Here is a 57,671-nt window from a genome sequence, read left to right on the forward strand (position 1 = left end):
TGGTCGATAAATGTATAGCAGATGAAACGTGACCTCCGGGGTTGTATCTTAAGTCAACAACCAATTCATCAATACTTTCTGATTTAAAGTTCCCAATAGCATTATTTAATTGTTCGTCAAAATTGTTAATGAATTGAGTATACATTAGGTAACCAATTTTTTTGCCAGAATAGTCGAAAGTTTTAGCTATTAAAATTGGGTTTTCCGTATAAGCCTGTTTATTGAGAGTGATATCTATGCCGTTGGATTCTAGTGTATTGCCATTATATTCTGCCATGTTCAAAGTGTAACTGTCAACATCACTAAATAGTAAATCTAGATAATTGTCGATAGTTATAGTTGTATCATTAACTCCAGTGAACAAATCTCCTCTTTTCAAACTTTTTGCTTCTGCGTCTGTTCCTGGTAAAATATATTCGACAAAGCCTACAAGATTATTGCTTCCTGAGATTTGAGCTAACCCGAATTCCATACCATTGGCTTTAGATATGCCATTTAATGAATTTATAAGTTCAAAATAATCATCAACAATCCAACTAAAGCGATCTTCACTAAACTTTAGATGATTAAACAAGTCTCTTGGGTTAGAAAAAGAATTCAAAAAAGACGCATACTCTTCATTCGAATCAAACCTATCATCAGCTAAGTCATTAACATCTTGTTGCCAAAAATACCATAAGTTCATGCCTTTCCAGACAAAATCATTAATTTGATTAACTGATATTGTGTTGTCATCGTTATCTTCAAAGCAGCTTATTGTCAGTAGGGCTACTACAAATAAAATTATAGGGGCTTTTAAAAGTTTCATTTGTTTATGCTTTGTTTTTTCTTGCCAAGAATTGCAATGGCTTATTTTATATAAAATTATTTTTCAAAATATTTTTATAAACATAGTCTATAAAACCCTAAAAGTACTTACATTATTTCATTTTTAAAATAATTTGTAACAAAAAGGAGGGTGGTTCGTCGTAATACCAAATAGCAAAGAGAAGTTATTTTCAACTAAACCAAACCAAGCATGACTCAGCAAGAGTTTTTAAATACAGTAATGCCTTTTAAAGATAAGGTGTACCGCTTAGCAAAGCGATTACTGGTGTCGACCGAGGAGGCAGAAGATGCAACACAGGAGGTTTTATTGAAATTATGGAACAATAAGAAGAAGATTCAAGAATATAAAAACGTGGAAGCTTTTTCTATGACAATGACCAAGAATTTTTGTTTTGACAAACTTAAATCGAAGCAAGCCCAAAATTTAAAAATTGTACATAGCAATTATGAAGAAAAGAATTTGCCCTTACAGAAGCAGGTTGAATTACACGACAGTGTATCTTGGGTGTCTAAAATTATTGAAGAGTTACCAGAACAACAACGTATGGTAATTCAATTACGGGATATAGAAGGTTATGATTTTAACGAGATAGCAGACATGCTGGATATGAACAATACGGCAGTACGCGTAAGTCTATCAAGAGCAAGAAAAACAATACGGGAGAAATTAACTAATACACATAATTATGGTATTAAATAATATAGAAAAATTACTTGAAAAATACGAGAACGGAGAAACGACCTTACAGGAGGAGCAAGTGTTGAAAAACTACTTTTTACAGGGTACAGTAGCACCCCACCTGGAAGTGTACAAGCCCATGTTTACGTATTTTATGGTAAATCAGCAAGAACAATTTACCAAAGACGTTCCATTAAAAACTACACGTAAATTTAATTACAAATGGATTTCTGTTGCAGCTGTAGCTGTTCTTATGCTGGGAGTTTATTTTAAAATGGCCTCGACCAATAATCTTGGAACCATAAAAGATCCAGAAATGGCTTTTAAAGAAGTATCAAAATCTTTAGAGATGATTTCTAAAAGTTTAAATAAAGGAACAGCAACTGTAGGTTATCTCAATGAAATAGATAAAGGTACAGCTACGTTGGGTTATCTCAATGAAATTGAAAATACTACACAAATAATTTTTAAGAGCAACAATTAAATAAATGAACACATGAAAACAATAACAATTATAAACAGAGAAGCAATGAATAAACGATTGATAGTATTTGTAATGGCAATTATGCTACTGCCATTAACTGCTTTGGCACAAAAAGATATTTTTGATAAATATAGTGAAAGTTCAGAAGTAACTTATGTAAACATTCAACCTAAGATGTTCCAAATGATTGCAAAAGCAGGGATAGATGTTAGTGATCCTGAAGCTAAGGCTTATATGGATATGGTTAATAGTATTACTAGCTTTAAAACCATTGTAAGTGATAAAAGTAGTATTTCTGCAGATATTTCGAAATGGGTCAAGTCGTATTCTCGTTCTTTGGAAGAACTAATGGAGGTTAAAGATGGTGGTACCGAAGTAAAGTTTTATGTTAAAGAAGGCAAGGATGCCGATCATATTAAGGAACTTTTGATTTTTGTAAGCGGTATCGACAAGGCCATGAAAGGTAATGGGGTTGAGATTAATGGGGAGCAACGAAATGTTGAAACTGTTGTTGTATCACTTACTGGTAACATCAATTTAAACGAGATTTCAAAACTCACCGATAAAATGAATATCCCTGGCGGGAAACAATTAGAAAAAAAGAAATAAATATTCTATCAATCATGCAACGAACAATCAAAAATATAACCTTTGTTCTTGTTACAGCACTAATTATGGTTAGTTGTAATGAAGGACCTAGTCTACAGCGTTATTTTGTAGACCATCAGGAGACAAGTAATTTTATATCGGTAGACCTTCCTTTATCGATGGTAGACATAGACAAGTCGCAATTCACCGAAGATCAAAAAATCGCGTACAATTCAGTAAAGCGTTTAAATTTTTTGGGATATAAGGTTAAGGAAACAGATATGGAAACATATAATGCAGAATTGAATAAGGTTAAAACCATATTAAAGCATAAAAAGTATAACGATCTTATAGAATTTAGTGATAAAGGAACAAAAGTAGTTGTAAAGTATATAGGAACTGATGAACGGGCAGATGAGGTAGTGTTGTTTGGAAGCTCTAAAACAATTGGTTTTGGGATTGTTCGTATACTGGGTAACGATATTGATCCTCAAAAAATGGCTACTTTAGTGGGGACTATGAAAGATGCCGATTTTGACGAAGCCCAATTACAAGGTGTCATGGATTTCTTTAAATGATGAACATAAAATAGAATTCATAAAAAAGGGCTGTCTTGATTTTTTAGACAGCCCTTTTTTATTTTATGTCCTGGTCCTCGTCTTGTTCGCTTTCATCTTCAGTTTCGGACTTAGAGTGCACAAATAGCAAATTAGCGATAACAGACAAGAAGACTATGCTAAGGAACGTTAGAACAATAAAATTGTCCAGAATTCCCAATATCCCAAACAAAAAAATGCTTAAGGCTGTAATGCCACATAGTATGAGAGATTGTTTGTCGCTTAACATGCTGTAATTAAATCCCGGTATAATTACCAGGTGTAATTTGTTTTAATTCGGCTTTAATACTATCGGAAACCTCTAAGGTGTCGATAAAGTTAGCGATAGAGTTCTGGTTTATTTTTTCGTTGGTTCTTGTAAGGCCTTTTAAAGCTTCATAAGGGTTGGGATATGCTTCGCGACGCAATATAGTTTGGATGGCTTCGGCAACAACGGCCCAATTGTTTTCTAAATCCTCTGCAAATTTAGCTTTATTTAAAAGTAGTTTATCCAAACCTTTTAAAGTTGATTTAAAACCAATTAGTGTATGACCAAAAGGAACACCTATGTTTCTTAATACGGTACTGTCGGTTAAATCGCGTTGTAATCTGGATATAGGAAGTTTAGCCGATAAGTGTTCGAAAACCGCATTTGCAATTCCTAAATTACCTTCACTGTTCTCAAAATCTATTGGATTTACTTTATGGGGCATAGCCGAACTGCCAACCTCACCAGCTTTAATTTTTTGTTTAAAATAATCCATGGATACATAAGTCCATATGTCCCTGTTTAAATCAACGATAATAGTATTGATTCTTTTTAAGGCATCAAATAAGCCTGCCATATGGTCGTAATGCTCAATTTGTGTTGTAGGGAACGAATGATGTAAGCCTAAAGTATCTTGAACAAATTGTGTCCCAAATGCTTTCCAGTCAATATTAGGGTAAGCGACATGGTGCGCATTATAGTTACCAGTAGCACCTCCAAATTTGGCTGCATTAGGTGTGGTTTTTAATATGTTAAACTGAGCTTCCAAGCGTGTTACAAAAACGTCAATTTCTTTGCCTAATCGCGTAGGAGAAGCAGGCTGGCCATGTGTTCTTGCAAGCATGGGAATAGCTGTCCAATCTTGTGCTAGTACTTTTAATTTGTTTAAAACATGGTTGTACTCAGGAATGTAAACCTGCTCGACAGCATCTTTTATACTTAGTGGAATAGCAGTGTTATTAATATCTTGAGACGTTAATCCAAAGTGGATAAATTCTTTATATTGGGATAAGCCTAGCGTATCAAACTTTTCTTTGATAAAGTACTCAACCGCTTTTACATCGTGATTCGTTACACGCTCAATATCTTTTATGGCTTGAGCATCCTCAACTGAAAATGTCTTGTAAATAGCTCTTAAATCTTCAAAACATCCATTGTCAACCGATTTTAGTTGTGGTAAAGGGATGTTGCATAGCGCAATAAAGTATTCTATTTCTACTAAAACACGGTATTTTATTAAGGCTTCTTCTGAAAAATAAGGTGCTAATTCGTTAACTTTATTTCTGTATCTCCCATCAATTGGAGAGATGGCATTAAGTGATGATAAAGACATATATGATGTGATTTTTAAAGGTGCAAAGATAGGAAAGAAAGTTAGAATTGCGAAGTTAAAAGTCCGAAGTTAAAACAAGGAAGTTAGAAGTAAAAACTAATTTGAAAGTTTAATCTAAAGAACAAGCCTTCAAGACAGGTAAGCAGGACTGTCATTTAGTAGCTTGTGCTGAATTTATTTCAGAAGGGAATCAAAATAACAGAATTTCAGGGAATTCGTTATTTTCTGCAAAGTGGTCAAGGCACTTCTTAAAACCTGACAGAACTAGGTGTAAAATATCTTAAAAAATAAAGGCTTTATGTATGCTGTTTTAGTTTTTGTCAGGTACTAAATTTTGTTTCATTCTTTTTAAAGTCTTTTTAGCACGGGCTTTAAAACCTGCACTTTGTGTTTGGAAATCGCGTTCAATAATTTGAGTTAATTCGGGATAAATCCATGCGTTGTCTTTTCCAAATAGAAACAATGTTTCCATAGCGTATACTTTAGGAGCAACTTTACCGTCATTTATTAGCCAGTCAAAACATGCAGCAATAATATGTTCTTTGTGTTTGGAGTTAAGCAGGTGCTTTATTGTGTTTTGCGTTTTAGAATAGTTCTCCTTAGCAATGTATTCGCAAACTTTTGAGACAGGTCGTATGGCAGATTCTTGATGGATTTTATGAAGGTTTTCCGTAAAAGTGTCTAGATATGGCACAATGGCATAAATGTACTTGGCGCAAACAAACTCAAAAACCCATGCTGCTCGGCAGGATGTCTTGTCATCTGTCATAAATAGAATGGCTAATAGTTTGGGAAAGAGGCTGATGTCGTTTAAAACCATGTTAGCATACTTTAACCGATGCTCACGTGATGCGTTGATAAAACTTAAAGCTTTATAAAGTTCTTCTAAAGTCATAGCTTAATTTTATTATTTTTAGAACTCTAAAATATCTAAAAAGAACCGAACTTAACAAATTTTAAACTTGTGAATAGAAAAAAAAGATTACTATTAATTGTATTGGCAGTAATAATCATTGCTCAGTTTTTCGAGCCTCAAATAAACGAAGGCGATTTAGCTTCGGTTACCCCTTTTCTGTTGGAAACCAATCCGCCAGATACTGTGAAGAGTATATTGGAGGAAACCTGTTACGATTGTCATAGTGATGTAACGCGTTACCCATGGTATAATAACATTACACCTGTTAATTATTGGATGGCAGGACATGTTAAAGACGGAAAGAAACATTTTAATGTATCCAAATGGCAGGGAAATTCCATTAAGCGAAAGGACCATAAGTTTGAAGAACTTATAGAAATGGTAGAAGAAAAGCACATGCCTTTAAAGTCGTATACATGGACACATAAAGAGGCAAGGTTAACAAAAGAACAAATTGATTTGATTGTTGATTGGGCAAGAAAAGTACGTCTTAAGTATAGTTTAGAAAAGAAGCCAGAGTAGCAAAGACTACATCTTACAAATTAGGTTATAATAATTAAATGGGAAAATGTCTATTAATAATTGGTTTTGTATGGCCAGAGCCTAAAAGTTCTGCTGCCGGAAGCCGGATGATGCAACTTATATATGCATTTAAAAAGCGAGGATATGTAATTACTTTTGCGAGTCCCTGTGCCAAGAGTGATAATGCATTCGATCTTGAAGATATAGGAGTTTCTCAAGAAACGATAGTGCTAAATGATTCTAGTTTTGATGTTTTCGTAAAGGACTTTAATCCAGATATTGTGTTGTTCGATAGGTTTATGATGGAAGAGCAATTTGGATGGCGCGTGGCAGAACAGTGTCCGGAAGCATTACGGATTTTAGATACAGAAGATTTACATTGTTTGCGAAAAGGAAGGCAGCAAGCTTTTAAAGAGGGAAAACCGTTTGATTTATCTTATTTGTTTAATGATATAGCGAAGCGGGAAATAGCTAGTATTTACAGAAGTGATTTGAGTTTGATTATTTCGGAAGCTGAAATGAATATTCTTAGAACACAATTCAAAGTTAACGATTCATTACTATGTTATTTACCTTTCTTATTGGATGCAATAGAAAAGGAAGTAATAAAGAAACTCCCGAAGTTTGAACAGCGGCAGCATTTTATTACGATCGGTAATTTTATGCATATACCTAATTACAATGCAGTATTGTATTTAAAAGAGACCATTTGGCCACTTATTAGGCGGTTGTTGCCTAATACGGAATTACATGTTTATGGTGCTTATGTGTCGCAAAAAGTAACACAGCTTAATAGTCCTAAAAACGGGTTTTTTATAAAAGGTTTTGTTGATGATGTGAATTTGGCTATGCAGCAAACCCGAGTGTGTTTGGCTCCCATTCGTTTTGGAGCGGGGTTAAAAGGAAAATTGGTTGATGCCATGCTAAACGGAACACCGTGTGTTACGACCAGCATTGGAGCTGAAGGACTTTACGGCACTGATGAATCTAATGGTTTTATTGAAGATATTCCAGAAGATTTTGTACAAAAGGCAGTGTCTTTATATTGTGACGAAACCCTTTGGGACAATATGCAACAAAATGGATTTAAAATTATAAACAAGCGGTTCAATAAGGAGCATTTTGAAGATCTATTTTTTAAGCGAATAGAAGCAGCAATAGTAAATATGAAAGAAAACAGGCTACATAATTTCACAGGACAAATGTTGCAGCATCATGCTTTGCAAAGTACCAAATTTATGAGTAAGTGGATTGCGCTAAAAAATGAAAGAAAAATTAATATATAGTTTTATTCGTATGATTTATGTCAGTTCTTTTTGTCTATATTCCAATTAAATTTGATTAATAGAAAAAATAAGTTTTAAGTATTAACCATTAAAAATTCAATATTATGACAGTTAACATTCAATATGTGCATGTGGATATAAGTGAAACACTTTCTGCTTATACCGAAGACAAATTACAAAAACTATTTAACAAGTATGAATTTTTAATAAGTGCAGACGTTCATTTTAAACAAGATCGTAAGCAACATGACTCAGGCAAAATATGTAGTATAGAATTAAGTTTACCAGGTCCGCGTATTTTTGCGACATCCAATGAACGCAATTTCGAATTGGCCGTAAAGAAGACTATTAGAGAATTGGACCACCAACTTCAAAAGCGAAAGGAAGTTTTTAAGGTATATTAAATTAACGGTGGTGGTAGGGCTCGTTTCTTAAAATAGTAAAGCCTCTATAAAGCTGCTCAATAATAAATAATCTTACCATTTGATGGGAAAATGTCATTTTAGATAATGATATTTTCCCTTTTGCTTTATTGTAAATATCCTGTGAAAAGCCATAAGGGCCGCCAATAACGAAAACCAATTGTTTAATACCAGAGTTCATATGTTTTTGTAAATACTCCGAAAAGCCAACAGAATCAAACTGTTTACCGTTTTCGTCAAGTAGAATTAAAACATCTGTACTAGACAGTTTATTTAGAATAAGTCCACCTTCTTTTTGCTTTTGCTGTGCTTCGCTTAAGTTTTTACTGTTTTTTAGATCTGGTATAATTTCTAGGGAAAACTTAATATAAAAGCCTAAACGTTTTTTATAATCATCAATAAGTAACTGGAGGGACTTACTGTCCGTTTTACCTATAGCAAGTAGTTTTATTGTCATGTTACGAAATTAGTATTTCCTAATCAATGAATTAAAAATTTGTCTAACAAAAGTGTAAAATTCATGAATCTAAAAATTTAATATAGCAAATCAATTTCTTATTTTAGCAGCAAACTATAATCAAGCGTATGATAACACAAGAACAATTTGATAATGAGGTACGACATATAATATCTAATGCTATTCGGGAAGATGTTGGTGACGGTGATCACAGTTCGTTGGCTTGTATTCCGGAAAACGCGAGAGGTAGAGCAAAGCTTTTAGTTAAGGATAAAGGAATAATAGGAGGCGTTAATTTTGCAAAAAAGGTATTTGCTTATGTTGATAAAGGTTTAAAAATAGAAACCTTAATAGAGGACGGTTCCGAAGTTACCTATGGCGATGTTGTGATGTACGTTGAAGGGCCTTCACAATCAATTTTAAAGGCAGAGCGTACAGTATTAAATGCCATGCAGCGCATGAGTGCTATTGCTACCAAAACCAGGGTCTTTGTAGATCTGCTTAAAGGAACAAAAACACGTGTACTCGATACGCGTAAAACAACACCTGGCATTCGTGTGCTCGAAAAATGGGCAGTAAAGTTAGGAGGCGGAGAGAACCACAGGTTTGCGCTTTATGATATGATTATGCTTAAAGATAACCATATCGATTTTGCTGGGGGTATCACCAAAGCTATTGAACTAACAAAGCAATACCTTAGAGAAACGGGTAAGGAATTGGAGATCATGGTAGAAGCGCGTGATTTACATGAGGTTGAGGAAATCTTAAGAAGTGACGGGGTGTATCGTATTTTGTTAGATAATTTCGATTATGAAGACACTCGTAAAGCCGTTAAAATGATAGGTAATAAATGTTTAACGGAGTCTTCGGGAAATATAAATGAAACTACCATTAGACATTATGCAGAGTGCGGTGTAAATTATATTTCGTGCGGCGCTTTGACCCATTCAGTTCACAATATGGATTTAAGTTTGAAGGCTATAAAATAGATTTAAGCTCAAAACAAATCTTTTAGTTCAATTAATTTTTAATTTTTGTCAATGACTAAGCCCGTTGAAGACAAGCTTAATAAGATACCGATACTCAATATCTTAGTGCGCTTGCTTAAGCGATTAAAATTACCGGGCTTGGAAGGTTTATCGTTTTACGATTTATTGGAGTTGTACATTATAGGAATTGTAAAAGGGGCTTTAACAACCAGGGCAAGTGCAATAGCCTTTAGTTTCTTTATGGCTTTGTTTCCATTTCTATTGTTTCTTTTAATTGTTATTCCATTGATTCCTATCGAAAATTTTCAAGTGGAGTTTATGGATTTCTTAGAATCTTTTTTACCTCCAAGCACATCCGATTTTTTCTTTCAGAATATTTTTAAAAATATTGAAGACTCACAACGAGGCGGTTTATTGTCTTCTGTTTTTATATTGTCCATAGCCTTAATGGCTAATGGTGTTAATGCGGTGTTTTCTGGTTTCGAGAATTCCTACCACGAGCAATTAACGCGTAATGTTTTTAGACAGTATTTATATGCTATGGGAGTTGCTTTAATATTGGCGTTCTTGCTAATAGTGACAATAGCTGTATTGGGGTATTTCCAAATTTATGTGGTTAAGGAATTTCTGGAAGCATTACAAGATAGAGGATACCAAGTAGAGACTAGCAGTGTTTTTTGGTTCGATATAGCCAAATATGTGTTTTTTGTAGTTATGACCTATTTGGCTACGGCTACTCTGTATTATTTTGGAACCAAAGAAGGGAAACATTCTAATTTTTTCTCAATTGGTGCACTCTTTACTACTATATTAATTATTGTTACATCCTATTTATTTGGAATTTATATTGAGAATTTTGGACAGTACAATAAGTTGTATGGTTCTATAGGAGCACTACTGATTTTGTTGTTCTATTTATGGCTGAACGCAAATATTTTATTATTGGGATATGAATTAAATGCAGCGTTAAATAAACTGCGTAAAAGGTGTTAGCGTATGCAATATTTTATTGATGTCATTATTCCTGTTCCACTTAAAAAGCTGTTTACCTACAGTATAACCATTTCTGAGGCCGACTTTTTAAAAATTGGTATGCGCGTAGCAGTACCCTTTGGTAAATCAAAAATTTATACAGGTATTGTTGCAAAAATCCATACCGTTCCACCATTGGCTTATGAGGCCAAAGAAATTCACCAGATTTTGGATGATGTTCCTATCGTAACTGAAAGTCAATTAAAACTTTGGCAGTGGATTTCGAGTTATTATATGTGTACCCTCGGTGACATAATGCGGGCAGCTTTGCCAAGTGCTTTTATTTTGGAAAGCGAAACGATACTATCTAAAAATAAAACAAAAACCATTGATGAGTCCATTTTGAAAGATGATGAATTTTTGGTATTCGAAGCGTTACAGTACCAGACATCATTGAAAATTCATGACATAATGAACATTCTCGACAAAAAGAATGTATTACCGGTAATTAAGCGGCTGATAGAGAAAGAGGCTATTTTTTTAGAGGAAGAGGTATACGAGAAGTATAAACCCAAATTGGTACGCTATGTAAAGTTACATTCCAATTTTACTTCAGAAAAAGCACTTCAAAATCTGCTGGAAAGTTTGAGTAGGGCGCCAAAGCAACATTTGGTGGTTATGACCTTGTTTATGCTTTCGTCTAAAACAAAGAAACCAATTAAAGTCTCAGAGCTTACAGAAGCAAGTAAAGCCTCATCAGCAATTGTAAAATCGCTAATAGATAAAGGTATTCTTGAAGAATATTATATTCAAACAGATCGTGTTCAATATGATGGTGCTGAAAATGAATCAAGTAAGCAATTAAATGAATACCAATTAAAGGCTTTAGAGGAGATTAAGGAATCGTTTGCTTCCCATAATGTTACGTTATTACATGGTGTTACATCTTCTGGTAAAACAGAAGTATATGTTAAGTTAATTGAAGAGACTATTAATAAAGGAAAGCAAGTGCTTTATTTGTTACCGGAAATAGCCTTGACGACCCAATTGATTACGAGGTTACAAAATTATTTTGGAGAGCAGGTTTCAGTGTTCCATTCTAAGTATTCTTCTAATGAACGTGTTGAGGTTTGGAATAATGTGTTAGAAGGTAAAGCCAAAGCGAAGATTGTATTGGGGGCGCGTTCCTCAATTTTTTTACCCTTTACCAACTTAGGACTGATTATAGTGGATGAGGAGCACGAGCAGTCCTTTAAACAGTTTGATCCAGCACCAAGATACCATGCGCGCGACACAGCAATAGTCTTGGCGAATATTTGGCAGACAAATGTATTGTTAGGATCCGCAACACCAAGTTTAGAGAGTTATTTTAATGCGAAACAAAACAAATACGGATTCGTTGAAATAAACAAACGCTATAATAATGTTTTAATGCCCGATATTGAGTTGGTCGATATTAAGGAAGCCCGAAAGAAGAAACGAATGAAAGGGCATTTTAGTGAGCGGCTTGTTTTGGAGATGACCGAAACCTTAGAGGAAGGACACCAAATTATTTTGTTTCAAAATAGACGAGGGTTTTCTCCTGTTGTAGAATGTGCAACATGTGGTAATTCGCCCCAATGCCCAAACTGTGATGTAAGTTTAACCTACCATCAATACCGCAATCAATTACGGTGTCATTACTGTGGTTATGTAATGGCAATGTTGCGTGAATGTATGGCATGTGGAAGCCATGAGTTGGATCGTAAAGGTTTGGGGACCGAACAGATAGAAGCAGAGGTTAAAATACTATTTCCAGGTAGGAAAGTTTCAAGAATGGATTTGGATACTACTAGGGGGAAGTATGGTTATGAAAAAATAATCACGGCTTTTGAACAGCAAGAAGTAGATATTTTAGTAGGTACCCAAATGCTAACTAAAGGATTGGATTTTAGAAATGTAAAACTGGTTGGTGTCATGAATGCGGATAGCATGCTTAATTTTCCAGATTTTAGAGCACATGAGCGTAGTTTTCAATTGCTGTTACAAGTTGCGGGAAGGGCAGGGCGTACAGACATTAGGGGAAAAGTGCTTATTCAAACTTACAACCCTTACCACAATATTTTACAGCAGGTATCCACCAATAATTATAACGAGATGTTTAATGAGCAAATAAACGATCGTTATAATTTTAAATATCCACCGGTTTATAAACAGATTAAAATAACATTAAAGCATAAAGATTATAATAAGGTTGATTCGGCTTCCAATTGGTTGGCAAAATCGTTACGAAATGTATTCGATTCTTATGTTTTGGGGCCTGAGTCACCACCTGTTTCCAGAATTAGGAATCAGTTTCATAAAAATATTCTTATTAAGATACCAAAAAAGCAATCTTTGTCTAAAACGAAAGAAGCTATCATTAAAATTAATAATAGCTTCTCTAGTATAAAAGATTTTCGTTCAGTTAGGGTAATTTTAAATGTCGATAACTTTTAACTGGTTTAAATGTTATTTAAAGCATCTACAAGTTGGGTTTTCTTGTTCCGGCTTAAAGGAATCTCGTAAGCGCCAACTTCAACATTTTTACTGTTAAACCTATCTATCTTGTCTAGGTTAACTATATACGATTTGTGAATTCTCAAAAATTTGTTTTCTGGTAATTCTTTTTCAAACGCTTTCATTGTAGATAATACTACAAGGCTTGTTTCTTCGGTTACGAGTTTTACATAATCACCCAAAGCCTCAATCCATTTTATATCTTTAATATAAACCTTTCGCTTTTTAAGATTACTTTTTACAAAAATGTGCTCGCCTTCTTCTTCGTTGAAATCCAAAGTTAGTCGATGCTGTTCTAAGGCTTTTTCAACAGAAGTGTTAAAACGTTCTTTTGTAATTGGTTTGTGTAAATAATCGGTAGCATCGTAATTAAATGCTTTAAAAGCGTACTCGGTTTTACCGGTTACAAAGATAATTTGAGGCTTGTTGTTTAATACGTCTAAAAGTTCAAACCCATTTAACACTGGCATTTCAATGTCTAAAAAGATTAAATCAACTTTGTGCGTATTCAACCCGTTTTTGGTTTCTAATGCACTACTGTACTCTGCGATTAAATTAAGTGAAGGGTGGTTCTCTACCAGCTTAACTATCGAGAGACGTTGTATTGCGGAGTCGTCTACTACTACACAGTTTAAAGTCATAACATTTTAATATTTCGGTTAAGATATCGACAATAGTACAAAAAATTCGGCTAAAAACCAAAAATCATCGATAAAGTGTTTGTTTTAACATATTTTTAACATATAAAACATTACAGCATAATTGTTTGGAATATGCTTGCAATATAGGAAATATATGGTTATTTTTGCACCCAATTTTTAATAATAAATTAGGTTTAATTATGAATCATTATGAAACTGTTTTCATCTTAAATCCCGTTTTATCTGAAGACCAGATAAAGGAAACAGTAAAGAAATATGAAGATTTTCTTGTTTCTAAAGGGGCTAAGATGGTAGCTAAAGAAGATTGGGGCTTAAAAAAATTAGCTTACCCAATTCAAAACAAGAAAAGTGGTTTCTATCACTTATTTGAGTACACTGTGTCTGGTGAAGCAATTGATGCACTGGAAGTTGAGTTTAGACGTGACGAGCGTTTTATGCGATATTTAACGGTTAAGTTAGATAAGCATGCTGTGGCTTGGGCAGAGAGAAGAAGAGATAAACTTAAACAAAAAGCTTAATTATGTCGTCGATAGAACAACAATCTAAAGGAAAAAAAGACGGAGAAATTAGATATTTAACTCCGTTAAACATCGAAACAAACAAGACTAAAAAGTATTGTCGTTTCAAAAAGTCTGGTATTAAATATATAGACTATAAAGATCCTGATTTCTTATTGAAATTTGTAAACGAGCAAGGTAAAATTTTACCTAGACGTTTAACAGGAACTTCATTAAAGTATCAAAGAAAAGTGTCTGTTGCCGTTAAGAGAGCACGTCATTTGGCATTAATGCCTTATGTGGCAGATTTGTTGAAATAAAATAAGCATAACTATGGAACTTATATTAAAACAAGACGTTGAAAATTTAGGATTTAAAGACGATGTTGTAACGGTTAAGAACGGTTATGGTAGAAACTTTTTAATTCCTCAAGGAAAAGCTATTTTAGCAACAATTTCGGCTAAAAAAGTATTGGCTGAGAACTTAAAGCAAAGAGCTTTCAAAGAAAAGAAGATTATTGATGATGCTAATAAAATTGCTGAAGCATTAAAAGCATTAGAGATTAAAATAGCTTCTAAAGTAGGATCTGGAGATAAATTATTCGGATCTGTAAATAACATTGATGTTGCTGCCGCTTTGGAAAAAGAAGGTCAAAATATCGATAAAAAGTTTATCAATGTGATTGGTGGAAACATTAAACGTACAGGGAAATACAATGCCATTGTACGTTTACATAGAGAAGTATCTGTCGATCTAGAATTTGAAGTTGTTGCACAAGCAAACTAATTTTAAATGCCTATAAAGACTAAACCGTTTAGATAAATTCTAAACGGTTTTTTTATTTATTTGCGAATTTTATGCTTCAATTAGAAATGATTAAAGTTAAAATGTAATGAAGTACAGTAGACTTACAAAAGAACAGTTTGAAGAATTGCACCAGGAGTTTATTAATTTTTTGGCAACCCAGTCTATTACAGCAGACGAATGGGTAAACCTTAAAGCCAATAAACCGGAAATGGCAGAAATGGAATTAGACGTATTTAGTGATTTAATATGGGAGGGTGCATTAAATGCAGCAAAATACCTAGAGCATATATCTCCTAACCAAATGCATTTATTTAGCTTGAATGATGATAATATGCATGTTATTGCCGTTAAGATTAATGTAGATAAAGATTTAACGACAACCGAAGGGTATAATTGGCTGCGTGAAAATTTGATGGATGACAGTGTGGAGTTTTTACAGGCCAAAAAAGATTATACTGACGATAGAAATCTGGATAAATTTAAACTTATCCAACAAGGCGCAGTTATAACAAAAGGCGATCTATTTAATTTTTTTGATAAGTTAATAAATTAATTAGCAAGCTGAATATTTTATATGAAGTTGAAAATAGTATAACCTCGCTTTTTTTGTGAAAAAGTGCGCAATGATGCTTTCATTCTTTATTTTTGTGTAAAACAAAAGTATATGGTTTCCGCAGCAAGTGTGGAATCCGCTTTTTAAACTATTTTATTAATTGTAAAAAGGTTCCTGCCATCGCAGGAAGTTATTATGGCTCAAAAACCAAGTATTCCTAAAGGTACTAGAGATTTTAATCCAGAACAGGTAGCAAAACGACATTATATTTTTAACACAATAAAGCAGGCGTTTGAAACATTTGGTTTTCAGCCTATTGAAACGCCAAGCTTTGAGAATTCAGATACCCTAATGGGGAAATATGGAGAGGAAGGAGATCGCCTGATTTTTAAGATTTTGAATTCTGGAGATTTTTTGGGTAAAATTGATGAAACGATTTATTCAGAAAAAAATTCGACAAAGCTTACACCAAAAATTTCAGAAAAAGCCCTACGTTACGACTTAACGGTTCCCTTTGCGCGTTATGTTGTTCAACACCAAAATGAGATCGAGTTTCCGTTTAAACGTTACCAGATACAGCCTGTTTGGAGGGCCGATAGGCCTCAAAAGGGGCGTTTTAGAGAGTTTTACCAGTGCGATGCCGATGTGGTAGGATCTGATTCTTTATGGCAAGAAGTCGAGTTTATACAATTATATGATACCGTGTTTTCGGCATTAAAACTTGAAGGCGTTACCATAAAAATAAATAACAGAAAAATACTGTCTGGAATTGCAGAGGTAATTGGTGCTGGTGATAAACTGATTGATTTTACCGTAGCACTAGATAAATTGGATAAGATTGGTGAAGAAAACGTAAAGGAGGAAATGTTGAGCAAGGGTATCCCGCAAGGTGGGATTGATAAATTACAACCTTTATTTTCGCTTTCAGGTACATTTAATGAACAGGTAAAGACGTTAAAAAATATCTTGGCATCTTCTGGAGAAGGGATCAAGGGAATTGAAGAATTAGTATTTATCGATACGGCAATCAATGCGCTTGGTCTGGAAACAGCAGTTTTAGAATTGGACGTTACGTTAGCCAGGGGGCTAAATTATTATACCGGGGCTATTTTTGAAGTAGCTGCTCCTATAACAGTAGCAATGGGATCTATTGGTGGCGGTGGTCGTTATGACGACCTGACAGGTATTTTTGGATTAAAAAATGTAAGTGGTGTTGGTATTAGTTTTGGATTGGATAGAATTTACCTGGTTTTAGAATCTTTAGGGCTGTTTCCCGAAACAGTTGCGAAATCTGTTGATGCTTTATTTATAAATTTTGGTGATGCCGAGGCTTTGTTTAGTCTAAAAGCAATTAAGCAGTTGAGGGCGAGCGGTATTCATGCTGAGTTATACCCTGATAGTGCTAAAATGAAAAAGCAAATGAACCATGCCAATAAACGTCAAATTCCATTTGTTATTTTGGTAGGCGCAGAGGAAATGCAAGCGAATAAGTTTACCTTAAAAAATATGGTGTCTGGAGAACAGTCTACACTCGACCTAGATGCTTTAATAAATCAAATAAAAAAGTCCTAAATCAAGCTTTAGGACTTTGGTAAATGTAGGTTAAGTATGGTGCTAGGTTTTGGGGTAACTAACTAAAATATTACTAAAAATATGAAAGGCTTTTTGGTTGTCTTTTATTGATAGGGGGTATTTATTGAATTAGAATTTGTTTCGCTACCGAACCATGATTAGTTGTAATATTAACTATGCCGTGTCCTGTTCTGATAGAATTTAAAGGGATTTTAACAGTTGACTTGTTTATTCTAGGACTAACCGAAAGCTTTTGTCCGTGAATATTGAATATAGTAATTGTTTCAATATTGAACGTATTGTTGGTATTTACGTATAGCTCTTTAGTGTTATTTAAATAACGGATTTGTGTATTTTTTAAAGAGACTTCTTCTGTGGTTAGTGTCTTAGCAAAGATTCCAGGATCATTATCTTCTTTGAAGGCAAGGTAAAATCTATTTAGGTATTCGCCACTAGCCATAGTATTAGCATAACTGTTTTCATTGATCTTTGTATAAGTGCTCAGCAAAGCATCGTAAATGAAAACGTCGATGGGTGTTTCAAAATTTTCTAGCCTGTCCAAATCAATTTTTACATCTCCCGAATTTGTTAAAAAAAGTCCCAAAGGGTATTTTTTGGTGTCGTCAAAATTCCCAACGCCTTGAATGACATAGCGCTCATTTGCTATCATCCAATTTAGATCGTCGGGATAGGTATCCATATTTAAAGCATCATAACCATAGTCAACACCATCTGTTGCGGCATTGTCTGGCGTAAATCCTATCATGAGATGTCTTACATAGCCATTGGGCATTGTAAAATCAATGCGTACCCGCTGGATATTATCGAAGGCATAGGCTAAAGATCCTTTTTGTGACGAATTGTTGGTACTATAATTATTTACAGTTGCAAATAATATTAGTAATACACATAAATTGGTAATTGCTTTCATCGGATTCAGGGTTATTGGTGGCTCTGGTTTCTGGATCAAACATACAAAAAAAAATACAAAATATCTATGAAATACAATAATAATCGATGAAATGTAATTAAATGTAAGTTTAAACTTATTTTTTTTGATTTGAATTCGATTATTAAAAGTTAAAACATCAAATAGCCGTGGTTTGCTATTTTCGACAGGACGGGCGACGAGCGACGTGAAATCTTGCAGCTCCACACAAATAATGGGATTTCTTCCCGTTTCTGGTTCGGAATGAACATAGTTTCATAACAAAATTAGTCAATAGATTGAAAATCAATCGTTTTAAAATAGAATTCAGGTTTTTTTAATCAAGATTTATAAGACAGCTTAACAACTTTTGCTTCGTACGTTATAATATCAAAGTATACTAGTTTCCGTTAGAATATAAATTAAGTGAATAATGTTTAAGAGCCATAATGTCTCTTTCGAGTGAAATTCTGGAAGAATTTAGTACTTCGACAAAGCCCGTATCGAGTTTATCGAGATGCTCAGTAGAGCTATTGAGAAGTACTTTTAGTAAGGAATTTATTTGTTTTCGATACACCAAATCACAGATTTGGCACTCAAACTTACATAAACTCTTTATCCATTATTCACGATAAATCACAAAAAAGAAAATCGCCTAAAAATTACTTTTTAGACGACCTCCTTAAGTTTATCTATTCAATAAAATATTATTGATTGATAATTACTTTTTTGTTCATTGTTCCAGAAGAAGTAGTAACTTTAATTATATAGCTACCATCAGATATACTGCTGTTAACCGGTATTTTCATTTCGTTAGAGTACGAAGACGCGTTTGATGGATGCCATGTTTTAACAGTTTGTCCAAGCATGTTAATTAATAAAACTTGTTTTATGTCCACACCATTAGGTGTATTAATGTAAATCTCTTTACTGTTTCTTAAGTAGTTTACCATTATTTGGTTTAACTGTTCATCTGCAACAGATAGTGCGTTATTATCTTTAGCGAAGGTTAAGAAGAACCTGTCTAGATAATTTCCTGGATCTAAAGTTGTTTCAAAAGGCATGTTGTTTATTTTTGAATAAGTACCCAATAACGAATCGTAAATATATGCTTTGGTACTAGGGGCAAAGCCTTCCAAAGCTTCTAAACTGATTGCTACCTCACCTCCAGTCGTTAAAGTAAGTCTTAAAGGGTATTGTTTTGTATCGTCAAAAGAACCAACACCTTGGATTTCGTAAGGTTTGTTGTCTATATCCCAAGACAAATCATTTGGGAATTCATTAAACTTGGGCGCATCGTATCCATAGTCAATATCATCGGTTGCTCTATCGTCAGGTGTAAAACCTAAGAGCAATTGTCTTTTAGCGCCTTCAGGCGTTTTAAAGTTAATCTTTAAACGGCTTATATCATCATAGATATTATTTGTTTTTGGAGGTTTATTGTTTTTTCCTTTGGTATTGCCTGGTTTTATAAAAATAGAACCATCGTTAATGCCAGTTACTGTTTCTCTTTGGAAAACACGTTGACTATTTTTAAATACAACTTGTCCACCATTTCCAGTACCATAAGCTGTGGTGATTGCTTTAACAAAGAAGCCTTGGCCTACAGGCACATAACGTTCGGGTATTTTAGTTCCGGCTCCTCCAGCAATAATATAGCCTTCGGCAGTAGGGGGTGGGGTTGTAGCTGCAATACCACCAGTGAAATTTAAAACAGCATAACCACCTAAATAATCTCTTAAAACATGGGTATTGTTGCCTACGTAGTGCTCCCAAAAGTACAAGGCGCCAGAGATGCTGTTTGTACCACTAGGGCCATTGTCAATAAGAAATTCTTTAGAGTCGATGGCAGAAGCATAAGGGTTACCTACTAAGGATTCATTTCCTGCAGTAATAGGTGTGCTTATCGTACCATTATTAGGTTTGCCTATAAAAACATAATTTTGTGTTGCCTCAGTTCCAGGAACATAGCTTTTACCACTTCCTTTCATGATGTGGCCGAGTCCAGCGTTAAACGTACTACCGCTACCTACCTGTCGCCAAGCGGCATATGTGTTAGTGGTATAATTTTCGAAAGCATAGAGCCATCGCGTACTTATAGATATTGGATCTGTGGCAGGAGCGGTATAGGTTGCTGTCCAGGTTATTGTTTTAGGTAAATCCGTATTAGTGCCATCACGCATAATGCCACCTATACTTCTTGGGTTGTTATTAGATCCAATCGTTTGTGGCCCTACAGGCGATCCCCAGTAATTATAGTTAAACGGATTATTGGTGCCCTGTTGGTCGCGTTCTAAGTAACCACCACTATCTACATCTAAAATACTTTCGTTGTATTGGCTTGTCGCTCCGCTAACGTAATACCGCTTTTGTACTAATTGTGATTCGCCAACTAAATCTAAGATACCATTTAGTTTTAAGTAATGTGTTACCCATAGACCATGCCCATTATTGGTTTCATCTTGTGTACCTGAATTCGTTACGGTTAATTCGCCAGAGTTAACTAGTAGACCTAATACAACAAAATCCTTAGAATTAGCTGTTACATTATGTGAAATGCTTACAATATTCCAATCGATAGGGTCTCCATTAATTCCATTACTGTTTGGAGTATCCCAAACACTAAAATAGGTCCAAGTATTATCAGTGCTCCAAGTTTGGTTTCCAACCCTCGTGGTATAGGGTAGTGGGGCGGTTTGTTGCTGACTAGTGGTTATATTCCTTAATCTACCACTTACGCCTACGTAAGGTGCTAAATCACCACAAGCAACATTCATACGGTAATACCCCATAAGATTGCTCCAGAGTAGCAGGTCGTCTTCGGTACCATTATTGTCGTAATCGGGGCCATAAATCTTGGTAGGAATAACAACACCAGATACATCGGCTCCAGATGCTTCTATTTCTTGGTTCATCATCTGCCTGATGTGCTCAACAGTTATGGCTTTGTTCCATATCTTTAGTTCATCAACCCAACCGTGGTAATAATTTGTAGGATCATTGGGGGGAGCTTGATCCATTGCGCCTAAAAGGGCTTCTATATTAGCGGCTGTAGCAGCAGGTGCACTACCAGCACTTGTGCCTAATGCAATACCATCTACATACAATGTATATGTTGTTCCGTCAAAAGTAAGGGCTAATTGATACCATCTGTCGGTGCCGATCGTATCGCCTCCAGTGGTGACTGATCCAGAACCAGAACCGTTATACCAATTAAATTGTACTTGTCCGTTAACAATGCTTAAATCATATCCGTTGGTGTTGTCTCCGGCATCTTTTCTTGAGAAAACCGTTCTTGTGCCGTTTACGGCATTAGGCTTCACCCATGCTTCAATGCTAAAGCCGTTAGGGGAGTTAGCGTTATCTAGGTTATAGTTATTTTTAAAGGTTACATAGTCGTCAGTACCATCGAAATCAATGGTTGGACAATCTACTATTGTTACCGTGATATCATCATAACAACCGCTACCATCTTGAAGCATCCAGCGTAAGGTATAAGTACCTGGGTCGGCAGTAAAAATAGCGTCAGGACTGCTAGGGTCAGAAAATGTAGCAGAGCTACCACAAGAGGTATTCGTGCTTCCCGGTAAAACAGACCATAGTCCTGTTACACCTGTACCTATATAGCGTTGTGGGGTGTTATTGGCATCTACTGGATCAAGTCCGGCGGGAACCACATACAAGTTGGTTTCCCAAGCACCTTTATTATAGTTATAAGCTGCATTTCTGGTATTGTCGTAAGCATTTAGCTGTAAGGCGTTTTCTCCACACTCACTGTTTAGTGGTGTGTAGTTCTGACCTGCATAGGCTAAGCTTGTATTTACGTTTACGTAATTGGTTCCAGCGTCATTATCGGTTCTACAACCATTTACTAAAGTGGTTACACCATATTCCCTTTGTCCAGGAGTTTGTGGTGTAACTGTTAAAGTTGTGCCACTTTGAATCACGGTACCATCTTCATCAGTCCATTCCAGTTCATCATCTACTTGTGCGTAAGCAAAGCCAACATTGTCTATTAACCAACCGCTTGCTAGAATATTTGGGTTGCTATTACTTTTACAATTACCGTCATTAGGAATATTATCAGGAAAAGTGGTATCATCAACTATTCCGCAGTCTGTTGTACTACCATTAAACACAAACATTATACGCAATCCGGATAATCCTGCATAAGCCCCTAAATCTACAGTAGCAGTTTTCAGTCTTGGAGCGTTAGGGTCTGTTTTAGTCGTGCCTAAACATTTGTTTCCTGGGCCTGTTGATAATTCTACGCCTGTTGTGGTGGTACCTCCAACTGTTGAATCTAAATCATATCCTTCAACTGTATCTAGTTTAACAGTATAAGTGCCAGGGTTCCCCGAGTTAAAGGATAGCCAAATTTCACCATAACCCCCATTACAAAAATAAAAACTTGTATCAAAAGTTAAGATAGCTTCACTAGATGTCATGCCCACAGTACTAAATACAGGAGTTTCTAATGTGGTATAGTTTCCTACACCATTTGCCATGGCAAACTTTGAATTATCATCAGTATCATAATTTATACCGCTAAAGTCTCTATTGGTGCTATTTGAGTTAGATTCTTTCCATGTAGGTTCTTCGGTGTTATTTCCACTAGCTGGAAATTCTCCATCTTGACCATCAACGCGCCAACCATCGGGTTGTGCATAGTTAAACTCACCGCCTTCTCCAAATTGGCCATTGGGCTGATCAAAGAAACTTTCGGCAACAATTGTCACGCTTTCTCCCAAACAAATACTTTGGGCAGACTGACTCACTACAATTGGAGGTTCATCTGGAGGAAGGAAACGTACATAGGCCTCTGCTGAGGTCTTCACCGTAGGCGGAGTAGTTGAATTGTCGGTAATGTTTAAACGCACAAATCTATCGGAAGTAATGTTATACATGGTATATGTTAATTGGCCAGCACCATTAGGACTAGCTGTAGTCCATGTTTCTCCATAATCATCTGAATATTCCCAATAATTAACATCGGAAGCATTTAAAACATAAGGAGCAATAGCCTGTAAATTAAATTGTACGTCTTTGGGTTCATTTAATCCGCCAGGACAAGCTGTAGCTTCAATTAACGCACTAGGTGGTTGCGGATTATCTGGAATTGGGTCTATAATTTCCCCAACCAAATAGGTTTCTTGGTGTTTAGGTGGCTCAACAGTAACAGTTGCTGTACAGGTATTCGTATTGTTGTTAACATCGGTAGCCGTTAGTGTTACTGTGGTTGTGTATACATTACCATTGGGGTCTTCGTTAAACACATTTGGAGAAACAGTTAATGAAGCTATACCACAGGCATCGCTAGAACCATTATCGATATCTGAAGCGTCAATAGTCGCTTCTCTTGTAATGGCATCAATAACGACTACATGATTTGTACACTGCATGATAGGTGCTTTATCATCTACTATTGTAACCGTAGCGGTACAGGTATCTGATAGTCCAGCGTTATCGAAAACTGTAAATGTTACGGTATTATCACCTACATCGTCACAGTTAAAAGAACTAGGGGAAACGGTCATATTAGCAATACCGCAATTGTCTGTAGATCCGTTATCTAAATCTAAGGCCGCAATATTTACGGTGCCGTTTGCACTTAGTGTTGCTGTAATGCTTTTACAATTGGCTACGGGTGCACTATTATCTGATGGAACGACATTGAATGTACAGGAGTTTGTTCTGCCAGAATCATCCGTTGCCGTTAAAGTTACAGTCAAAGCTCCAGACTGTGTTGTTCCTGGCGCTGGGCTTTGTGTCACGTCCACATTGTTGTCACAATTATCGGAAGTTGTAGCCATACTTGTATAATCGGCTAGGGTGAACTGGCAATTGGCATCGAAATTAACATTTTGATCCCCTGGACAGCTTATAGACGGGTCTTCATTATCAACAACAGTTATTTCTTGAGAGCAAGTGGCTGTTAAAGTAGCACCATCGGTTACGGTATAGTTTATAGTCGTTTTACCAATTGGAAAGGTGTAGCTTCCAACAGGGCCTGTTCCACTGTCTGTTACTACTCCTGTCATCGTCCAAGATAAAGTAACACCGCTACAATTATCACCATAGGTAGGTGTAACAACTGCGTAGTTAACCGTACAATTACCGGTACCGTCATCGGAAGTGTTAATTGAGATGCTGCCAGGGCAAGATATGGTCGGGTCTTCAGTATCGTTAACAGTAACGGTAAAGCTGCAGTCTGCTGTTAACCCTGCGGCATCGGTAACTTCATAAGTTACTGTGGTTGCGCCAATAGGGAAGGTTGCGCCAGAGGCTAAACCTGCAGTACGGGCAGTTGTTGCTCCTGGGCAGTTGTCTGTGCCAACGGGAGTGGTATAGTTAACAACGGCCCCACAAGCACCTGCATCATTACTTACGGTAATATCGCTAGGGCAAGATATGGTCGGGTCTGTAACATCTACGGTTATTGTAATCGTCCTTGTCTCTACATTGGTATAATCGTCATCGCTAACTTCTAATGAAACAAGATAATCACCTAGCTTTATTGGGGTAAAACTAGATGTGGATGTGTTACCTGAAAGTGAAGATGTTAATATAATTGTAATTCCGTCTGGGTCAAGCAAGCTCCATTTATGATTGACAGTTCCTGTAGTAGAACCTGTATGATTGCCTTCTAAAGAAACTAAGGAACAAACTTCAGTTGTATCATTTGATGGGGGAATTGTAATTTCTGCATTAATAGAACCACCTGCGGCAAGCAGCTCTCCAAAAGAATAAGTTGTTGAGCCGCTACCAACACATGTTGCGTATTTTTGATTGTCTATGTATATTTCGTCATTGTTTGTGCAATTTCCATCAATTAAAGATGAAGGTTCTATTATTAAAGATGCATTACTTGGTAAGTTTAATCTAACTTTTGGCCCGTTAAATGTAATTCTTCCAATATCAGGAGATGCTGTGACTATAGTAAGTTGCTGGGTGCTTAAAGTAGTTGTATGCTGACTTGACGTACCATCACCTAATATTAGTGTGCCACTTATAGTAATATCACCCATAGTTTGAGTAGATAGATCTGATAAAATACTTATTGTATCCCCAGCTTCAATAGTAACATCATTAGTCCCTGCGTTCTCGCCGGGATAACCTATTAATGCTGTTGGTGTAGCCCAAGAGGAACCATCATAGTAGAGCCATGAATTACGGTTAGTCCAGTCTCCTCCTCCGGTTCCATTAGATTTGTAATCACCAGCAGTATCAGCCAGAGGGGCAGTTGCTATAAGGGACAGGTTGCTTATTGTTTTTAAATCCGCTTCACTACTAATAAGATTCGCGTAGTCGGAAATAACGCCATAATAAGGCGTGTAGGGGTTTGTTGTGAGCTGTGCTTTATTTGGGAAAATACCGTTAGCAAATACATAGCTACCAAACAGCAATATACATAGAGTACAAATAATTTTGGTGTACGTAATTTTCTTATTCATAATCAGTTAATATTTAGGGCGTTGCACAACATATTAAGTCGTCTATATTTTTTTCAAAAAGACAACAAAATCTTTAGTTTAATGTGCTATTAACCAGTTCTATGAGGGAATGTGTAAAATTAAGGCTACCGTCTACGTGTAGCAAAAATACTCGTTGAAATACCTTTTTATTCTTTTGTAGGGGCATAAAATTTTACTTTAGAATTAATTAACATCTGTTTATGGATAAAGGCTTATTTGTTAATGGTGTTTGTTTTTGGTTAAATGGCTAATAAGTTTATCTATATACGGGACGAATATAATACAAAAAAATTAAAAATCATCCATGAAATGTATAAAAAATACGATGAAATACATTTTTACTAAGTGTTTGTATGGGTAATCCGTTGAATAATAGTGCATTTTTCGCTAGAATGAGTTTGTTGCTTTTTAAGGGCGAGATTGGCTTGCTCTGAGGTAACTGGATTGTTTTGTTTTGGTAAGTGCTGTGGTGCCCTTACTATGCCTTTAATATGAAGTAAAGGTGAAGGAAATATGGAGGAAAGGTGAAGGAGTAGCTTTTTTGATTCGTCCTAAAATAACTATACAGGTTAATTTACTAAATCTTAGGTTAAGTTTAGGTTAATTATTTGTGGTTTTGGTTGTTTTTGTATGTTTTTGGGGAGGTTCCCATGTATTTTTTAAATAATCTTGAAAAGTACAAGGGATCCTGGATGCCAATTTTAAAGCTTATCTCTTTAATGCTTAAATCGGTGAAATTAAGATATTCACAGGCTTTTTGGATTTTTTTGAGATTAAAGAAATGAATTGGTGAATAACCAGTTCGTTTTTTAAATATGGTATGTAAGTATGATGGCGAAAGTTTAAACTCTTTTGCAATGTCTTTAGATTTATACGTTTTGTTAATGTTGTTGTTTAGAAAATCGATAATGGCTCCTACGAGGTTGTCCTTATTTTGATGCGTGAAAGGGATGTCTATTTTGCTAAAGATGTAGGTGCTTATAAAGTTTAAGCTTAATATGTTTGCATATTCTAATTGGTAGTCGGTGTAATTGCTTTTTAGCAGATCGAAAATTTGATGAAATAATTTTAAGCGATGGTCAACAAAAGGAATCGTTTCACTTTTTTCATGAGTTGTTTTATATCTTAGGTATAAGTCTTCTGCAATGGAGCCATTGAAGTGCATCCAATAAATGCTCCAGGGATCTTCGACAGATGCACTGTAGCTATGTGCCAATTGTTTTGGTATGATAATGTATTGGTTTGGGAAGATTTCTATTTTTTCCTTTTCAACTGTAATCCACCCGCGACCTTCTGTACAATAGATAAAAATATAGTCCCCATGGTTTTTTTTGCGTTTTCTAAAGTGGTGGTGTGCTTTGGGGAAATAACCAAGATCTGTAACGTAGAAATTGCCCGATATAGGGTTGTTTTTAACCCTGTTTTTTATAGCATCTGGGAGGACAATCATTTTTTGTCCTAAAAAACCCTCTTTTAAAGTGTATTCGTCCATGTTTGTTGGTAGTATGTGATTTGGCTGTTTTATAGTGATAATAGCTTCGTTTTAAATTGACTTTTATTTTATTTGAACAAAGTGTTGATTTTTTGAGTTATTGTTGAGAATGTGTTAAAAGTAAGGAGTTTAGGTGTTTGATTGTCAATTTGTGTTTGTCAAAAATAAGATATCTATTTTAAGTTTAAAAAAACTGTACAAATATAAATGGGTTTAATGTATATGTTGTTTGTTAATCTTATATATTAAAAATAGCCTTGTTTTAGTAGTGTATCAAAGGTTTTGTTTGGTGTTTTTAATGTTGTTTAATGCATATGTGTTGCATTCAAGCACTTTGGTTTTGAATAAAATAATATTGTCCATGTATATGCTTGTATTTGTCTATGTTTTTAATGGAAAAATAGGATTAATTTGGCTGAAACTTTTGAGTGATAAAAAAATCGAGTTGACTTCAATAACTATATAACTGAATATATGAATACGGTAAAATTTAATTTCAAATATATATTGTCTATAGCTTTTGTATCGGCTATGGGAGGTTTGCTATTTGGGTACGATTGGGTTGTTATCGGTGGCGCTAAGCCATTTTATGAGCTCTACTTTGATATAGCTAATGCACCCGCAATGCAAGGTTGGGCGATGAGCAGTGCGCTTATAGGTTGTATTTTTGGCGCTGTGTTATCAGGATTTATTGCCGATAGATTAGGTCGAAAAAAATCTTTAATACTAGCCGCATTGTTATTTATTATATCTGCTTTTGGAACGGGCTATGCAAATGCATTTACACCATTTATTTGGTATCGTTTAATAGGTGGTTTAGGTATTGGTTTGGCGTCTACATTGTCTCCTATGTATATAGCAGAAATTGCACCGGCAAAGTTTAGGGGGCGTTTTGTGGCTATTAATCAGTTAACTATTGTTATAGGGATTCTGGCTGCTCAAATTATTAATTGGTTGATAGCCGAACCTATAGCCGATTCGTTGGATGCTGAACAAATATTAGTATCATGGAATGGCCAAATGGGGTGGCGAATTATGTTTTGGGCAGAGTTGGTGCCAGCGGGAATGTTCTTTTTGTTTATGTTTTTAGTGCCAGAAAGTCCACGTTTTTTGGTTAAAATAAATAAGGTGGATAGGGCAGGTTTTATTTTAAATAAAATTGGAGGTGTGGCCTATGCTAAAAATGAAATGTTGAATATTCAACAGTCGTTTCAAAATGTAGCTGAAAAGCATATTTCTTTAGCAGAGCTTAAAAATCCTAAGGTATTACCTATTTTAATTATAGGAGTTGTCCTAGCTATATTTCAGCAATGGTGCGGAATCAATGTTATTTTTAACTACGCTCAGGAAATTTTTACCGCAGCAGGTTATAGTGTTGGGGATATGTTGTTCAATATCGTTATTACCGGAAGTGTTAATTTAATATTCACTTTTGTGGCCATGCGAACTGTTGATAGTTGGGGGCGTCGTAAGTTAATGTTATTTGGAGCTCTTGGATTGGCTGTAGTATATGCTGTTTTGGGCGCTGCTTATTATTTTGAATTTAAAGGCTGGCCCGTATTGGTTTTGGTGATTACGTCCATAGCTATATATTCCATGTCCCTTGCGCCCATTACCTGGGTGGTGCTTTCAGAAATATTTCCTAATAGATTACGTGGGGTTGCTATGGCAATTGCAACATTTTCTCTTTGGGTAGCTTCCTTTATCCTCACGTTTACATTTCCTATTTTGAATGAGTTATTAGGTTCCTATGGTACTTTTTGGGTCTATAGTTTAATATGTGTACTCGGGTTTTTATTCATAAAACAACGTTTGCCGGAAACCAAAGGAAAGAGTTTGGAAGAAATTGAAGTAGAATTAACCGAAAAATAGTATTCATTATGTTGCTTAGAATAGTCTTCTTTACGATTGGGATCCATATGCTACTATCTTGTCAAGAAGTAGAATATATGGAAGAGAAACCTAACATACTTCTTATTATCACAGATGATCAGGGCTATGCAGATTATAGTGCTTATGGAGGTGCACCAGATGCTATTACGCCTAATATGGATAAAATTACAGAAAATGGTGTGCGTTTTACTAATGGTTATGCAACGGCTCCAGTTTGTAATGCTTCGCGTCAAGGGATTATAACAGGAAGTTATCAAGAACGTTGGGAAACTTTTTACTATGGGGGAAAGATATTTCCTGATTCTGTTAAAACAATACCTGAGTTTTTAAAGAATGAAGGATATCGAACAGTAAAAATAGGAAAAACTCATTATGCGGATATATTGGATAACAATGTAAAAATTGAAGATCCGTTGACATATCGTGAGTTTCCATTGAATCATGGCTACGAGGAGTTTTTGGGGTTCTGCGCACATCGCCACGATTATTTTAAATTAAAAGCAACTGATGATTGGGTGGAAAACCCTGACGATGACAGGATGTCCCAGTTTGGGCCTTTGTGGCGAAACAGGACTAAAGAGGATTTTGAAGGTTATACTACCGATATTTTTGGAGATGAAGCGGTAAAGCAAATAGGAAAAAAAGACGACAGGCCATTTTTTATGGAATTGTCATTTAACGCCGTTCATCACCCTATATATCAAGCGCCAGATAAATATTTGGAGCGTTTTGGTATTGAAAAGTTTCCTGAGTGGAATCCTGAAGAAGAACCGTTTTTAGATTACCATGCCCGTACCTGTTGGCTACAGGAAGTGGACCCTAATGGCCGCAAGCGGTACTTGGCTAACTTGGCCTGTTTGGATGATAACATAGGTAAGGTGTTGGAGGCTTTAAAAAGAACAGGAAAATGGAATAATACCCTTATCTTTTTTATATCTGATAATGGGGGCTCTCAAAATACTTATGCGAATAACGGCATATTGAATGGTCATAAATATATTTTACGCGAAGGCGGGATTCGCACCCCGTTTACCATGAGTTGGCCGCAAAAGATAAAGAAAGCTAAGGTTATTGATGCACCTGTTTCCCACATGGATATACTGCCAACGTGTTTAACGGCAATAGCTTCTAAAACACGAGGTAAATTGAAATTAGATGGAAAGAACCTTTTAGGTTTAATAAACAATCCAAAAAGTAAGCATCATCAAAATTTGGTTTGGGATACAGGCAAAGAATGGGCTGTTCGAAAAGGTCAGTGGAAGTTGCATGTTGTAAAACAGGACAATCATTTTAGAACCATTCATTTAGATGCCGGTACTTACCTGTATAATTTGGAAACTGATCCGGGAGAGCAGAATAACTTAAGTGATAAATACCCAGAAATAGTTGAGGAGATGACCGCTGTTTATGAGGTGTGGAAAAAGAGTTTGTAAAAGTAATTCACAACAATAGCTTAAAAATAATATTATGAGAATTTTGACGCAAACCGTTATGGTTATGTTGGGCGTATGCTTGTTTTCGTGTGTAAATGGTGATGTTGAGTCATTGGATATGTCTGGAGAATGGCATTTTAAAATGGATTCGTTAGATGTAGGTGTTTCTGAAAAATGGTATGTACAGGTATTTGAAGATGTAGTTATGTTACCTGGATCTATGGCTGAAAACGGTAAGGGGGACAAGGTTTCTGTAAATACAAAGTGGACAGGGCAAATAGTTGATAGTGCTTGGTTTAAGTCCAGTAAATATGCTGCATACCGAAAACCAGGAAATGTTAAGATACCTTTTTGGCTGCAACCAGAAATACATTATGTAGGGGCTGCATGGTATCAAAAACAAATTGTAGTTCCATCTGAATGGCAGGACAAGGTTGTAGAGTTGAGATTGGAGCGTCCTCATTGGGAAACCCAGGTATGGGTTGATGGTAATTATGTTGGTAAGCAGAATAGCTTGGGTACGCCGCATGTATACCGATTAACAGATTTAAAGCCTGGGAAGTATATTGTATCTATTCGTATTGATAATAGTATTCACGATATTGACCCTGGGTTAAATTCGCATAGTATTACAGATCATACGCAGAGTAATTGGAATGGAATTGCAGGAACAATACAATTAACAAAGCGGGGTAAGTTGTTCTTGGATAACGTTAGGGTATATCCAGACGTTGTAAACAAGATGATAAAAGTTGCTGCAAGAATCAATAACTATACAGGCGATTCTAAAAAATGTAAACTTAAGTTGGAGGTAAAAGAATCGGCCGACCAAATGAAGTCACTTGGTGTAATAAGTAAGGAAGTAACCATAGATACAGTTGGTCAATTTGAAATAGATTATCTCATGGGGGATAAGCCATTACTATGGGATGAGTTTACCCCGAATTTATATACAATGGATCTTAGTTTGCAATCTCCATTAGGAACGGATACAGAGCAAGTGACTTTTGGAATGCGTGAATTTAAAGTAGATGGTACTCGTTTTGCAATCAATGGAAGACCTGTTTTCTTAAGGGGGACATTGGAATGTGCCATTTTTCCTAAAACTGGGTATCCGGCTACAGATGTAGAAACTTGGAAACGGATTTTGAACGTTTGCAAAGCGCATGGGTTGAATCATATGCGTTTTCATTCTTGGTGTCCGCCAGAAGCAGCTTTTGAAGCTGCAGATCAATTGGGGGTTTATTTGCAGGTGGAGGTGTCCAGTTGGGCTAATGTGAGTTCATCGATAGGTAATGGTTTGCCAATAGACAAGTGGTTGTATAGGGAAGCTGAATGTATCTTGGACGCATATGGTAATCACCCTTCTTTTGTTATGATGGCTTATGGTAATGAGCCTGGAGGTAAAAATCAAAAAGCATATTTAAGTGAATTTGTTTCTCATTTTAAGGATTTGGATAATCGTAGAGTTTATACTGGTGGTGCAGGTTGGCCCTATATAGAAAATCAAGATTATTATAATAATGCAGCACCTCGTATTCAAGGATGGGGAGCGGGATTAAGGAGTGTGATTAATAGCAGACCTCCTGAAACTGTATTTGACTACAACGACATTATTAATAAAACGCCCATGCCATATGTAAGTCATGAAATAGGGCAGTGGTGTGCTTATCCTAACTTTAAAGAAATTCAAAAATATACAGGTGTATTAAAAGCCAAAAACTTTGAAATATTTAAAGAGACTTTGGAGGAAAACCATATGGGACATCTGGCTGATAGTTTTTTGTTGGCTTCGGGGAAACTACAAGCCTTGTGTTATAAAGCAGATATAGAAGCTGCTTTGCGAACCAGGAATTTTGCGGGATTTCAGTTGTTGGACTTACACGATTTTCCAGGACAAGGTACGGCTTTGGTTGGTGTTTTGGATGCTTTTTGGGAGGAAAAAGGGTATATAACACCAGAGGAATACAGTCGCTTTTGTAATGAAACGGTGCCTCTTGCTCGTTTAGAAAAGCGTGTTTTTAATAATCATGAAATTTTTACAGCCCTCATCGAAATAGCTCATTTTGGTAGTGATGCATTAAACAATCCAAAAGTTACTTGGGAGCTTTCCAATATGGAACGTGTTGTTTCTGAAGGGGATTTTCAAATAACCAACATCCCGATAGGAAATGGTTTTAAGTTAGGGACGGTAGAAGTTGACTTAAAAGGAATAAAAAGTCCTCAGAAACTGACGTTAACGGTTCGTGTGGAAGGCTTTTTTAATAGTTGGGATGTTTGGGTCTATCCGTTAGAATTAGAGGAAATAGAGAGTACAGAGACTATGAGAATGGTTAAAGGTTTGGATGCAGGGACGCTTGAATATTTAATAAATGGCGGTAAGGTTTTATTGAGTCCAAAACAAGGAACTATAAAACCCGAAATGGGAGGTGCCATAGGCGTTGGATTTTCCAGTATTTTTTGGAATACAGCCTGGACCAGAGGTCAAAAGCCCCATACTTTAGGTGTTTTGTGTAATCCAGAGCATCCTTTATTGGCGGAATTTCCAACTGAATACCATTCCAATTGGCAATGGTGGGATGCTATGAGTCATTCTAACGCCATTATTTTGGATGCGTTTTCTTTAAATTTAAAACCTATAGTAAGGGTCATAGACGATTGGTTTACAAACAGGCGCTTGGCCTTAATTTTTGAAGCTAAAGTAGGTAAGGGTAAATTGTTGTTTAGTGGTATTGATCTGCATTCCGATTTGAAAGATAGGCCAGAGGCTAGGCAGTTGCTGTATAGTGTGAAAAAATATATGTTAAGCGAGCAATTTAATCCCAAAGAAGCATTGACAGCAGAAAGTGTTAGAGGTCTATTTAATAATTAAAGGTACTGCATAAATATAAAATCAAGAATAAATTAACGTAATTAGAAAATGAGCGAAGTAAAGGCTTGGAAAGACAAGGTTGTGATACCAACCTATGAAGTTGGTAAACCTGAAAAGTATCCCGTATTTCTCGATAAGCGTGTGTATCAGGCCAGTAGTGGTGTGGTATACCCGCACCCTGTAATCGAATCGATAAGTGATGAAAAGACAGATAAGGAATGGGACGTTGTTTTTATTGAAAATGAGTATGTGAAAATTATGGTGATCCCTGGTTTGGGAGGGCGCATCCAGATGGCTTATGATAAAATAAGAGAACGCCATTTTGTGTACTACAATCAGGTTATTAAGCCTGCGTTGGTAGGGTTGACTGGCCCTTGGATTTCTGGAGGTATCGAATTTAATTGGCCACAGCACCACCGTCCGAGTACTTACGATCCAACTGATTTTTATATTGAAGAAAATGAAGATGGCAGTAAAACTATTTGGGTTAGTGAGGTAGAGCGCATGTTTAGAACAAAAGGTATGGCTGGTTTCACCTTGTATCCTGATAAGGCTTATTTAGAGATAAAGGCTCAGTTATACAATCGTACACCGCATCCGCAAACCTTTTTGTGGTGGGCCAATCCGGCGGTTGCTGTAAACGATCATTACCAATCGGTGTTCCCGCCCGATGTGAATGCTGTTTTCGATCACGGTAAGCGTGACGTTTCAGAATTTCCTATAGCCAAGGGCGAATATTATAAAGTTGATTATAGTCCCGGAACTGATATTTCACGCTATAAAAATATCCCAGTGCCAACTTCTTATATGGCGATTACATCCGACTATGATTTTGTTGGTGGCTACGAAAAAGATACCAAAGGCGGTTTGTTACATGTGGCCGATCACCACATATCACCAGGCAAAAAGCAGTGGACATGGGGTAACGGGGATTTTGGAAGAGCATGGGATAGAAATTTAACCGACGAAGACGGTCCTTATATAGAGTTAATGTGTGGTGTGTATACCGATAATCAACCAGATTTTTCCTGGATGCACCCTTACGAAGAAAAAAGCTTTAAACAGTATTTCATGCCCTACTACAATGTTGGTGTTGTAAAGAATGCGACCAAAGAAGCCTTGTTGAATCTAGAAGTTGAAAGCGGACAAGCTATACTAAAGATTCATGTAACGGCGGTTTATAACAATTGTAAAGTAGTGCTTAAAACGCCTAAAGTATTATTTTTTGAGGAAATAAAGAACTTAAGTCCAGAACAAGGGTTTGAAAAAGTCATTCCTATTGAAGATACCAAATACGAAGATTTAATAGCAACACTAACAGATGCAAAAGGAAACGTTTTGGTGTCTTGGTCACCTGAGATGGCAAAGGGTAATGAGATTCCCGAGCCGGCTAAAGCAGCTAAACAACCAGATGAGATAGAAAGTATCGAACAGTTGTATTTAAGAGGGCTGCATTTGGAACAATACCGACATGCTACTTACGATCCTACGGCATATTATTTGGAAGCCCTTTCTCGTGAACCCGGCGACGTACGTTGTAATAATGCTATGGGACTTTGGTATTTAAAGCGTGCTAAGTTTAAAGAGGCTTTGGTTTATTTTGATAAAGCTATTGAAACATTAACAGAACGAAACCCTAATCCGTACGATGGCGAACCGTATTTTAATCGTGGTTTAGCACTTAATTTCCTTGATAGAAAGGACGAAGCGTATGCAGCCTTTTTTAAAGCCTGTTGGAATGCCGCTTGGCAAGATGCAGGGTACTTTAATTTGGCTCAAATAGATTGTTGTAAGGGAAATGACGGTAAAGCTTTGGAATTGGTTAATAGGGCACTCATCAAAAATTGGCATAATCACAAAGCCCGCCACCTAAAGGTTATCTTGTTAAGAAAATTGGGCAATGTTCAAGAAGCCAATAGGTTAGTTGAAGACTCTTTAGCAATTGATAATTTTAATTTTGGGGTACTTTATGAGAAGCATTTGTTGAGTCGTAGTCAAGATGATTTATTGCATTTAAAAAACTTATTACGTGATAATCCACATAATTATATCGAGTTTTCTTTGGATTATGCACAGGCCGGTCAGTTTGAAGAAGCCATTAGCTTATTGCAACTTCATTTAGAAGATAAAGTAGAGGTGTACCCTATGGTAAGATATTTTTTAGGCTGGTATTACGAACAAAAAGGTGAGATAGAAACAGCTAAAGCGCACTATGTAAAGGCTTCAAAAATGCCTAATGATTATTGTTTTCCAAACCGATTGGAAGAAGTAATCGTGTTACAGGCAGCGATGAGCCAAAATCATGAGGATGCTATGGCGCCTTATTACTTGGGTAATTTTTGGTACGCTTTTAAGCAGTACGGTGAAGCTCAGAAATGCTGGGAACAATCAATTGCTTTAGATGAGGCTAATGCCATATGTCATCGTAATCTAGCCTTATTATATTTCAATAAAACAAACGAAAAGACACGGGCACGGATGCATTTAGAGAAGGCTTTTCGGTTAGATGGTCAAGATGCCCGTTTGTTAATGGAGTTAGATCAATTGTATAAAAAATTAAACGTTTCTGTAGAAGGGCGTCTGGAACTATTGGAAGCCAATTTACAGTTAGTAAAATCTCGTGATGACCTGTATTTGGAATGGGTAACATTAAATAACTTTAAAGGTGATCATGAGGTTGCTTTAAGTCATATTCAGCAACGGCAATTCCATCCTTGGGAAGGCGGGGAAGGTAAAGTGCCTTTTCAGTATATTACAGTACATATAGAATTGGCTAAACAATGCATTGGCGAAGGGAAGTATTCAGATGCTATTGCACATTTAGAAGCCGCTCAGGTTTATCCGCATAACTTAGGGGAAGGGAAGTTGTTTGGTGCTCAGGAGAATAATATTTATTATTGGTTGGGATGTGTGTATGATAAATTAGGTGAACCTGAAAAGGCTAAGGCGTGTTGGAGAACAGCTTCTGAAGGTTTAAGCGATCCAAGTCCTGCCATGTTCTATAACGATCAGCAACCAGATACCATATTTTACCAAGGGATGGCTTTACTTAAGTTGGATGACAAGGTAGCAGCAAACCACCGATTTAATAACTTAATAAACTATGGAGAATCCCATATGGATGATGATGTAAAGTTAGATTACTTTGCTATTTCTTTACCGGATCTATTAATATGGGAAGAGGACTTAAAGGTGCGTAATAAAATTCATTGTAATTACTTAATAGGTTTAGGAAAGCTGGGGCTGGGTGATGGAGAAGCGGCCGAAATCGCATTTAAAAAGGCATTAGCTCTTGATTGTTATCACATGGCTGCACATATTCATTTGGCCTTGGTTAGAAGAGAGGACATTATATAATTTTCACGTAATAAAAAAATAGCTATTATGTATAAGTACATCGTATTACTAATTACTTTAATTTCAAGCCATATTTGTTTGTTGGCTCAGGAAGCTGTTCTAGATCTTTCAGGAACTTGGAAGGTAACCTTAAGTGAGGAACGACCTCATATCGAGAATACAACGGATTATAAGCGAGAAGGAACCATTAATCTGCCATCTTCATTGGCGCAACAAGGTTATGGGTTAAAAACAATTGGTTCTGATTTTGGTGTGTTAACACCAGAGTATAAGTATTTGGGTATCGCTACGTTTGAAAGGGATATAGAAATTCCTAAGGCCTGGAAAAATAAACAGTTTCAAATTTTTTTAGAACGTGTGCTGTGGCAATCAAAAGTATTTATTGATGGAAAAGAGATAAGTACACAAGATGCTTTGGGAACGCCGCATATTCATGAGTTGGGTGTGTTGGAGCCAGGGAAACATCGCTTGACAATTAAAGTGAATAATGATATGATCCATAATATTGGTGATAAAGGTCATGCATACGGAGCGTATACACAAAGCATCTGGAATGGTGTTGTTGGTCGCATGGAGCTTATAGCTAAAGATCCTACTTTTATAGCAAATGTACGTACCTTTTCATTATTAGATAGTGATCAGTTGCGAGTTGAAGTTGCTATTGAAGCTGCTAAAAAAGAAAGTGCAAGCCTTCATTTGGAAATACGGGAGGTAGCTAGCCAATCGGTTGTGAAAAGCTTTAAAGTGTCCTATAACTTAGTTGCTGGTAAACAACAGAAAGAGGTGGTTTTAGATCTGAATGGAGCACTTAAGAAATGGAATGAATTCGATCCGACGGTTTATGTTTTAACCACAACTCTCAAAACCAGAAAGTACAGAGATGTAAAAGATACGGAGTTTGGTTATGTGAAAATTAGCCACGACGGTACACATGTTCTTGTTAACAATACTCCTGTGTTTTTACGGGGCAATTTGGATTGTGTGCATTTTCCGTTAACTGGTTACCCGTCTGCCAATGTGGAGGATTGGGTTAAGATTTTTAGAGTTTATAAGGACTACGGACTAAACCATGCGCGTTTCCATTCTTGGTGTCCGCCAGAAGCTGCCTTTAAAGCGGCTAATAGGGTAGGTATCTATTTGCAGGCCGAGGCCTCTATATGGATCGATTGGTGGATGAGCGAGGATATGAAGCTAAGAGGAAGGCCAGAGATGGATACTAAAGGTTATCCCCAAGGGCTTGGTAAAGATCCTGTTCGGGATGCTTTTGTAGTTGAAGAAATGAACCGTGTGGTCAATTATTATGGTAACCATCCGTCATTTACTATGTTTTGTATTGGTAACGAGTTGGGAAATTCCGATTTTGATGTGATGCAACAGTGGGTAAAAGCTTTAAAGGAAAAAGATAACCGTAGATTGTATGCAGTTTCAACGGCTCGAAAAGTGACCGAAGTTGACGATTATATGGCAACGCACTACATACAAGGAGTAGGGCGTACCCGTGGATTGAACGGCCCCCATACCGATTGGGATTTTGAAAAGGTGTATAGTCAGATGGATATTCCAATTATTGCACACGAAATAGGTCAATGGCCAGTGTATCCTTCGTGGCGTGAAATAGATAAGTATACCGGGGTGTTGAAAGCTCGTAATTTTGAGGAATTCAAGGCCGCTGCAGAAAAGAATGGTATCGCAGACCAAGCGGATGCATTTAAAATGGCTTCAGGCGCTTTGAATCAAATTATGTATAAATATGAAACCGAGTCTTTTCTAAGGACAAAAAGCTGTGCTGGGGTGCAACTGTTGAGCATGCAAGACTATCAGGGTCAGGGTGAGGCACTTATTGGGTGGCTTGATGCCCATTGGGATAGTAAGGGGATAACAACTCCTGAAAAATTCAAACAGCACTACAATGAAACAGTGCCCTTGCTCCGTATAAAAAAGTTTGTTTGGACAGCTAATGAAACTTTTGAGGGCCGTATTCAATTATCACATTACGGTCAGTATCCAATTAAGGAAGGAAAGTTGGTTGCTAAGGTTTCAACAACATCGGGTCAAGTGTTAAAGATTGAAAATTGGAATTTAAACGATATAAAAGTGGGGAGCCTAACCGATGTAGGGAAGCTTATATTGCCTTTAGATATTGTGGATAAGGCACAGCAGTTAACCGTTTCGGTGGCTCTGGAAAATACAGCGTTTAAGAACACATGGCAAATTTGGGTATATCCCAATCAATTGCCAGAAAACAATACCCAGGAGGTGGTTGTTTCGAAAATGTTGGATGATAAGACACTATCTGCTTTGGAGTCAGGAAAGAAGGTCATGCTGTTGGCAAGTAACTTGGGGGCAGAGCAAAGTAGTGTAGATCTTAATTTTTACCCTTTGTATTGGTCGCTTACCTTTTTTCCGGGACAGGGCAAAACTAATATAGGTCTGTTGCTAAAAGATAAACACCCTGCTTTTAATGCGTTTGTAACTTCTTATCATAGCGATTGGCAATGGGAGACCATAATGAAGGGGTCTAAAGCTTTTATTCTTAATGAAATGCCCAAGGAATACAAGCCAATTGCTCAGGTAGTGGACGATTTTCATAGAAATAATAAAGAAGGGGCTATTTTTGAATTAAAAGTTGGTAAGGGAAAATTGTTGGTCTGCGGTTTTGATATAGCAGGTACCGATTCGCCTGTAGCAAAACAATTGCTTTACAGTCTTAAAGCGTATATGGAATCGGATGCTTTTGCGCCAGAAACTCCTATAAATCTAACTTCTCTTAAAAAAATGTTTCCTTTAATCCCGAAAGTTGAAAATGTGAATGTTGATGGAGATTTTGAGAATGCTATTTTACAAGTGAAGGCAGCGGAAAGGTTGCAAATCGAGAATGAAAATATACCTTGGAAAAAAGAAAATGATAAAATACTAGTAGAAGAGGCCGTACAATACACGGTAAAAGGTGATGGCACATGGAAAGATGCTAAAGGCGCTGCTTGGCAAGGAAAAGAAATGACTCTAACTTTAAAGTGTCCAGAGGGTATGTTGGGGAGTTTTTATGTGCTGTTCGATGACTGGAACAATCAGGGGCGTGAAGGTTTTGTGGAATTTGAAAGACGGAAAGTGCAGTTGGGAAGTCACAATGCTAAAGGAGGTAAATGGGTGAAATTCCATGTGATGCGTGAGGATAGTAATGACGGGAAGTTGATTTTAAAAGCGAAAGCTTCAAAAGGGAATAATCTAATGATTCGTGAAATTGTGTTAGAAAAGGAATAAACTCTGAGAAAGTATAAACTATAAGAGACCGTTTGAATTTCAAAGAAGGAATTTTAGCGGTCTCTTTAAGATTGGAGATTTAATGCGTTTAGGAGAAAATTGAGTGTGCTTGCCTTTTTGACGCTTCATTTTTCTATTTTTAAAATCTTTAGGCATTTGTGTTTTTTGGCAAAAATGATTTAGTTTAACTTTGTTGCAGTAATTTTCAATTAGCAATTAAGCATTTTAAGAAACTATGGGGTTAAAAACATATGATGTAAAGCATTGTGCTAACACAGTGGTAAAGCTTACGGGAAAAGGATTAGATACAGCTTGGGAAAAGGCTGTTGTGTTAAGTGATTTTATTTCGGCATGGGATCCAGAACCAGTAAAGAAAATCGAGTTTAAAGCGCTTTATGATGATGATAATTTCTATTTCTTATTTAAAGTTTATGACAGAGAGGTTCATATTGATAAAACGGATGATACGAATGCTAGTATTAATGAATCGGATCGGGTAGAGTTGTTTTTTAGGTCGGATACTAATTTGAGCCCCTATTACTGTTTAGAAATCGATCCATCGCCACGATTAATGGATTTTAAGGCGTATCCAAATCGGAATTTCGATTTTAACTGGAACTGGCCTCAAGAAGATATTACCATTAAATCGGATATTCAGGATAGGTTTTTTACCGTTGAAGGCGCTATCAGTTTGAAATCGCTAAGCGATTTAAAGTTGCTAAAAAACAATAAAATAGAAACAGGTGTCTTTAGGGCTAAATACAATAAGCAGCCCGATTCAAGCTATGAGCCTACCTGGATATCCTGGGTAGACCCCCAAACACCAACTCCAGATTTTCATATCGCTTCTGCTTTTGGAGTTTTTAACCTTTGCCAAGATTAGAAAGAAAAGTATTTTAGATAAAAAATAAAGTCGTCAACTAGGGTATTGGTTAACGACTTTTTTTGATTCTATAATATTGATTCAAATATTCTAGGTAATTTATGTTAATTAGCGTCATTTGTGATTAGTTCAATAGCATTAAGAGAGGTGGGTTGAGTAGATTATAAGAAGCAATATTGGTTTAAATCGATATAAATTATTGTTTTGTCAAACGTAAGTAAATTACTTTTTCTTATCTTAATAAACAGATTAGCAATAATTATAACTGTTTCAAATGTTCGACCATGAGAAATAAATTAAAAAAAGAGTTAGGATTATTTGATGTTTTTGCGATAAGCACTGGGGCTATGTTTAGTTCTGGTTTTTTTTTACTGCCCGGTATTGCGTCTCACTACACAGGTGCATCGGTATTTTTGGCATATATGCTTGCAGGGGTTTTAATATTGCCGTCTATGTTTAGCATTGCGGAAATTTCGACAGCCTTGCCGCGGTCGGGAGGTGCTTATTTTTTTCTAGACAGAAGCCTTGGTCCTTTAATGGGTACCATTGGTGGGCTTGGAACCTATTTTGCCTTAATGTTAAAAACGGCATTTGCGATTATAGGTATTGGTGCCTATGCAGCTATATTTTGGGAGATCCCAACAAAAACAGTAGCCATCGTTGCGACGCTTTTCTTTATGGCTTTAAACCTTATAGGCGCAAAAAAAACATCGGCATTCCAAAAAGTATTTGTGACGTTCTTACTGGTTATTTTAATTACTTTTATTGTTGATGGTGTTTATTCAATATACGTTGGGGATTTAATAAGTAAGCAAGCGCTTGATACGCAGTTTTCACCATTCCTCTCAGATGGGGTCGGAGGGCTGTTTACATCTGCTGGATTTGTTTTTGTTTCATATTTAGGGCTAACCCAGATTGTAAGTGTTGCAGAAGAGATTAAAAACCCCGAAAGAAACATTCCCTTGGGAATGGTGTTGTCCCTAATTGTAACAGGACTTATTTATGGTTTAGGGGTTTTTATTATGGTTGCTATTATTGAGCCGGAAACATTTGCTAACGAGATGGCTCCTGCTGCTGTTGCAGCATCACAAATGTTTAGTTGGTTGCCCGATAATGCGGGCGTTTTATTGATGTCTATAGCTGCGCTTGCGGCATTTGCTTCAACAGGCAATGCAGGGCTGTTGTCTGCTTCACGGTATCCTTTTGCAATGGGAAGAGATAAATTGTTGCCTGCTATTTTATCAAAAATCGGTGGCAAAGGCACGCCAGTGGTAGCTATATTTTTCACGACAGCATTTATTATTTTGTTTATTTTGTTATTGTCTGAAGAGGGTATTGTTAAGCTAGCTAGTACGTTCCAATTGCTAATTTTTATATTTATTAATTTTTCTGTTATTGTTTTTAGAAAAAGCAAAATAGAATCGTACGATCCTGGTTACTTGTCTCCTCTTTATCCATTTATGCAAATCGTTGGAATTGTTATATCGTTTATATTAATTATTTATTTGGGTTGGATGCCGATTCTTTTTACAACAGGAATTGTAATTATGGCACTACTTTGGTATCGTTTTCATGCTCAGGGAAAAGTAAAGCGAGAAGGTGCTATATTTCATTGGTTTGCTCTTTTGGGGAAATACCAGTATGATGAATTGGAAAATGAGTTAATGACCATATTAAAAGAAAAAGGACTGAGGCAAGGAGACCCCTTTGATGAAACGGTGATAAAGTCCAAAATAGGTATGCTAAGAACTCCAGCAGATATCGATAAGGTTTTAGATAAGGTGTCTGACTATTTTGCTGCTGAATTGCAGAAGGATAAAAAAAGCATAAAAGACAGGTTTGTAAAGTCTTTACTCGATGATTCTGTAATTACATTGCCCGGAGTTTTGATTTTTCATGTAAAATATAAAAATGTTTTAAACCCTTCTATGCAAATCATTGTTTCAAAAACTGCCATTTCGGGAGAAATTCCTTTTAAAAATAACGAAGTAAAATCGCCAATACATATTTGTTGTTTCCTGATTAACACCGACGAAAAGCCAAAGCAACAGTTGCGCATGCTGTCTAGGTTGATTGATATTTTGGAAAGAGAGGATGTTGTAAAAGCAATATTAGCTATGGATAGCCATAGGGAGATTAAGGAATATCTGTTGCAAAATGAGAATTTTGTAAGCGTAAAATTATTAGAGGGCACATCACAGAGTGCTATGATTGGTCGTCAATTAATGGAGGTACAGTTACCTAAAGATGTTTTGGTAGCCTTGATAGAACGAAACAATAAAACCTTTACGCCCAATGGCTCTACTGTTTTGCAGGAAGACGATATTCTTACCATACTTGGAGAGGCTAAATCTATTTCAAAATTATTTAAGGGATACGTTGGTTCCGAAAAGGAAAAATGGTAAAAAAACAGCGGGTGTAAAATAAAGCTAACTGAACCCGTTGTGTATTTTGAGCTAGAAAGCAAACTTTTTATCAAAACCATTTATTAACGTCATAGAAATTGAATTGACAGAATTGCATCAAAAAGCACAACAGGATAACTGGATTACAGCTTTAAGTTGGGAATGGAATTAAGCTTGTTGGACTTCTGGTTCTTCTTCGGTTTTAATATAAGATTTTACGTTTTCTGAATTTACAATGTCAATGGGCAGTAGATTTTGCTTTGGGGTTTCCTTGGCGTAAAGCAAGTAATCTGCCAAACCAGAAAAACTAAGTTGTGCCTGTTCTTTTGGATTTTGATTAATTAAAAAATCAATACTTCCTGAGCTTAAATATTGTATGTTTTCTGCTAGTAAATCGTAACCAATAACATGTTTTTTTTGTGATTGTGTATTTAAAAGTGCTGCAAGCAAATGAACCTTGGAGTTGGTAACAAAAATACCCGATACTTCAGGGTGCATATCAATAAAGTATTTTACGGATTTTTTTAAATTATTAGTGTTTCTGTGTTTTAATTTGAATGTTTCAATTTCAAAGTTATTATCGTTTAAATCTTCGAAATACGACCTAAACCCTTTTTCTTTATCTTGCATGTGCCGCGCATTTTTAAAGACTTCGTCAATATGTACAATAGCAATTTTGCTCGTGTTTTCTAGTACAGTATGCATGAGTTTAGCAGCAACCCTACCGCTTAAATAAAGATCTTGACCAATAAAGCGCTGGGGTTTAGTATCCCTAATATTGTTGTTGAATAAAAAGTATTCGATGTTCAGTTGTTCGCAAGTCTTTAAGAAATTTAGCGATTCTTTTTGAAATAGGGGAGCGAGTACAATGCCATCACATTGCTTTTTCAAAGCGATGTCAGACTGTGTTATAAAACTGGTTTTGTCAAAAGGATTGAAGTATAATAGGTCCATTGTAATGCCAAATGGTGCATATTCTTCAAAAGCTTCTTCAATACCTTCAAGGCAAGGGTGCCAATAGGGGTCTATGTCTGGATTGGGCATGAGAACAGATATGTTGTATATTTTGTTGTTCTTTAAATTTCTTGCTAGCAGGTTGGGTTTGTAGTCTATTTGTTTAAGAATTGCGTTAATTTTAGCCAGAGCGGCTGGAGAAACCTTTCCCCTGTTATGAATTACACGGTCTACAGTACCTTTTGATACGCCTGCCATGATAGCAATGTCCTTTATTGTATATTTTTTCATATGGGCTCAAATATACAAAAGTTAATTTGTATGTGTGTTGTTGTGTGTTCGAGCACATTATTTTAATTTTTTCCCTTGTCAATTAAAAAAAAAGTGTAGTTTTGTGTAATTCTTAGAATGATAACATGGGTTTTGCTTTGTAAAAGTGGCTGGGTTCATGGATTTTAGAGGGTGTTTAATAAGAAAAAAAAACTTAAACTAATGGGAAAAACAAAGCCAACACTAGTTATATTGGCAGCAGGAATGGGAAGTCGTTATGGAGGCTTGAAACAGATAGATGCGTTTACACCAGAAGGTGATACGATAATTGATTTTTCACTGTACGATGCACTTCGTGCGGGATTTGGAAAATTTGTCTTTATTATTAGAAAGAGTTTTGAAAAAGAGTTTAAAGAAATCTTTAATAAAAAACTGGAAGGGAAAGCAGAGGTTGATTACGTATATCAAGAATTAGATTGTGTTCCTGAAGCTTATATTAATCCGGAGCGAACAAAGCCATGGGGAACAGGACATGCGCTTTTAATGGCTAAAGATGCAGTGCAAGAGAATTTTGCTATTATAAATGCAGATGATTTTTATGGTAGAGAAGCTTTTGAGGTGATGGCAAAGTCGTTATCTGAAAAAGATAAGAATTCCTATCAGTTTAATACAATGGCATATTTATTAAAGAATACCGTTTCTGATTACGGCTTTGTTTCTCGAGGTGAGTGCCAGGTAGATGAAAATGGTTTTTTAACAGATGTTACCGAGCGTACGCATATTGAAAAAATTGATGGTGAGTTAAAGCGAAAAGATGATAATGGGGAGTTTATTCCAATTGATGAGGATACCGTAGTTTCAATGAACTTTTGGGGTTTCACACCTAAATGTTTTGAATTTGGAACAGAGTTGTTTGGAAAGTTTTTAGAAGAAAATAAAGAGAATTTAAAAGCAGAATTCTATATCCCGTCGGTTGTAAACGAAATCTTAAAATCGGGTATTGCTACGGTTGAAGTGTTAAAGTCTGATGCCAAGTGGTTTGGGGTAACCTATAAAGAAGATAAGGAAAGAGTGAAGGCAGCTATTGGCGAGTTAAAGAAAAATAATATTTACCCAACAAATCTTTGGTAGCATGACGAACGAGCAATTACAATATATTTTCAATCAATTCCAGCACGGTGCTCAGTTTGAGTCTTATCAAGAATTGGCTTCAGGACATATTAACGATACCTTTTTAATTAAAACCACGCAAAAACCGTATTATATTTTACAACGCATCAATCATGAGGTGTTTAAGGATGTACCCGGACTTGTAGCTAATAAGGTGTATGTGAGCAATCATATTAAAGCTAAGTTGTCTAATCTTCCAAAAGAGCAGTTGGAACGAAATGTGCTTACGTTTATAGAAGCTCAAAATGGCGTGTATTACCATCAGGATGAAGATGGGAATTACTGGAATGTCATGCAGTTTATTGAAAATAGTGTAACCTATGAAACGGTTACCAATCCAGAAATAGCTTATGAAGGAGGAAAATTAACAGGGGAGTTTTTAAATTTAACAAGTGATTTTGATGCTTCAAAGTTAATTGATGTCATTCCGAAGTTTCATGACATGTCTTTCCGTTTTTGGCAGTTTGAAGAAGCCTTAAAAGTGGCTTCTGAAGAAAGAAAGGAAAAAGCTAAAGCTTACTTAGATAAGGTTTCAGGACTTAAGGAGGAGATGCATATTATCCAGAATTTAAAAGAAACTGGTAAAATAAAACTGAGAGTAACGCATAACGATACAAAAATTTCCAACATCTTATTTGATGAACATAACAAGGGACTTTGTGTGATCGATACAGATACTGTGATGCCCGGAGTGGTACATTACGATTTTGGAGATGCTATTAGGACCATTTGTAATACAGCAGCCGAAGATGAGACGAATTTGGATTTGGTAAACTTTAATGTGCAATTTTTTAATGCCTATAATAAAGGGTTTTTGGAAAAGGTTGAATCGGCCTTATCGCCTTTGGAAATTGAAACATTGCCATTGGCCGCAAAAACCATGATCTTTATTATGGCTTTACGATTTTTAATCGATTACTTAAACAACGACGTGTATTATAAAACAAAGTATCCAGAGCATAATTTGGATCGGGCGAAAAATCAGTTTAAGCTTATAGATAGTATGGTCGCACAAATGGAAGTAAAGTATTAAATTAAATGGTTGAAAGTTTATACGTTTAAGACAGATATTTGAACCCGATAAACTCCAGACTTTTATAATATTGTTAAATTTTGCAGTAATACACTAATTAATAATTAAAACCTTAAAATTATGACACAAACACCTAAAAGTAGTAATACGGTAGCCATAGCAATTATAGCTGGAATGTTTGCCATATTTGGATTTGTAACTTGGATTAACGGAGCCTTAATTCCATTTATGAAAACCATAAACGAATTAACCGAAGCGCAATCCTATTTAGTAGCATCGGCATCTTACATATCGTTTGTGGTCATGGCATTGCCTGCATCATATATCTTAAATAAAATTGGTTACCGTAAAGGAATGTCTTTAGGTTTGGCAGTTATGGCTGTTGGAGCTTTGGTGTTTATTCCTGCAGCAGAAGCTCGTACCTACGGGGTGTTTCTATTAGCTATTTTTATTCAAGGTATGGGGATGACTATATGTCAAACAGCAGCCAATCCATATATAACCATTTTAGGCCCTATTGAAAGTGGTGCTAAAAGGATGGCAATAATGGGTATAGCCAATAAAACAGCGGGAGCTCTTGGGTCATTAATTTTTGGAGCGCTTTTATTATCTGGAATCGATGAAGTGAAAGAAAAATTAGGAAGTGTATCAGAGGCAGAAAAAGGGCAATTGTTAGATACCATGGCAGATAGTGTATTTACACCGTATGTTGTCATGGCAATAGTCTTATTTGTTTTTGCGTTCTTAATAAGAAAGGCGCCACTTCCACATGTTGAAGCTGAGGACAAAGAAGAATCTACAGAAGGGGAAACTACAAAAACAAGTATCTTCCAGTTTCCACATCTATGGTTAGGCGTTTTAACCTTGTTTGTGTATGTTGGTGCCGAAGTAATAGCAGGTGATACGATTATCGCTTATGGAATATCGCTTAATTTTACTGCTGAAGATGCTAAGTTTTTTACCACATTTACATTAATGGCCATGGTGGCTACATATGCATTAGGTGTATTCTTAATACCTAAATACCTTAAGCAGGATACGGCATTAAAGATAAGTGCTGCTTTAGGGATTGTATTTAGTATTTGCATATTGTCTACAACTGGATTTACATCGGTGTTATTTGTAGCAGCCTTAGGTATTGCCAACGCATTGGTATGGCCGGCGGTGTGGCCTTTAACCTTAGAAGGTTTAGGGAAGTTTACAAAAACAGCTTCGGCTTTATTAATCATGGCTATCGCTGGTGGTGCTATTATCCCACCATTATATGGAAGAATGGTAGATGCCGGTAAACATAAATTAATGACTGGTGGTGTTGAAGAGGTAGAAGCATTGGCTTCGGCATCAACAAGTAGTTACTGGATATTGATTCCATGTTATGCCATTATATTGTTCTTTGCTCTATGGGGACATAAGATAAAAAGCTGGACAAAAAATTAAACATAGAACTAATTAAGTTTTTACACTTAAACGATCATAATTTTAATCAAAGTAAGTAAAAGGGAATTACAAAAACAGAACCCATGTTAAAAAGTAGTGTAGACAAATCCACAGGATTTGAAAGGAGATTTGAGAATATAGGTACCGTTATCTTTGAAGATTCATCGGTAGCCTCTAAAGCTGTTGCAAGAGAAATTGCTGACTTAATAATAGGAAAGCAGCGTAGCAACCAATCGTGCGTTTTAGGATTGGCTACAGGGTCGACACCTAAAGGATTGTATGCAGAATTAGTACGTTTGCATAAAGAAGAAGGATTAAGCTTTAAAAATGTTGTGTCTTTCAATTTGGATGAATACTATCCAATGGAGCCTGATTCAGTTAACAGTTATGTGCGTTTTATGCATGAATTGTTATTCAATCAAGTTGATATTTTGCCAGAAAATGTACATATTCCAGATGGTACACTGTCTAAAGAAGAGATATCTGCTTACTGTAATGATTATGAAGCTAAAATTGAAGCTTTAGGAGGTATTGATCTTCAAATATTAGGTATTGGAGGAAATGGTCATATCGGTTTTAACGAATCGGGATCGCTTCAAAACTCCAAAACCCGTTTAGTTGCTTTAGACCACATTACAAGAGTAGCCGCTAGTGGTGATTTTTCAGGTTTAAGTAATACGCCAAGAACCGCTATTACGCTAGGTGTGAAAAAGATTATGGAAGCCAAACGTGTGATATTAATGGCTTGGGGTGAACGAAAATCCAATATCATTAAAGCATCTGTTGAAGGGCCTGTTACGAATCAAGTACCAGCATCTTTCTTGCAGGAACATGATAATGCCACGTTTGTTATAGATAAAGAAGCTTCTTCCAAGTTAACACGTATCAAAACACCTTGGTTAGTTGAAAAGGTAACATGGACAGATAAACTAATAAGAAAAGCTGTTTTAGGTTTAGCACTTCATTTAAAGAAGCCTATTTTAATGCTTACCGATGCCGATTATATCGAGAATGGTATGAGCGATTTGTTGGCAGATTCAGGGCCAGCTTACGAAATTAATATTAAGATATTCAATGACCTTCAACATACCATTACTGGATGGCCAGGAGGGAAGCCCAATGCAGATGACACGTATCGTCCGGAGCGAGCAGAACCAGCTAGAAAGCGCGTACTAATTTTTAGTCCGCACCCCGATGATGATATCATTAGTATGGGAGGTACTTTTAAACGTTTACAAGATCAAGGGCACGATGTACACGTAGCTTATCAGACTTCAGGAAATATTGCTGTAGCGGATGATGAAGCGTTACGTTTTGCAAACTTTGTATGTGATTACAATGAAAAGTTTGGAATTGAAAGTCCAGAAGCTGATGCTATCTACAAAAAAGCCTTAACTTTTTTAAGTGAGAAAAAGAATAGCGAGATCGATATTCCTGAGGTTAGATATATTAAAGGCTTAATACGAAAAGGTGAGGCGCGTGCTACCAGCCATTTTGTTGGGTTAGCAGATGAAAATATCCACTTTATGGAGTTGCCTTTCTATGAAACGGGAACTATTGAGAAAAACCCAGTAGGAGAAGATGATATTAAGTTAACAATGGAGCTTATAGAGAAAATAAAGCCACATCAAATTTATGCTGCTGGCGATTTAGCCGATCCGCACGGTACCCACAAAGTATGTTTGGATGCTATTTTTGAATCTGTTAGACGCTTAAAAGACAAAGACTTTATGAAGGATTGTTGGGTGTGGTTATATAGAGGCGCTTGGCAAGAGTGGGGCGTAGAAGAGATTGAAATGGCTGTTCCGATGAGTCCAGATCAAGTTCTAGAAAAGCGTCACGGGATCTTTAAGCACCAATCGCAAAAAGATGGCGTTGTGTTCCAAGGGGCTGATAGTAGAGAGTTCTGGCAACGTGCAGAAGACAGAAATAAAGAAACCGCCGATTTATATGATCTATTGGGGATGGCTCGCTATGCTGCAATGGAGGCTTTTGTTAGGTGGATATTTTAATTGAGTAGAATAGTATATTTAAATGGCGTTAATTAAATCGATCTCGGGAATCCGAGGTACAATTGGAGGAAAAGTAGATACCAATTTAACCCCCATTGATGCGGTTAAGTTTGCAGCTGCTTATGGTATGTGGCTAAAAAATCAATCAGATAAAGAAAAACTAACGGTTGTTGTTGGAAGGGATGCCAGGATTTCTGGTAAAATGGTAAGTAGTTTGGTTTGTAATACCTTGGTTGGTTTGGGTATAGATGTGACCGATGTAGGGTTGTCAACAACCCCTACCGTTGAGGTCGCAGTACCTTTAGAAAATGCCGATGGCGGTATTATTATTACAGCAAGCCATAACCCGAAGCAATGGAATGCCCTTAAGCTACTTAACGGAAAAGGAGAGTTCTTAAATGCAGAAGATGGTGCTGCAGTTTTGGAAATAGCAGAAACAGATGCTTATAATTTTGCCGAAGTAGATGCTTTAGGGACATATGTTAAGAAAAAGGGGTATATCAACAAACATATCGATGCGGTCTTAAAATTAGACTTGGTTGATGTTGAAGCCATACGAAAGGCCAACTTTAAAGTGGTTGTGGACGCTGTTAATTCCACCGGAGGTATTGCCATTCCTGCTTTATTAGATACTTTAGGTGTTACATGTGTGGAATTATACTGTGAACCTAATGGTCATTTTCCCCACAATCCAGAACCCTTAAAAGAGCATTTAACAGATATTTCGGAGTTGGTAGTGAAAGAACAAGCTGATTTTGGAATTGTTGTTGACCCCGATGTGGATCGTTTAGCGTTGATTTGTGAAGACGGTTCTATGTTTGGTGAAGAGTATACTTTAGTGGCTTGTGCCGATTATGTTCTTGGGAAAACAAAAGGAGATACCGTATCTAATTTATCTTCTTCAAGGGCGTTGCGGGATATCTCAGAGAAACACGGACGAAAACATCAAGCAAGTGCTGTTGGTGAAGTAAATGTTGTTACCCTGATGAAGGCTACCAATGCCGTTATTGGAGGAGAAGGAAACGGAGGAATTATCTATCCAGCTTCACATTACGGAAGAGATTCTTTGGTAGGAGTAGCACTGTTTTTATCACACTTGGCAACATCAAACATGTCATGTAAGTCCTTAAGGGAAAGCTATCCTAATTATTTTATGAGTAAAAATAAAATAGAATTAACTCCCGAAATTAATGTAGATGCTGTTTTAGAAGCGATCGCTGACAAATATAAAGATTTGGATATTAGTACCATTGATGGTGTTAAAATTGATTTTGATGCGGAATGGGTACATTTACGAAAATCTAATACAGAGCCAATTATTCGTATTTATACAGAAAGCACCTCACAAAGCAGTGCCGATAGTTTAGCCGAACGATTTATAGAAGAGATCAAAGCTGTTTTGTAAAATTGTTATATTAGCCTTATCATTAACTTTAAACTAAAAAATAAGACATAAACCATGAGTAATTATCACATAAAGCATTTAGAAGAGTACTATCAAGTATACAGAAAATCGGTAAGGGAGCCCGAGAATTTTTGGGAAGAAGTGGCCGAAGAGCATTTTATGTGGCAAAAAAAATGGGATAATGTTTTGAGCTGGGATTTTAGTAAACCAGAAGTCAAATGGTTCGAAGGTGCACAGCTTAATATTACAGAGAATTGTATTGACAGACACTTATCCACACGAGGTGATAAAACAGCTATTATTTTTGAACCTAATGACCCAAGTGAAACAGCGGAGCACATTACCTACAAGCAATTGCATGAACGTGTAAATCAGTTTGCTAATGTACTGAAGGATCAAGGGGTAAAACGTGGTGATCGTGTTTGTATTTACCTACCTATGATTCCGGAATTGGCAATATCATTATTGGCATGTGCACGCATAGGTGCTATTCATTCGGTAGTGTTTGCAGGTTTTTCATCTACAGCTTTGGCAACTCGAATTAACGATTGTGATTGTAAAATGGTTATTACTAGCGACGGATCGTATCGTGGTGCTAAAGCTATTGATTTAAAAGGTATTGTAGATGAAGCTTTAGAAAGCTGTCCTGGTGTTACCAATGTTTTGGTAGCTAAGCGCATTCATTCAGATATCAATATGAAAGCCGGAAGAGACCAATGGTTACAACCGCTTTTAGATGCTGCTTCTACAAGCTGTAAGGCAGAAGTTATGGATGCCGAAGATCCTTTGTTTATCTTATATACCTCAGGATCTACTGGTCAGCCTAAAGGCATGGTGCATTCAACAGCAGGTTATATGGTGTACACGGCTTACACGTTTAAAAATGTGTTCCAATATAGGGAGAACGATGTGTATTGGTGTACGGCAGATATAGGGTGGATTACAGGACATAGCTACATTGTTTATGGACCTTTAGCCAATGGATCTACAACTGTTATGTTTGAGGGTGTGCCAAGTTATCCGGATTTCGGACGCTTTTGGGATATTGTTCAAAAACATAAGGTCAATCAATTTTATACTGCTCCGACAGCTATCCGTGCTTTGGCAAAACAAGGGATGGAATTGGTAGAGCAATACGATCTAACGTCACTTAAAGTATTAGGTTCGGTAGGTGAACCTATTAACGAAGAAGCTTGGCACTGGTATAATGATAACATTGGGAAAAAGAAAAGTCCAATTGTAGATACTTGGTGGCAAACAGAAACAGGAGGTATCATGATTACACCAATTCCGTTTGTAACACCTACCAAACCAACGTATGCAACGCTACCTTTTATAGGGATTCAGCCGGCTTTAATGGATGAAAACGGTAAGGAACTTAAAGGTAATCAAGTAGAAGGACGTTTGTGTATTAAATTCCCTTGGCCAAGTATGGCACGAACTATTTGGGGTAACCACCAGCGTTATAAGGATACTTATTTTTCAGCATTTGAAAATAAATATTTTACAGGTGATGGTGCCTTAAGAGATGAGGTAGGGTATTATCGTATTACAGGTCGTGTAGACGACGTTATTATTGTTTCAGGGCACAACCTAGGTACAGCACCAATAGAAGATGCAATCAATGAACATCCAGCTGTAGCAGAATCGGCTATAGTAGGTTTCCCGCATGATGTAAAAGGGAATGCTTTATATGGTTATGTGATATTGAAAGATACAGGGGAATATCGTGACCATAACAACTTAAGAAAAGAAATCAATCAAATTATTACAGAGCATATAGGACCAATAGCAAAACTGGATAAGATTCAGTTTACCAAAGGGCTTCCTAAAACTAGGTCGGGAAAAATTATGCGTCGTATATTGCGAAAAATTGCACAGCGCGATACGAGTAATTTGGGAGATACAAGTACGTTATTGAACCCTGAAGTGGTTCAAGACATTATGGATAATGTTAAGTAACTAACTTTTATTAAAAAACATAAAAATGGGATTATTTACGATTTGAGTAGATAGTCCCATTTTAATTCCTTTTTCTTGTCAAGTCTAGCCAGTATTTTTAAGAATACAAAAGCCGTAATAAGGGCATCGCCAGTGGCGGTATGTCGATCTACTTTAGGAACGTTTAGTTCTCTGCATAAATCGTCTAGAGTATAATGGTTTAAATGGTTTTGATAGATAATATGTTTCGATTTGTTATATAAGGAACCTGTATCAATAAACGTATTCTTTAGACTTCCTAAGTTATGCCTTAAGAGCATTTCGTTAATCATGTTTCTATCAAAATTAGCATGATGGGCAATAAGTACCGCATCTTTAATATAATCTAGAAATATTTTTATGGCTTCCAGTTCAGAAATCTTTTCCAGATCGCTATGCTTCATTAAACCATGTATTTTTACTGTTTCTGGTTTAAAAATAGCTTGTCTTAAGTACAATTCTAAACTTTTGTTTACTTGAATGACTTTATTGGTAAAAGATACAGCTCCAATGGATAGTATCCTGTCTTCCTTTATGTTAAATCCTGTGGTTTCGGTATCAAGTGCAACAAATCTTGTATTTTGAATGGCTTCCTTTGGGTGTTTATTAAATTTATCAACGTAGGTATTCCAAAAGTCGGGATATTCTTTTCTTTTTTTATTGAACCAAGGTAACTTCATCTACATAAAATTGGTTAAACTAAAACGGAGTTTAATAGACTCTTGTACTTCGTTAATAGGTTTAAAGCACCGGCGGAGTTTTAACTTTTCCTCTTTCGATAACGATTCCAGTTTAATAAACTTGCCAGAATCATTATGCATTAAGCCCTGTTTGGTCTTAAATTTAAGTAAAGCCTTAAACGCATAGGAGCAAGATTCGAATAACTCTTTATTGGCTGGTTCTAATTCTGCTAATTTTTCATAGCGTTCGGCTGTGTTATTTACGCCTTTAATTTGTTTGCTTAAAGTTAGTAGTCGTGCAGCATCAATAAGTGGCATAAGCGCCCTTTTTTTTATATTGAAAAGATTTTTTTGCTCACCGTTTTGTTCTACTAAAAACTGTTTGAAAAAGCCTAATGGCGACGGACTTTTTAAGGCATCTTTACCTAAAAAGCTGTAAAATAGCGAAGTATTACCTAATGTTTTATAGATAGTCTCTGTTAATTTATCTTCATGGTTTTTATCGCCATAAATCCTGCTGTAATCAAAGAAAATGGAGGATAGTAAAATAGCTTTTTCATTAGGGTTAAGTATCCAATCTGTAAATTGCCTTTTCCATTTGGATAATGATTTGCACCATTCTGGGTTACTGGCCATCATGTCGGCTTCACAGTACTCGAATCCAATTTTGTTTAAAGATTTGGTTATTAACCTTGAAAGTTCTAAAAAGTAATTTTGTGTTTCCTCGTATTTGTCTTCCGTTACATCCTCGAATACAAGCGCGTTATCCTGATCGGTAAACAATAGTTGCTCATTTCTTCCCTGACTCCCAATGGCCAGCCAAGAGAACTTAACAGGCGGAGGAGAAGGCATTTTATCAATAGATAATTCTATAACGCGTACAGTAACAGCATCATTAATTTTTGAAACTAATTTTAAAATATGCGATAAGGGGATATTTTGATCCAGATAACTTTTTAATAAGCTATTGGTTTTTTGCCTGGCACTTCTTAGTGTTTTTGTACGTTTAGCACGCTTTATTTCTTTTAATATAAAGGCAGGATTGTTACCTAGGTCAACCAAAATATCATGGTGAGTTAAAACACCAATTAGTTTTGAATTTACTGTGCCATCTTTAGTAATACATAAATGTCCAATACTGTGCTTAATCATTTGTAATTGCCCTTGGGCAACAGTTATATCCTTTCTGTCTGTTATAACAGGGCTTGTCATAATATTTGCAACAGGGGTGTTTATAGGGAATAAACCAGTTGCAATTCTGTTTTTAAGATCACTATTGGTAATAATACCAACAGGTTGTTTTTTATTATTGACCACTATGATACATCCAATTTTGTGCTTACTCATTTTAACAGCAGCTTCTTGTGATGTGGTTTTTGAAGTGCAAGTAATTGGTCTTTTCGTATAATTAGCAGTTTGGAAAAAAACAATATCGTTGGATTGGTTAGGGAGGTAGTCTATAAATATTTTTTCATTTTCTTCTGCTGTATAAGGATCGTAGGCATTAGAAGCAAATGACGTTATGAGATATTTGTATACTTTAACATTGTTATTGGTAACCGATTTGAAAATTTCTATAGGAATACCGTAAACTATAGACTCTTCGTTGGCAACAGCCGTAAGCTTATAATTTTCCTCTATAATTAAGGGTCTTACGCCAAAGATATCACCTGCGTCATTGATGCTTACCATATTCATTTTATTGTCATTGGTACGATGGTATAAACTTACAGCACCGTTTCGGACGATATAAAAATAGTTATGGTACGTATCATCTTTGCTGAATACAATATCACCCTTTTCCAGATACATTATGTTAACCTCTTTGGCTATTTCCAATAAATCATTTTCATTGAGCTTATCGAAAGGCGGGTAACTTATTAAAAAATCGCATACGCGCTCGGCAATGGAGTTCTTCATACTACTATAGTTATAAAAGGAATTGATTTTTATAAAAGTGAGTTATTCGCTTTCTAACTGGCTTTTATAAAGCTTTAAATTGTCCTTAATATCATCATCTAACTCTGGCTCTTGTATATCGGTGTATTTGCTAAGTGTTTCATACATTATTTTGGCAACAATGTATCTAGCTGTAGCTTTATCGTCCGCTGGTATGCTGTACCAAGGCGCATGGGGCTTAGATGTTCTGTTTATAGCGTCTTCATAACACTCTTGATAACGTTCCCATAGTTTGCGTTCTTTTAGGTCTCCTGGAGAAAATTTCCAGTTCTTTTCTTGTTTGTTTAAGCGCCTTAACAAGCGCTTTCTTTGTTCCTCTTTCGATAGGTTTAAATAGAACTTGAAAATAATGGTGCCATTCTCTGTAATGTGCTTTTCAAAATTATTAATCTGTTCAAAGCGCTTGTCCCAAAAAGCATCATTAATATCATCTACTGATTTAATTGTAGGGATGTTTTCGTTTAAAATATATTCCGGGTGTACACGTGTTACTAAAACATTTTCATAATGGGTTCTATTAAACACACCAAATTTACCGCGTTCTGGCAGTACTATATAATGTCGCCATAAAAAATCATGCTTTAATTCTATTTCGGTGGGAACTTTAAAACTGTGAACTACAACTCCTTGTGCATTTAGGTTTTTGAAGACTTCCCTTATTAAACTGTCTTTTCCAGATGTATCCATGCCTTGCAAGCACACTAAGGCAGCATATTTACCATGTGCGTACATGGTGTTTTGAAGTTTGCCCAGTTTTTTTGTAACAAATTTTAAGGCATCTTCAATGTTCTTTTTGGAAGTATCTAAATCGTAGCATGTAGGTTGGTCTTCTAATTTTATTTGTGAATCTACTTTAAAGTCTTGAGGTGATATTTTTCTCATGATAAAGAATGTTGGTTATGATTTAGTAAATATAATAAAACAATAATTTCGATGAACCGCAAGCTTAGTTATTATGTTTTTGATACTTTTGGAACACCTACTTATTAATTTAACCCAAAAACCATGAAAAAACATTACCTATGTTTCGTAATCTTTATTATTTATTCAGAGTTTCAAGCGCAAGAACAGTTTAACGATGTGGATTCCGATCTTGTTTATGCTTATTCACATGTTAAGTCTGCTTATAAATCCAACAATATTACACACTTAAAGTATTATGCAAACCGATCGTTAGAGGCTTTTAAACGAGCCAAGCCAAAATTAAAAGCCTGTAATTGTGAGACGGCTTATGATAATGCTTACGACAGTATTGAATTATTGGCCCATGTAGACAATGCCGAAACTTTTGAAGATGGACGGTTTTATGTTAAACGGGCTCGTGATTTGGCAAAGCAGAGTATTATTGACCTAGATAAATGTACGGTTGGAAATACTACAAACGCTACAGAAGAAGTAGCATCTGAAAGCTCAAATGATGATATTGCAACGCTACAGCATGAGCAGAATAAGCTAAAGGAAATGCAAGAAGCGTTGCGGTTAAAAGGGCAACAAATAAAGGAAAAAATAGAAGAGCAAAAACAAAAGGAACTAGATTTAAAAAAAGAACAGCTTATAAAATCCTATAAAGAAGTATTAGCCTCCAATATTAAGAGTTATAATGAACTTCTAGAAACATGTAATTGTAAGTATGAAGTATTTGATCCTGTCGATAAAACAGAAACGATTAAAACTAGAAGTGTTGAAGATATCAAGACGTACTTCGTTAATGGTCTAAAAGATTTAACTTCTAACTACTTGTCTCAGTTAGAACTGTGTGATGTTGATTAATTTAGAGACTGTTTAAATTCCACCTTTTGGTTT

At 36.2% G+C, this 57,671-nt stretch carries 41 protein-coding genes (1 of these 41 cut by a window edge); 29 read left to right on the forward strand and 12 right to left on the reverse strand.

Annotated elements, in window-relative coordinates; all coding sequences use genetic code 11:
- A protein-coding gene (locus tag JF259_RS03300; RefSeq protein WP_199113306.1) for a S41 family peptidase crosses the window boundary here: on the reverse strand, positions 1-808 show its 5' portion. Its footprint begins 659 nt before the window's first position; the window shows 808 of its 1,467 coding nt (coding positions 1-808); it begins with the start codon at positions 806-808; the stop codon falls past the left edge of the window.
- 210 nt (positions 809-1,018) lie between these two features.
- Between JF259_RS03300 and JF259_RS03305 the strand changes: the two genes are divergently transcribed.
- From JF259_RS03305 to JF259_RS03320, 4 genes are read left to right on the forward strand one after another with little or no spacing between them, the layout of a single operon-like run.
- Positions 1,019-1,528 (forward strand): RNA polymerase sigma factor, encoded by a 510-nt coding sequence (locus tag JF259_RS03305; RefSeq protein WP_199113308.1) that lies wholly within the window; start codon positions 1,019-1,021, stop codon positions 1,526-1,528.
- Positions 1,515-1,991 carry a hypothetical protein gene (locus JF259_RS03310; protein ID WP_199113310.1) on the forward strand — a complete coding sequence of 159 codons (477 nt, stop codon included), beginning with the start codon at positions 1,515-1,517 and terminating at the stop codon, positions 1,989-1,991. Before JF259_RS03305 ends, JF259_RS03310 begins: the two co-directional genes overlap by 14 nt.
- 12 nt (positions 1,992-2,003) lie before the next feature.
- Entirely contained in the window at positions 2,004-2,600 is a 597-nt protein-coding gene (locus JF259_RS03315; RefSeq protein ID WP_233164071.1) for a DUF4252 domain-containing protein, read from the forward strand.
- A 14-nt stretch (positions 2,601-2,614) separates the two neighbouring features.
- Positions 2,615-3,157: a DUF4252 domain-containing protein gene (locus JF259_RS03320; protein WP_199113312.1), complete on the forward strand. Its 543-nt coding sequence runs from the start codon at positions 2,615-2,617 to the stop codon at positions 3,155-3,157.
- 275 nt (positions 3,158-3,432) lie between these two features.
- Here the strand turns inward: JF259_RS03320 and purB are convergent, their stop codons facing one another.
- Together purB and JF259_RS03330 are read right to left on the reverse strand one after the other, a co-directional pair.
- A complete protein-coding gene (purB, locus tag JF259_RS03325; RefSeq protein WP_199113314.1) occupies positions 3,433-4,776 on the reverse strand; it encodes an adenylosuccinate lyase in 1,344 nt (447 codons plus the stop codon).
- Positions 4,777-5,086: 310 nt separating this feature from the next.
- Positions 5,087-5,671 (reverse strand): adenylosuccinate lyase, encoded by a 585-nt coding sequence (locus JF259_RS03330; protein WP_199113316.1) that lies wholly within the window; start codon positions 5,669-5,671, stop codon positions 5,087-5,089.
- Between the two features lie 69 nt (positions 5,672-5,740).
- Between JF259_RS03330 and JF259_RS03335 the strand changes: the two genes are divergently transcribed.
- From JF259_RS03335 to hpf, 3 genes are all read left to right on the forward strand, one after another.
- Positions 5,741-6,214, forward strand: coding sequence for a heme-binding domain-containing protein (locus tag JF259_RS03335; protein WP_199113318.1), 474 nt, complete (start codon positions 5,741-5,743; stop codon positions 6,212-6,214).
- A 38-nt stretch (positions 6,215-6,252) separates the two neighbouring features.
- The gene (locus JF259_RS03340) at positions 6,253-7,500 is read left to right on the forward strand and encodes a glycosyltransferase family 4 protein (RefSeq protein ID WP_199113320.1); all 1,248 of its coding nucleotides are present in this window, start codon (positions 6,253-6,255) and stop codon (positions 7,498-7,500) included.
- A 104-nt stretch (positions 7,501-7,604) separates the two neighbouring features.
- Positions 7,605-7,904, forward strand: coding sequence for a ribosome hibernation-promoting factor, HPF/YfiA family (hpf, locus tag JF259_RS03345; protein ID WP_199113322.1), 300 nt, complete (start codon positions 7,605-7,607; stop codon positions 7,902-7,904).
- A 1-nt stretch (position 7,905) separates the two neighbouring features.
- Here the strand turns inward: hpf and rlmH are convergent, their stop codons facing one another.
- A complete protein-coding gene (gene rlmH, locus JF259_RS03350) occupies positions 7,906-8,379 on the reverse strand; it encodes a 23S rRNA (pseudouridine(1915)-N(3))-methyltransferase RlmH (protein WP_199113324.1) in 474 nt (157 codons plus the stop codon).
- Positions 8,380-8,507: 128 nt separating this feature from the next.
- Here rlmH and nadC point away from each other — a divergent pair, with 128 nt between their 5' ends.
- From nadC to priA, 3 genes are read left to right on the forward strand one after another with little or no spacing between them, the layout of a single operon-like run.
- Positions 8,508-9,368: a carboxylating nicotinate-nucleotide diphosphorylase gene (gene nadC, locus JF259_RS03355; protein ID WP_199113326.1), complete on the forward strand. Its 861-nt coding sequence runs from the start codon at positions 8,508-8,510 to the stop codon at positions 9,366-9,368.
- Between the two features lie 51 nt (positions 9,369-9,419).
- Complete coding sequence (locus JF259_RS03360; protein WP_199113328.1) at positions 9,420-10,361, forward strand: YihY/virulence factor BrkB family protein; 942 nt, start codon at positions 9,420-9,422, stop codon at positions 10,359-10,361.
- Positions 10,362-10,364: 3 nt separating this feature from the next.
- Positions 10,365-12,818 carry a replication restart helicase PriA gene (gene priA / locus JF259_RS03365; protein WP_199113330.1) on the forward strand — a complete coding sequence of 818 codons (2,454 nt, stop codon included), beginning with the start codon at positions 10,365-10,367 and terminating at the stop codon, positions 12,816-12,818.
- Between the two features lie 5 nt (positions 12,819-12,823).
- Here the strand turns inward: priA and JF259_RS03370 are convergent, their stop codons facing one another.
- Entirely contained in the window at positions 12,824-13,519 is a 696-nt protein-coding gene (locus JF259_RS03370) for a LytR/AlgR family response regulator transcription factor (RefSeq protein WP_199113332.1), read from the reverse strand.
- Positions 13,520-13,719: 200 nt separating this feature from the next.
- On the opposite strand from JF259_RS03370, the gene rpsF reads away from it, so the two are divergent.
- The 5 genes from rpsF (at position 13,720) to hisS (ending at position 16,969) form a co-directional block, all read left to right on the forward strand.
- Entirely contained in the window at positions 13,720-14,058 is a 339-nt protein-coding gene (gene rpsF / locus JF259_RS03375) for a 30S ribosomal protein S6 (RefSeq protein WP_199113334.1), read from the forward strand.
- Positions 14,059-14,060: 2 nt separating this feature from the next.
- Complete coding sequence (rpsR, locus tag JF259_RS03380) at positions 14,061-14,357, forward strand: 30S ribosomal protein S18 (protein ID WP_188650437.1); 297 nt, start codon at positions 14,061-14,063, stop codon at positions 14,355-14,357.
- Positions 14,358-14,370: 13 nt separating this feature from the next.
- A complete protein-coding gene (rplI, locus tag JF259_RS03385) occupies positions 14,371-14,823 on the forward strand; it encodes a 50S ribosomal protein L9 (RefSeq protein ID WP_199113336.1) in 453 nt (150 codons plus the stop codon).
- A 106-nt stretch (positions 14,824-14,929) separates the two neighbouring features.
- Complete coding sequence (locus JF259_RS03390) at positions 14,930-15,397, forward strand: DUF6495 family protein (RefSeq protein WP_199113338.1); 468 nt, start codon at positions 14,930-14,932, stop codon at positions 15,395-15,397.
- Between the two features lie 195 nt (positions 15,398-15,592).
- Positions 15,593-16,969 carry a histidine--tRNA ligase gene (hisS, locus tag JF259_RS03395; RefSeq protein WP_199113340.1) on the forward strand — a complete coding sequence of 459 codons (1,377 nt, stop codon included), beginning with the start codon at positions 15,593-15,595 and terminating at the stop codon, positions 16,967-16,969.
- A 121-nt stretch (positions 16,970-17,090) separates the two neighbouring features.
- Here the strand turns inward: hisS and JF259_RS03400 are convergent, their stop codons facing one another.
- From JF259_RS03400 to JF259_RS03410, 3 genes are all read right to left on the reverse strand, one after another.
- A complete protein-coding gene (locus JF259_RS03400; RefSeq protein WP_199113341.1) occupies positions 17,091-17,900 on the reverse strand; it encodes a T9SS type A sorting domain-containing protein in 810 nt (269 codons plus the stop codon).
- Between the two features lie 704 nt (positions 17,901-18,604).
- Positions 18,605-25,351 carry an HYR domain-containing protein gene (locus JF259_RS03405; RefSeq protein ID WP_199113342.1) on the reverse strand — a complete coding sequence of 2,249 codons (6,747 nt, stop codon included), beginning with the start codon at positions 25,349-25,351 and terminating at the stop codon, positions 18,605-18,607.
- Positions 25,352-25,976: 625 nt separating this feature from the next.
- A complete protein-coding gene (locus tag JF259_RS03410; RefSeq protein ID WP_199113343.1) occupies positions 25,977-26,864 on the reverse strand; it encodes an AraC family transcriptional regulator in 888 nt (295 codons plus the stop codon).
- A gap of 474 nt (positions 26,865-27,338) precedes the next feature.
- Between JF259_RS03410 and JF259_RS03415 the strand changes: the two genes are divergently transcribed.
- The 7 genes from JF259_RS03415 (at position 27,339) to JF259_RS03445 (ending at position 42,968) form a co-directional block, all read left to right on the forward strand.
- On the forward strand, positions 27,339-28,736 hold the full coding sequence (locus JF259_RS03415; RefSeq protein WP_199113348.1) for a sugar porter family MFS transporter: 1,398 nt from the start codon (positions 27,339-27,341) through the stop codon (positions 28,734-28,736).
- An 8-nt stretch (positions 28,737-28,744) separates the two neighbouring features.
- Positions 28,745-30,190, forward strand: a complete 1,446-nt coding sequence (locus JF259_RS03420) for a sulfatase family protein (RefSeq protein ID WP_199113350.1) — start codon at positions 28,745-28,747, stop codon at positions 30,188-30,190.
- Between the two features lie 34 nt (positions 30,191-30,224).
- Entirely contained in the window at positions 30,225-33,062 is a 2,838-nt protein-coding gene (locus tag JF259_RS03425; RefSeq protein WP_199113352.1) for a sugar-binding domain-containing protein, read from the forward strand.
- 48 nt (positions 33,063-33,110) lie between these two features.
- The gene (locus JF259_RS03430; RefSeq protein WP_199113354.1) at positions 33,111-36,419 is read left to right on the forward strand and encodes a DUF5107 domain-containing protein; all 3,309 of its coding nucleotides are present in this window, start codon (positions 33,111-33,113) and stop codon (positions 36,417-36,419) included.
- Between the two features lie 27 nt (positions 36,420-36,446).
- The gene (locus JF259_RS03435; RefSeq protein ID WP_199113356.1) at positions 36,447-39,680 is read left to right on the forward strand and encodes a sugar-binding domain-containing protein; all 3,234 of its coding nucleotides are present in this window, start codon (positions 36,447-36,449) and stop codon (positions 39,678-39,680) included.
- A gap of 235 nt (positions 39,681-39,915) precedes the next feature.
- Complete coding sequence (locus tag JF259_RS03440; RefSeq protein WP_199113358.1) at positions 39,916-40,563, forward strand: sugar-binding protein; 648 nt, start codon at positions 39,916-39,918, stop codon at positions 40,561-40,563.
- Positions 40,564-40,847: 284 nt separating this feature from the next.
- On the forward strand, positions 40,848-42,968 hold the full coding sequence (locus JF259_RS03445; RefSeq protein WP_199113360.1) for an amino acid permease: 2,121 nt from the start codon (positions 40,848-40,850) through the stop codon (positions 42,966-42,968).
- Positions 42,969-43,136: 168 nt separating this feature from the next.
- On the opposite strand, the gene JF259_RS03450 is transcribed toward JF259_RS03445, so the two are convergent.
- A complete protein-coding gene (locus tag JF259_RS03450; RefSeq protein ID WP_199113362.1) occupies positions 43,137-44,213 on the reverse strand; it encodes a LacI family DNA-binding transcriptional regulator in 1,077 nt (358 codons plus the stop codon).
- Between the two features lie 201 nt (positions 44,214-44,414).
- Between JF259_RS03450 and JF259_RS03455 the strand changes: the two genes are divergently transcribed.
- The 6 genes from JF259_RS03455 to acs all read left to right on the forward strand — a co-directional run bounded on the left by JF259_RS03455 (position 44,415) and on the right by acs (position 53,211).
- Positions 44,415-45,323, forward strand: coding sequence for a nucleotidyltransferase family protein (locus JF259_RS03455; protein ID WP_199113364.1), 909 nt, complete (start codon positions 44,415-44,417; stop codon positions 45,321-45,323).
- 1 nt (position 45,324) lies between these two features.
- A complete protein-coding gene (locus JF259_RS03460; protein WP_199113366.1) occupies positions 45,325-46,395 on the forward strand; it encodes a phosphotransferase enzyme family protein in 1,071 nt (356 codons plus the stop codon).
- 120 nt (positions 46,396-46,515) lie between these two features.
- On the forward strand, positions 46,516-47,832 hold the full coding sequence (locus JF259_RS03465) for a sugar MFS transporter (RefSeq protein ID WP_199113368.1): 1,317 nt from the start codon (positions 46,516-46,518) through the stop codon (positions 47,830-47,832).
- 83 nt (positions 47,833-47,915) lie between these two features.
- Positions 47,916-49,844 carry a glucosamine-6-phosphate deaminase gene (nagB, locus tag JF259_RS03470; RefSeq protein ID WP_199113370.1) on the forward strand — a complete coding sequence of 643 codons (1,929 nt, stop codon included), beginning with the start codon at positions 47,916-47,918 and terminating at the stop codon, positions 49,842-49,844.
- A 22-nt stretch (positions 49,845-49,866) separates the two neighbouring features.
- Positions 49,867-51,249 (forward strand): phosphoglucosamine mutase, encoded by a 1,383-nt coding sequence (glmM, locus tag JF259_RS03475; protein ID WP_199113372.1) that lies wholly within the window; start codon positions 49,867-49,869, stop codon positions 51,247-51,249.
- A 54-nt stretch (positions 51,250-51,303) separates the two neighbouring features.
- Entirely contained in the window at positions 51,304-53,211 is a 1,908-nt protein-coding gene (acs, locus tag JF259_RS03480) for an acetate--CoA ligase (RefSeq protein WP_199113374.1), read from the forward strand.
- A 35-nt stretch (positions 53,212-53,246) separates the two neighbouring features.
- Here the strand turns inward: acs and JF259_RS03485 are convergent, their stop codons facing one another.
- From JF259_RS03485 to JF259_RS03495, 3 genes are read right to left on the reverse strand one after another with little or no spacing between them, the layout of a single operon-like run.
- Positions 53,247-53,909, reverse strand: coding sequence for a 3'-5' exonuclease (locus tag JF259_RS03485; RefSeq protein WP_199113376.1), 663 nt, complete (start codon positions 53,907-53,909; stop codon positions 53,247-53,249).
- Entirely contained in the window at positions 53,910-55,829 is a 1,920-nt protein-coding gene (locus tag JF259_RS03490) for a DUF294 nucleotidyltransferase-like domain-containing protein (protein ID WP_199113386.1), read from the reverse strand.
- 42 nt (positions 55,830-55,871) lie between these two features.
- A complete protein-coding gene (locus JF259_RS03495; protein WP_199113388.1) occupies positions 55,872-56,750 on the reverse strand; it encodes a PPK2 family polyphosphate kinase in 879 nt (292 codons plus the stop codon).
- A 123-nt stretch (positions 56,751-56,873) separates the two neighbouring features.
- Here JF259_RS03495 and JF259_RS03500 point away from each other — a divergent pair, with 123 nt between their 5' ends.
- Positions 56,874-57,638 carry a hypothetical protein gene (locus JF259_RS03500; protein ID WP_199113390.1) on the forward strand — a complete coding sequence of 255 codons (765 nt, stop codon included), beginning with the start codon at positions 56,874-56,876 and terminating at the stop codon, positions 57,636-57,638.
- The last annotated feature ends 33 nt before the right edge of the window (positions 57,639-57,671 follow it).

Origin of the sequence: Snuella sedimenti (assembly GCF_016428595.1) — a bacterium.
Classification (GTDB): Bacteria; Bacteroidota; Bacteroidia; order Flavobacteriales; family Flavobacteriaceae; genus Snuella; species Snuella sedimenti.

Bases quoted from the DNA above. Each gene is read 5' to 3' on its own strand.
- hisS (WP_199113340.1), top strand. From the start codon at position 15,593: ATGGCTCAAAAACCAAGTATTCCTAAAGGTACTAGAGATTTTAATCCA.
- glmM (WP_199113372.1), top strand. From the start codon at position 49,867: ATGGCGTTAATTAAATCGATCTCGGGAATCCGAGGTACAATTGGAGGA.
- hpf (WP_199113322.1), top strand. From the start codon at position 7,605: ATGACAGTTAACATTCAATATGTGCATGTGGATATAAGTGAAACACTT.
- JF259_RS03320 (WP_199113312.1), top strand. From the start codon at position 2,615: ATGCAACGAACAATCAAAAATATAACCTTTGTTCTTGTTACAGCACTA.
- JF259_RS03450 (WP_199113362.1), bottom strand. From the start codon at position 44,213: ATGAAAAAATATACAATAAAGGACATTGCTATCATGGCAGGCGTATCA.
- JF259_RS03445 (WP_199113360.1), top strand. From the start codon at position 40,848: ATGAGAAATAAATTAAAAAAAGAGTTAGGATTATTTGATGTTTTTGCG.
- JF259_RS03425 (WP_199113352.1), top strand. From the start codon at position 30,225: ATGAGAATTTTGACGCAAACCGTTATGGTTATGTTGGGCGTATGCTTG.
- rplI (WP_199113336.1), top strand. From the start codon at position 14,371: ATGGAACTTATATTAAAACAAGACGTTGAAAATTTAGGATTTAAAGAC.
- acs (WP_199113374.1), top strand. From the start codon at position 51,304: ATGAGTAATTATCACATAAAGCATTTAGAAGAGTACTATCAAGTATAC.
- JF259_RS03410 (WP_199113343.1), bottom strand. From the start codon at position 26,864: ATGGACGAATACACTTTAAAAGAGGGTTTTTTAGGACAAAAAATGATT.
- JF259_RS03315 (WP_233164071.1), top strand. From the start codon at position 2,004: ATGAAAACAATAACAATTATAAACAGAGAAGCAATGAATAAACGATTG.
- JF259_RS03420 (WP_199113350.1), top strand. From the start codon at position 28,745: ATGTTGCTTAGAATAGTCTTCTTTACGATTGGGATCCATATGCTACTA.
- JF259_RS03415 (WP_199113348.1), top strand. From the start codon at position 27,339: ATGAATACGGTAAAATTTAATTTCAAATATATATTGTCTATAGCTTTT.
- JF259_RS03485 (WP_199113376.1), bottom strand. From the start codon at position 53,909: ATGAAGTTACCTTGGTTCAATAAAAAAAGAAAAGAATATCCCGACTTT.
- JF259_RS03460 (WP_199113366.1), top strand. From the start codon at position 45,325: ATGACGAACGAGCAATTACAATATATTTTCAATCAATTCCAGCACGGT.
- purB (WP_199113314.1), bottom strand. From the start codon at position 4,776: ATGTCTTTATCATCACTTAATGCCATCTCTCCAATTGATGGGAGATAC.
- JF259_RS03390 (WP_199113338.1), top strand. From the start codon at position 14,930: ATGAAGTACAGTAGACTTACAAAAGAACAGTTTGAAGAATTGCACCAG.
- rpsF (WP_199113334.1), top strand. From the start codon at position 13,720: ATGAATCATTATGAAACTGTTTTCATCTTAAATCCCGTTTTATCTGAA.
- JF259_RS03495 (WP_199113388.1), bottom strand. From the start codon at position 56,750: ATGAGAAAAATATCACCTCAAGACTTTAAAGTAGATTCACAAATAAAA.
- JF259_RS03305 (WP_199113308.1), top strand. From the start codon at position 1,019: ATGACTCAGCAAGAGTTTTTAAATACAGTAATGCCTTTTAAAGATAAG.
- JF259_RS03465 (WP_199113368.1), top strand. From the start codon at position 46,516: ATGACACAAACACCTAAAAGTAGTAATACGGTAGCCATAGCAATTATA.
- nadC (WP_199113326.1), top strand. From the start codon at position 8,508: ATGATAACACAAGAACAATTTGATAATGAGGTACGACATATAATATCT.
- nagB (WP_199113370.1), top strand. From the start codon at position 47,916: ATGTTAAAAAGTAGTGTAGACAAATCCACAGGATTTGAAAGGAGATTT.
- JF259_RS03440 (WP_199113358.1), top strand. From the start codon at position 39,916: ATGGGGTTAAAAACATATGATGTAAAGCATTGTGCTAACACAGTGGTA.
- priA (WP_199113330.1), top strand. From the start codon at position 10,365: ATGCAATATTTTATTGATGTCATTATTCCTGTTCCACTTAAAAAGCTG.
- JF259_RS03490 (WP_199113386.1), bottom strand. From the start codon at position 55,829: ATGAAGAACTCCATTGCCGAGCGCGTATGCGATTTTTTAATAAGTTAC.
- JF259_RS03435 (WP_199113356.1), top strand. From the start codon at position 36,447: ATGTATAAGTACATCGTATTACTAATTACTTTAATTTCAAGCCATATT.
- JF259_RS03400 (WP_199113341.1), bottom strand. From the start codon at position 17,900: ATGAAAGCAATTACCAATTTATGTGTATTACTAATATTATTTGCAACT.
- rlmH (WP_199113324.1), bottom strand. From the start codon at position 8,379: ATGACAATAAAACTACTTGCTATAGGTAAAACGGACAGTAAGTCCCTC.
- JF259_RS03405 (WP_199113342.1), bottom strand. From the start codon at position 25,351: ATGAATAAGAAAATTACGTACACCAAAATTATTTGTACTCTATGTATA.
- JF259_RS03430 (WP_199113354.1), top strand. From the start codon at position 33,111: ATGAGCGAAGTAAAGGCTTGGAAAGACAAGGTTGTGATACCAACCTAT.
- JF259_RS03340 (WP_199113320.1), top strand. From the start codon at position 6,253: ATGGGAAAATGTCTATTAATAATTGGTTTTGTATGGCCAGAGCCTAAA.
- JF259_RS03455 (WP_199113364.1), top strand. From the start codon at position 44,415: ATGGGAAAAACAAAGCCAACACTAGTTATATTGGCAGCAGGAATGGGA.
- JF259_RS03330 (WP_199113316.1), bottom strand. From the start codon at position 5,671: ATGACTTTAGAAGAACTTTATAAAGCTTTAAGTTTTATCAACGCATCA.
- JF259_RS03370 (WP_199113332.1), bottom strand. From the start codon at position 13,519: ATGACTTTAAACTGTGTAGTAGTAGACGACTCCGCAATACAACGTCTC.
- JF259_RS03360 (WP_199113328.1), top strand. From the start codon at position 9,420: ATGACTAAGCCCGTTGAAGACAAGCTTAATAAGATACCGATACTCAAT.
- JF259_RS03310 (WP_199113310.1), top strand. From the start codon at position 1,515: ATGGTATTAAATAATATAGAAAAATTACTTGAAAAATACGAGAACGGA.
- JF259_RS03500 (WP_199113390.1), top strand. From the start codon at position 56,874: ATGAAAAAACATTACCTATGTTTCGTAATCTTTATTATTTATTCAGAG.
- rpsR (WP_188650437.1), top strand. From the start codon at position 14,061: ATGTCGTCGATAGAACAACAATCTAAAGGAAAAAAAGACGGAGAAATT.